Source organism: Thioalkalivibrio sp. AKL7, from assembly GCF_000381705.1.
GTDB classification, from domain to species: Bacteria; Pseudomonadota; Gammaproteobacteria; order Ectothiorhodospirales; family Ectothiorhodospiraceae; genus Thioalkalivibrio; species Thioalkalivibrio versutus.
Genome location: NZ_KB906948.1, coordinates 344,676 through 400,056, shown reverse-complemented (window position 1 = coordinate 400,056; position 55,381 = coordinate 344,676). Strand labels below are relative to the sequence as shown.

General features: G+C 67.6%; 58 protein-coding genes and 1 pseudogene (2 of these 59 only partly in view). 29 read left to right on the top strand and 30 right to left on the bottom strand.

Going from position 1 to position 55,381, the window contains the following annotated elements:
• The 5 genes from G315_RS0104790 to G315_RS0104770 all read right to left on the bottom strand — a co-directional run.
• On the bottom strand, window positions 1-86 hold the beginning of the coding sequence (locus tag G315_RS0104790) for a glutathione S-transferase N-terminal domain-containing protein (protein WP_018144481.1). It extends 541 nt beyond the left edge of the window; the window shows 86 of its 627 coding nt (coding positions 1-86); its start codon is at window positions 84-86; the stop codon falls past the left edge of the window.
• 390 nt (window positions 87-476) lie between these two features.
• Window positions 477-1,220: a cytochrome c1 gene (locus G315_RS0104785; protein ID WP_018144482.1), complete on the bottom strand. Its 744-nt coding sequence runs from the start codon at window positions 1,218-1,220 to the stop codon at window positions 477-479.
• Window positions 1,220-2,629, bottom strand: a complete 1,410-nt coding sequence (locus G315_RS0104780; protein WP_018176155.1) for a cytochrome b N-terminal domain-containing protein — start codon at window positions 2,627-2,629, stop codon at window positions 1,220-1,222. Before G315_RS0104780 ends, G315_RS0104785 begins: the two co-directional genes overlap by 1 nt.
• Window positions 2,629-3,231 carry a ubiquinol-cytochrome c reductase iron-sulfur subunit gene (gene petA, locus G315_RS0104775; protein ID WP_026182032.1) on the bottom strand — a complete coding sequence of 201 codons (603 nt, stop codon included), beginning with the start codon at window positions 3,229-3,231 and terminating at the stop codon, window positions 2,629-2,631. Before petA ends, G315_RS0104780 begins: the two co-directional genes overlap by 1 nt.
• A gap of 316 nt (window positions 3,232-3,547) precedes the next feature.
• On the bottom strand, window positions 3,548-4,297 hold the full coding sequence (locus tag G315_RS0104770; protein WP_018144485.1) for a Nif3-like dinuclear metal center hexameric protein: 750 nt from the start codon (window positions 4,295-4,297) through the stop codon (window positions 3,548-3,550).
• A gap of 42 nt (window positions 4,298-4,339) precedes the next feature.
• Here G315_RS0104770 and G315_RS0104765 point away from each other — a divergent pair, with 42 nt between their 5' ends.
• On the top strand, window positions 4,340-5,461 hold the full coding sequence (locus tag G315_RS0104765) for a S1C family serine protease (protein ID WP_018952168.1): 1,122 nt from the start codon (window positions 4,340-4,342) through the stop codon (window positions 5,459-5,461).
• 23 nt (window positions 5,462-5,484) lie between these two features.
• Here the strand turns inward: G315_RS0104765 and G315_RS0104760 are convergent, their stop codons facing one another.
• From G315_RS0104760 to G315_RS14625, 5 genes are all read right to left on the bottom strand, one after another.
• Window positions 5,485-6,393: a CopD family protein gene (locus G315_RS0104760; RefSeq protein ID WP_019612017.1), complete on the bottom strand. Its 909-nt coding sequence runs from the start codon at window positions 6,391-6,393 to the stop codon at window positions 5,485-5,487.
• Window positions 6,394-6,396: 3 nt separating this feature from the next.
• Window positions 6,397-6,768 (bottom strand): copper resistance CopC family protein, encoded by a 372-nt coding sequence (locus G315_RS0104755; protein WP_018168245.1) that lies wholly within the window; start codon window positions 6,766-6,768, stop codon window positions 6,397-6,399.
• A gap of 113 nt (window positions 6,769-6,881) precedes the next feature.
• On the bottom strand, window positions 6,882-8,282 hold the full coding sequence (locus G315_RS0104750; protein WP_018144489.1) for a multicopper oxidase family protein: 1,401 nt from the start codon (window positions 8,280-8,282) through the stop codon (window positions 6,882-6,884).
• Window positions 8,282-9,949 (bottom strand): TolC family protein, encoded by a 1,668-nt coding sequence (locus G315_RS0104745; protein WP_019612016.1) that lies wholly within the window; start codon window positions 9,947-9,949, stop codon window positions 8,282-8,284. The genes G315_RS0104750 and G315_RS0104745 overlap by 1 nt, the downstream gene beginning before the upstream one ends.
• 148 nt (window positions 9,950-10,097) lie before the next feature.
• The gene (locus G315_RS14625; RefSeq protein WP_369699425.1) at window positions 10,098-10,478 is read right to left on the bottom strand and encodes a hypothetical protein; all 381 of its coding nucleotides are present in this window, start codon (window positions 10,476-10,478) and stop codon (window positions 10,098-10,100) included.
• Here G315_RS14625 and G315_RS14820 point away from each other — a divergent pair.
• Window positions 10,368-10,610, top strand: coding sequence for a hypothetical protein (locus G315_RS14820; RefSeq protein ID WP_338065499.1), 243 nt, complete (start codon window positions 10,368-10,370; stop codon window positions 10,608-10,610). The two genes, G315_RS14625 and G315_RS14820, sit on opposite strands and share 111 nt — an antisense overlap.
• Before the next feature lie 206 nt (window positions 10,611-10,816).
• On the opposite strand, the gene pepN is transcribed toward G315_RS14820, so the two are convergent.
• The gene (gene pepN / locus G315_RS0104735; protein WP_019612015.1) at window positions 10,817-13,453 is read right to left on the bottom strand and encodes an aminopeptidase N; all 2,637 of its coding nucleotides are present in this window, start codon (window positions 13,451-13,453) and stop codon (window positions 10,817-10,819) included.
• Between the two features lie 397 nt (window positions 13,454-13,850).
• On the opposite strand from pepN, the gene G315_RS0104730 reads away from it, so the two are divergent.
• The 3 genes and pseudogenes from G315_RS0104730 to G315_RS0104720 all read left to right on the top strand — a co-directional run bounded on the left by G315_RS0104730 (window position 13,851) and on the right by G315_RS0104720 (window position 16,092).
• Window positions 13,851-14,672: a TatD family hydrolase gene (locus G315_RS0104730; protein ID WP_019612014.1), complete on the top strand. Its 822-nt coding sequence runs from the start codon at window positions 13,851-13,853 to the stop codon at window positions 14,670-14,672.
• A 93-nt stretch (window positions 14,673-14,765) separates the two neighbouring features.
• Window positions 14,766-15,278 (top strand): annotated as a pseudogene (locus tag G315_RS13735) (virulence RhuM family protein); the annotation flags it as partial.
• A 43-nt stretch (window positions 15,279-15,321) separates the two neighbouring features.
• The gene (locus G315_RS0104720; RefSeq protein WP_019612012.1) at window positions 15,322-16,092 is read left to right on the top strand and encodes an SDR family oxidoreductase; all 771 of its coding nucleotides are present in this window, start codon (window positions 15,322-15,324) and stop codon (window positions 16,090-16,092) included.
• Between the two features lie 144 nt (window positions 16,093-16,236).
• Here G315_RS0104720 and G315_RS0104715 read toward each other — a convergent pair whose 3' ends face one another.
• Together G315_RS0104715 and G315_RS0104710 are read right to left on the bottom strand one after the other, a co-directional pair.
• A complete protein-coding gene (locus G315_RS0104715) occupies window positions 16,237-16,698 on the bottom strand; it encodes a UPF0158 family protein (protein WP_019612011.1) in 462 nt (153 codons plus the stop codon).
• Between the two features lie 230 nt (window positions 16,699-16,928).
• Complete coding sequence (locus tag G315_RS0104710; RefSeq protein ID WP_019612010.1) at window positions 16,929-17,954, bottom strand: nitroreductase family protein; 1,026 nt, start codon at window positions 17,952-17,954, stop codon at window positions 16,929-16,931.
• Window positions 17,955-18,051: 97 nt separating this feature from the next.
• Between G315_RS0104710 and G315_RS0104705 the strand changes: the two genes are divergently transcribed.
• From G315_RS0104705 to G315_RS0104695, 3 genes are all read left to right on the top strand, one after another.
• The gene (locus G315_RS0104705) at window positions 18,052-18,900 is read left to right on the top strand and encodes a DUF6544 family protein (RefSeq protein WP_019612009.1); all 849 of its coding nucleotides are present in this window, start codon (window positions 18,052-18,054) and stop codon (window positions 18,898-18,900) included.
• Window positions 18,901-19,031: 131 nt separating this feature from the next.
• Window positions 19,032-19,880 carry a CPBP family intramembrane glutamic endopeptidase gene (locus tag G315_RS0104700; RefSeq protein ID WP_018144499.1) on the top strand — a complete coding sequence of 283 codons (849 nt, stop codon included), beginning with the start codon at window positions 19,032-19,034 and terminating at the stop codon, window positions 19,878-19,880.
• 252 nt (window positions 19,881-20,132) lie between these two features.
• Complete coding sequence (locus G315_RS0104695; RefSeq protein ID WP_018144500.1) at window positions 20,133-20,678, top strand: glycine cleavage system protein R; 546 nt, start codon at window positions 20,133-20,135, stop codon at window positions 20,676-20,678.
• Between the two features lie 190 nt (window positions 20,679-20,868).
• Here G315_RS0104695 and G315_RS0104690 read toward each other — a convergent pair whose 3' ends face one another.
• From G315_RS0104690 to G315_RS0104670, 5 genes are all read right to left on the bottom strand, one after another.
• Entirely contained in the window at window positions 20,869-22,353 is a 1,485-nt protein-coding gene (locus G315_RS0104690; RefSeq protein WP_019612008.1) for a RimK family protein, read from the bottom strand.
• On the bottom strand, window positions 22,346-23,515 hold the full coding sequence (locus G315_RS0104685; protein ID WP_018144502.1) for a GNAT family N-acetyltransferase/peptidase C39 family protein: 1,170 nt from the start codon (window positions 23,513-23,515) through the stop codon (window positions 22,346-22,348). Before G315_RS0104685 ends, G315_RS0104690 begins: the two co-directional genes overlap by 8 nt.
• Before the next feature lie 95 nt (window positions 23,516-23,610).
• Entirely contained in the window at window positions 23,611-24,282 is a 672-nt protein-coding gene (locus G315_RS0104680; RefSeq protein WP_018144503.1) for a haloacid dehalogenase type II, read from the bottom strand.
• Window positions 24,283-24,380: 98 nt separating this feature from the next.
• Window positions 24,381-24,893: a YiiX/YebB-like N1pC/P60 family cysteine hydrolase gene (locus tag G315_RS0104675; RefSeq protein ID WP_231367503.1), complete on the bottom strand. Its 513-nt coding sequence runs from the start codon at window positions 24,891-24,893 to the stop codon at window positions 24,381-24,383.
• Between the two features lie 86 nt (window positions 24,894-24,979).
• On the bottom strand, window positions 24,980-25,288 hold the full coding sequence (locus G315_RS0104670) for a hypothetical protein (protein ID WP_231370705.1): 309 nt from the start codon (window positions 25,286-25,288) through the stop codon (window positions 24,980-24,982).
• A gap of 166 nt (window positions 25,289-25,454) precedes the next feature.
• Between G315_RS0104670 and G315_RS0104665 the strand changes: the two genes are divergently transcribed.
• From G315_RS0104665 to G315_RS0104650, 4 genes are all read left to right on the top strand, one after another.
• The gene (locus G315_RS0104665; protein ID WP_018144506.1) at window positions 25,455-25,778 is read left to right on the top strand and encodes a BolA family transcriptional regulator; all 324 of its coding nucleotides are present in this window, start codon (window positions 25,455-25,457) and stop codon (window positions 25,776-25,778) included.
• 4 nt (window positions 25,779-25,782) lie between these two features.
• The gene (locus tag G315_RS0104660) at window positions 25,783-26,982 is read left to right on the top strand and encodes an alkaline phosphatase family protein (RefSeq protein ID WP_018144507.1); all 1,200 of its coding nucleotides are present in this window, start codon (window positions 25,783-25,785) and stop codon (window positions 26,980-26,982) included.
• 64 nt (window positions 26,983-27,046) lie between these two features.
• Window positions 27,047-27,349 carry a hypothetical protein gene (locus G315_RS0104655; RefSeq protein ID WP_018144508.1) on the top strand — a complete coding sequence of 101 codons (303 nt, stop codon included), beginning with the start codon at window positions 27,047-27,049 and terminating at the stop codon, window positions 27,347-27,349.
• A gap of 24 nt (window positions 27,350-27,373) precedes the next feature.
• The gene (locus G315_RS0104650; RefSeq protein WP_019612007.1) at window positions 27,374-31,891 is read left to right on the top strand and encodes a DEAD/DEAH box helicase; all 4,518 of its coding nucleotides are present in this window, start codon (window positions 27,374-27,376) and stop codon (window positions 31,889-31,891) included.
• 508 nt (window positions 31,892-32,399) lie between these two features.
• On the opposite strand, the gene hisC is transcribed toward G315_RS0104650, so the two are convergent.
• From hisC to G315_RS0104595, 11 genes are all read right to left on the bottom strand, one after another.
• A complete protein-coding gene (gene hisC / locus G315_RS0104645; RefSeq protein WP_019612006.1) occupies window positions 32,400-33,494 on the bottom strand; it encodes a histidinol-phosphate transaminase in 1,095 nt (364 codons plus the stop codon).
• A complete protein-coding gene (hisD, locus tag G315_RS0104640) occupies window positions 33,491-34,792 on the bottom strand; it encodes a histidinol dehydrogenase (RefSeq protein ID WP_019568176.1) in 1,302 nt (433 codons plus the stop codon). The genes hisC and hisD overlap by 4 nt, the downstream gene beginning before the upstream one ends.
• 14 nt (window positions 34,793-34,806) lie before the next feature.
• Window positions 34,807-35,874, bottom strand: a complete 1,068-nt coding sequence (locus tag G315_RS0104635) for a 3-deoxy-7-phosphoheptulonate synthase (RefSeq protein WP_018168264.1) — start codon at window positions 35,872-35,874, stop codon at window positions 34,807-34,809.
• A gap of 11 nt (window positions 35,875-35,885) precedes the next feature.
• Window positions 35,886-36,536 (bottom strand): ATP phosphoribosyltransferase, encoded by a 651-nt coding sequence (hisG, locus tag G315_RS0104630; RefSeq protein ID WP_018144513.1) that lies wholly within the window; start codon window positions 36,534-36,536, stop codon window positions 35,886-35,888.
• 38 nt (window positions 36,537-36,574) lie between these two features.
• A complete protein-coding gene (gene murA / locus G315_RS0104625; RefSeq protein ID WP_018144514.1) occupies window positions 36,575-37,834 on the bottom strand; it encodes a UDP-N-acetylglucosamine 1-carboxyvinyltransferase in 1,260 nt (419 codons plus the stop codon).
• A 101-nt stretch (window positions 37,835-37,935) separates the two neighbouring features.
• Window positions 37,936-38,253, bottom strand: a complete 318-nt coding sequence (locus G315_RS0104620) for a lipid asymmetry maintenance protein MlaB (protein ID WP_018144515.1) — start codon at window positions 38,251-38,253, stop codon at window positions 37,936-37,938.
• Window positions 38,250-38,918, bottom strand: a complete 669-nt coding sequence (locus G315_RS0104615) for a phospholipid-binding protein MlaC (RefSeq protein ID WP_018144516.1) — start codon at window positions 38,916-38,918, stop codon at window positions 38,250-38,252. Before G315_RS0104615 ends, G315_RS0104620 begins: the two co-directional genes overlap by 4 nt.
• Before the next feature lie 25 nt (window positions 38,919-38,943).
• A complete protein-coding gene (gene mlaD / locus G315_RS0104610; RefSeq protein WP_018144517.1) occupies window positions 38,944-39,402 on the bottom strand; it encodes an outer membrane lipid asymmetry maintenance protein MlaD in 459 nt (152 codons plus the stop codon).
• 33 nt (window positions 39,403-39,435) lie between these two features.
• Complete coding sequence (mlaE, locus tag G315_RS0104605; RefSeq protein WP_018144518.1) at window positions 39,436-40,218, bottom strand: lipid asymmetry maintenance ABC transporter permease subunit MlaE; 783 nt, start codon at window positions 40,216-40,218, stop codon at window positions 39,436-39,438.
• Entirely contained in the window at window positions 40,211-41,044 is an 834-nt protein-coding gene (locus tag G315_RS0104600; protein WP_038031933.1) for an ABC transporter ATP-binding protein, read from the bottom strand. Before G315_RS0104600 ends, mlaE begins: the two co-directional genes overlap by 8 nt.
• Window positions 41,045-41,425: 381 nt before the next feature.
• A complete protein-coding gene (locus tag G315_RS0104595) occupies window positions 41,426-42,088 on the bottom strand; it encodes a hypothetical protein (protein WP_018144520.1) in 663 nt (220 codons plus the stop codon).
• A 78-nt stretch (window positions 42,089-42,166) separates the two neighbouring features.
• Here G315_RS0104595 and G315_RS0104590 point away from each other — a divergent pair, with 78 nt between their 5' ends.
• The 15 genes from G315_RS0104590 to G315_RS0104520 all read left to right on the top strand — a co-directional run bounded on the left by G315_RS0104590 (window position 42,167) and on the right by G315_RS0104520 (window position 53,700).
• On the top strand, window positions 42,167-43,267 hold the full coding sequence (locus tag G315_RS0104590) for an LLM class flavin-dependent oxidoreductase (protein ID WP_018144521.1): 1,101 nt from the start codon (window positions 42,167-42,169) through the stop codon (window positions 43,265-43,267).
• 11 nt (window positions 43,268-43,278) lie between these two features.
• The gene (locus tag G315_RS0104585) at window positions 43,279-44,211 is read left to right on the top strand and encodes an NAD-dependent epimerase/dehydratase family protein (protein ID WP_018144522.1); all 933 of its coding nucleotides are present in this window, start codon (window positions 43,279-43,281) and stop codon (window positions 44,209-44,211) included.
• A gap of 56 nt (window positions 44,212-44,267) precedes the next feature.
• Complete coding sequence (locus G315_RS0104580; RefSeq protein WP_018144523.1) at window positions 44,268-45,245, top strand: calcium/sodium antiporter; 978 nt, start codon at window positions 44,268-44,270, stop codon at window positions 45,243-45,245.
• Complete coding sequence (locus G315_RS0104575; RefSeq protein ID WP_019612005.1) at window positions 45,242-46,219, top strand: KpsF/GutQ family sugar-phosphate isomerase; 978 nt, start codon at window positions 45,242-45,244, stop codon at window positions 46,217-46,219. The genes G315_RS0104580 and G315_RS0104575 overlap by 4 nt, the downstream gene beginning before the upstream one ends.
• A complete protein-coding gene (locus tag G315_RS0104570) occupies window positions 46,219-46,758 on the top strand; it encodes an HAD family hydrolase (RefSeq protein ID WP_018144525.1) in 540 nt (179 codons plus the stop codon). The genes G315_RS0104575 and G315_RS0104570 overlap by 1 nt, the downstream gene beginning before the upstream one ends.
• A 38-nt stretch (window positions 46,759-46,796) precedes the next feature.
• The gene (gene lptC / locus G315_RS0104565) at window positions 46,797-47,336 is read left to right on the top strand and encodes an LPS export ABC transporter periplasmic protein LptC (protein ID WP_018144526.1); all 540 of its coding nucleotides are present in this window, start codon (window positions 46,797-46,799) and stop codon (window positions 47,334-47,336) included.
• Window positions 47,317-47,856: a lipopolysaccharide transport periplasmic protein LptA gene (lptA, locus tag G315_RS0104560; RefSeq protein ID WP_018144527.1), complete on the top strand. Its 540-nt coding sequence runs from the start codon at window positions 47,317-47,319 to the stop codon at window positions 47,854-47,856. Before lptC ends, lptA begins: the two co-directional genes overlap by 20 nt.
• Window positions 47,853-48,623, top strand: a complete 771-nt coding sequence (gene lptB, locus G315_RS0104555) for an LPS export ABC transporter ATP-binding protein (protein ID WP_018144528.1) — start codon at window positions 47,853-47,855, stop codon at window positions 48,621-48,623. Before lptA ends, lptB begins: the two co-directional genes overlap by 4 nt.
• Before the next feature lie 88 nt (window positions 48,624-48,711).
• On the top strand, window positions 48,712-50,196 hold the full coding sequence (locus tag G315_RS0104550) for an RNA polymerase factor sigma-54 (protein ID WP_018144529.1): 1,485 nt from the start codon (window positions 48,712-48,714) through the stop codon (window positions 50,194-50,196).
• Window positions 50,197-50,212: 16 nt separating this feature from the next.
• Window positions 50,213-50,551, top strand: a complete 339-nt coding sequence (hpf, locus tag G315_RS0104545) for a ribosome hibernation-promoting factor, HPF/YfiA family (protein WP_018144530.1) — start codon at window positions 50,213-50,215, stop codon at window positions 50,549-50,551.
• Between the two features lie 3 nt (window positions 50,552-50,554).
• A complete protein-coding gene (locus G315_RS0104540) occupies window positions 50,555-51,022 on the top strand; it encodes a PTS sugar transporter subunit IIA (RefSeq protein WP_018144531.1) in 468 nt (155 codons plus the stop codon).
• A 48-nt stretch (window positions 51,023-51,070) separates the two neighbouring features.
• Window positions 51,071-52,102, top strand: a complete 1,032-nt coding sequence (hprK, locus tag G315_RS0104535; RefSeq protein WP_018144532.1) for an HPr(Ser) kinase/phosphatase — start codon at window positions 51,071-51,073, stop codon at window positions 52,100-52,102.
• A 7-nt stretch (window positions 52,103-52,109) separates the two neighbouring features.
• Window positions 52,110-52,982 (top strand): RNase adapter RapZ, encoded by an 873-nt coding sequence (rapZ, locus tag G315_RS0104530; protein ID WP_018144533.1) that lies wholly within the window; start codon window positions 52,110-52,112, stop codon window positions 52,980-52,982.
• Between the two features lie 51 nt (window positions 52,983-53,033).
• Window positions 53,034-53,459, top strand: coding sequence for a PTS sugar transporter subunit IIA (locus tag G315_RS0104525; RefSeq protein ID WP_018168280.1), 426 nt, complete (start codon window positions 53,034-53,036; stop codon window positions 53,457-53,459).
• Entirely contained in the window at window positions 53,431-53,700 is a 270-nt protein-coding gene (locus G315_RS0104520) for an HPr family phosphocarrier protein (RefSeq protein ID WP_018144535.1), read from the top strand. The genes G315_RS0104525 and G315_RS0104520 overlap by 29 nt, the downstream gene beginning before the upstream one ends.
• Before the next feature lie 51 nt (window positions 53,701-53,751).
• On the opposite strand, the gene G315_RS0104515 is transcribed toward G315_RS0104520, so the two are convergent.
• A complete protein-coding gene (locus G315_RS0104515) occupies window positions 53,752-54,642 on the bottom strand; it encodes a PfkB family carbohydrate kinase (RefSeq protein ID WP_019612004.1) in 891 nt (296 codons plus the stop codon).
• A 124-nt stretch (window positions 54,643-54,766) separates the two neighbouring features.
• Here G315_RS0104515 and G315_RS0104510 point away from each other — a divergent pair, with 124 nt between their 5' ends.
• Both G315_RS0104510 and G315_RS0104505 read left to right on the top strand, forming a co-directional pair.
• Window positions 54,767-55,177: a nuclear transport factor 2 family protein gene (locus G315_RS0104510; RefSeq protein WP_018144537.1), complete on the top strand. Its 411-nt coding sequence runs from the start codon at window positions 54,767-54,769 to the stop codon at window positions 55,175-55,177.
• Window positions 55,153-55,381, top strand: partial view of a nuclear transport factor 2 family protein gene (locus tag G315_RS0104505; protein WP_019612003.1) — the beginning only. The gene runs 233 nt beyond the window's last position; 229 of the gene's 462 nt are visible here — the first part of the coding sequence; its start codon is at window positions 55,153-55,155; its stop codon lies off the right edge, out of view. Before G315_RS0104510 ends, G315_RS0104505 begins: the two co-directional genes overlap by 25 nt.

The window sequence follows — 55,381 nt, the reverse complement described above, 5'->3', positions numbered from 1 at the left end:
AGGATGATGCGCACCCGGTGGCAACGCACGCAGTCGTGAGCAGAAAACAGGGTCATAACGGAACGACGGTTGGCGACCAGCGCCATGGCTTTCTCCCTAGGGAAACACTGATTGATGTACACGCTCGCGCTCGAGTCGCTTTTGCGTGCGAACAAGGCGCGGTGACAGCCGTGCAGTCATTCTGCACAAAGGAGCCGCAACGCCGTTCCCGCGCAAAAGCGGCCGAGCCCCTGCTTTCAATCGTTTGTGGGGTTGGTACCCCAGGTTCCCCGATCCTGCGTTGCGGCCCTTGCCGGTAGAACCACTACCGGCTGCGCACCGCGCCTTGTCTCGGAAAACCTGGGGTGCCAACGCGAGTGTGTACATTAATCAGCGTTTCCCTGGCCCGGCCGAACGGTTTCCGGTGCCGGGCAGACGGTCAATAACACCGGCGCGCGATCATCCCTGATCGACGCGCCGGTTACGGTTCATGCCGCCTAGTGTACGTCTTTCCAGTACTCCTTTTTCAAGAAGTAGGCGAGAATCGTGAAGATCCCGAGGAAAATCAGTACGTACAGGCCAATTCGCTGACGGTCCAGCTGCATCGGCTCGCCCATGTACGAGAGATAGGTCACGATGTCGCGCACGGCACGATCGTACTCGCTGGGCGTCATCTGGCCGGAGCGCACCAGTTCGAGACGCTCGTTACCATCCTCGTCGACGACCTTTTCCTGCCAGCCTTGCAGTTCCCACAGGATGTGGGGCATGCCGACATTGTCGAACACCTCGTTGTTCGCGCCCAGCGGGCGCGACTCGTCGATGTAGAAGCTCTTCAGGAAGGTATAGACCCAGTCCTCGCCATTGATGCGCGTGGTCATGGTCAGGTCCGGCGGGACCACACCAAAGGCCTCTTCGCCATAGTCTTCGCTCATGGCGTTGGTCATCAGCGAACCGACGCCAACGGGATCACCGGCCTCGTCGGTGATGAAGATGAAGTTCTCCTCCACCTGCTGCTCGGTCAGGCCGATATCGCGACCCACGCGGTTGTAGCGCATGTACTCGGTCGAGTGACAGGCCATGCAGTAGTTCATGAACAGGTTGGCACCGCGCTGCAACGAGGCCTCGTTGGTCACGTCGATGTTGGCCTTTTCCAGATCACCGTCGTACCCGGCCGCCGAGGCGGCCGGGACGGTGAACAAAGCCGCAGCGGCCAGGAATGTAGTTGCAATCAGCGTTTTCATTACGAAGTCACCCTTTCCGGAACGGCACGGTCACGGCCCAGGCCACGTGCGAAGGCAGGGACCACCATGGTCACGAACAGATACACGGTCGGAATCAGCCAGGACCACATCAGCAGGCCCGCGCTATCGGGGTCGAAGCGCAGGATGTCGTAGAAGGAGTAGATACCCACCACCACGGCAAACGCGATCAGGCTAAAGACCATGGACCGTTCCTTGCTGAGGAACCACAGCACGAAGAAGAACGCGAAGTAGACCGTGGAGAAGCGCAGGCTCATCTCGCTGACCTCGCTGGTGGCCTGCTGCAGGCCCAGCCATCCGAGGATCACGAAGGCCACCACGAACACCGCCAGGTTGAACTTGGCCGCGAACGAGCGATAGCGCATCGACAGGACCGGGTTGCGATCCAGCCAGGGGATGAAGAACAGCATCACCACTGCGGCGCCCATCGCCATCACGCCCAGGAACGGATCCGGCACCGAACGCAGGACCGAGTACATCGAGGTGAAGTACCAGACCGGCGGAATCAGGTCCGGGGTCACCAGCGGATCGGCCGGGATCATGTTGTCGGCCTTCAGGAACAGGCCGCCACCGGTCGGGAAGAAGAACATGATCACGGCGAAGACCATCAGGAACACGCCGACACCCACCAGATCCTTCACGGAATAGTAGGGGTGGAACGGGATGCCATCCTTCGGGATGCCATTCTCGTCCTTGTGGTCCTTGATGTTGATGCCGTCCGGGTTGTTGGAACCCACTTCGTGCAGCGCGATGATGTGCGCGGCCACCAGCATGATCAGCACCAGCGGCAGGGCAATCACGTGCAGTGCGAAAAAGCGGTTCAGCGTGGCGTCGGACAGCAGGAAGTCACCGCGAATCCAGGTCACCAGGTCCGGCCCGATGTACGGGATGGTCTGGAACAGGTTCACGATGACCTGCGCGCCCCAATAGGACATCTGACCCCACGGCAGCAGGTAGCCGGCGAAGGCCTCGGCCATCAGTACCAGGTAGATCAGCACACCGAAGATCCAGATCAGCTCGCGCGGCTTCTTGTAGGAGCCGTAGAGCAATGCCCGGAACATGTGCAGATAGACGACCACGAAGAACATCGAGGCGCCAGTGGAGTGCATATAGCGGATCAGCCAGCCCCACTCCACATCGCGCATGATGTACTCGACCGACGCAAACGCGAGTTCGGCGTCGGGCTTGTAGAACATGGTCAGGAAGATGCCGGTGACCACCTGGATGACCAGCACCAGCAGGGCCAGGGATCCAAAGAAGTACCAGAAGTTGAAGTTCTTCGGTGCGTAGTACTGCGCCAGATGCTCGTTCCACATCTGGGAGAGCGGGAAACGGGCGTCCACCCAGCCCAGTACACCGCCCTGGATCTTGGTATCAGGATTGCTGGCCATCAGATCGCCTCCCCGTCTTCATCTTCACCAATGACTAGCAAGGTATCGTTGCGATACATGTGCCGCGGGATCACCAGATTGGTCGCCGCGGGCATGTTGCGGTACACGCGACCGGCCAGGTCGAAGCGCGAACCGTGGCAACCGCACAGCCAGCCGCCCTGCCAGTCGGAACCCATCTCGGGATCGCCGATCTCCGGGCGGTAGGTCGGCGAGCAGCCCAGATGGGTGCAGATACCGATCACGACCAGGATCTCGGGGTCGCGCGAGCGGTACTCGTTCTGCGCATATTCCGGCTGCTGGCTTTCCACTTCGGAGTCGGGATCGCGCAGGCGATCGGCCACCTCGGCCAAACCGGCAACCATCTCGTCGGTGCGCCGCACTACCCAGATCGGCTGGCCACGCCACTCGACGCTGACACGCTGACCCGGCTCGACAGCGGCCACGTCGAACTCGACAGGGGCCCCGGCTGCCTGAGCGCGCGCGCTGGGCTGCAAGGACGCCAGGAACGGGGCCGCGACTGCGGCGACCCCGGCTCCGCCTACGACGGATGTCGCGGCGACGAGGAACCGGCGACGGCCTCGGTTTACGCCTTGGTTTGCCATGTTTGTCTCTCCAAACAACGTGTTGAAATCGTGTTCCCGCGGCCGCAAAGGAAGGCGCGGCTGGTACGCGAAGGGGCTTGCCGCACGCGCGAATACCCATCTGGGCGGGCTGTAAAATGCGATAGAATTCCCGAACACGCTAATAAGGTCAAGTAGATTGCCGCCTTAAGACCGAGCATTGCACTCGGTCTCACGCCCCCGAAAACCTTATAAGCAGTTGATTATAAATTTGCTTGTTCCGGGCGCTGCCAACGCCCCGAAACCGCACATTCTGCACCACAATCTCGCAGCACGCGGCCCGTGAGGGCGACATCGCTCAGGCGGGATTGTCGATCTCGATGAACTCGTGTTCGAGACCGAAACGCTCCCCGCACCACTGCCCCAGGGCCAGGGCCCCGTAACGTTCGGTCGCATGGTGCCCGGCGGCGAAGTAATGCACCCCAAGCTCGCGCGCCTCGTGGGTGGTCTGTTCGGAGATCTCGCCACTGACATAGGCATCCACCCCCAGGGCCGCCGCCTCGGTCAGTAGCGACTGCGCCCCGCCGGTACACCAGGCGATGCGCCGGATCGGGTGATCGCCGGCCTCCACGCAAAGGGCCTCGCGTCCCAGCACGTTGCTGATGTGCGCCTGCATGTCCGGCGCCGACAACGGGCGGGCGGGGGTTCCGATCTGGCCGACACCGTCCTCGCGCAGTACGCCGTCGATCGCGAACCCCAGGCGTCCCGCCAGCTGGGTATTGTTGCCGAGTGCCGGATGGGCATCCAGCGGCAGATGGTAGGCCACCAGATTGATGTCGTGCGCGAGCAACTGCCGCAGGCGCTCCCGCTTCATGCCGGTCACCTCCTGCGGCTCGCCCTTCCAGAAGTAACCATGGTGTACCAGGATCAGGTCGGCCCCGGTCTCAACGGCCGCCTCCACCAGCGCCAGCGAGGCGGTCACCCCGCTGACGATCCGGCGGATCTCGCGCCGTCCCTCGACCTGCAGCCCGTTTGGACAGTAGTCGCGGAAGCGCTCCGGTTCGAGTTCCGCATTGAGTGCCTGCATCAGTTCGTCGCGATCGACCACGGCGGGATCCCCTGTTGAGCGATGATTCGGTATATTCGGCATATGGTGAATTTCTCCCGCTTCCTGCTGCAAGCTGCGCTGACCGGCATCGCCCTGGCGGTGGTGATCGCGGTGTTCTTCCCCGAGATCCTCGGCCGCGGCGACCCGGGTGCCGAGCTGCGGGTCGCCGAGCCGGTGGCTGCGCCTGCCGCAACCGGCGCGCCGGCCAGCTATGCCGACGGCGTACGCCGCGCCGCACCCGCGGTGGTCAACATCATGACCTCGCGTACCATCGACCGCCCATCCGGCTTCGGCCTGCACGAGTTCTTTGGCCAGCAACTGCCACCGGGCGAACAGGAACAGTCCAGCCTCGGCTCCGGGGTCATCATGACCGATCAGGGGCACGTGCTCACCAATCACCACGTGATCGAGGAGGCCGATGCCATCGCCATCGTGCTGCCCGGCGGCGAGGCCCATCCCGCCGAGATCATCGGCATCGACGCGGACACCGACCTGGCCGTGCTGCGCGTGCGGGTGCCGGATCTGGCCGTGGCCACGGTGGGTCACTCCAGCGACCTGCAGGTGGGTGACGTGGTCCTGGCCATTGGCAATCCGTTCGGGGTCGGCCAGACCGTGACCCAGGGCATTGTCTCCGCCACCGGACGCAACCAGCTCGGCATCAACACCTTCGAGGACTTCATTCAGACCGACGCGGCCATCAACCCGGGCAACTCCGGCGGCGCGCTGATCAATGCCCGCGGCGAGGTCATCGGCATCAACACGGCGATCTTCTCGCGCTCCGGCGGCTCCCACGGCATCGGCTTCGCGATCCCGGTGGATCTGGCGCGCAGCGTGATGACCGACATCATCGAACAGGGCTTTGTCGCCCGCGGCTGGCTGGGGATCGAGGTCCAGGCGATGAACCGCGAACTGGCCGAATCCTTCGGCCTGGATGCCCCGCGCGGCGTACTGGTGGCGGGCATCCTGCGCGAAGGCCCTGCCGAAGACGCCGGCATCCGCCCTGGGGACGTCATCACCCACCTCGACGACAGCAGCGTGAACACCCCGCGCGAGGCCCTCAACGCGATCGCCCGCACCGCACCGGGCGCAACCCTGGACATTCGCATCCAGCGTGAGGGCGAGGACATCGAACTCTCGGCGACTGTCGTCCAGCGCCCGATCTAGGCAACACCCACCCGGGGTCTTTCTCAGCCGTTGGCCGGCGAGCTGACCGTGGTCAGCACCGCGGTCAGCAGCAGGATCAACGCCACCAGGGCACCCTCCAGCGCAATGCTGCGCCGCAGACGCCGCGGTGCCCCCGCTTCGCCGCGCTCGAAGGCCGGTACCAGCCGCCACTTGTTCGCGGCCGCCAGCAGCAGGAGCAGTGCGACGATCAGCACCTTGCCGATCAGGAACTGGCCATAGCCGGTGGTCAGCAACGGCGTGATGCCACCCAGCAACCACCAGGCGAGAACCAGCCCCGCCAGCACCAGCAGCCCGACCCCGATCATCGCGACCTGCCCGAAACGAGCGAGGATGCGCGCGGCATCGGCAGCCTCGGGTGGGTGCCCGGCCAGCCGGTACAGCGGCGCCAGCGACGCGACCCAGAAGGCGGCAGCCAGCAGATGCACGATCAGCAAGCCGGCCAACAGAAGACGAGGCTCGCCCACGGTATGCCCCACCTGCACAAAGGCGAACATCACCAGCAGTACCCCGGCCAGGCTCAGGCCATAGCCCACCCCCGGCAGACGCCGGGCATCCAGCAGGATCGCCTGGACCAGTAGCAGGCCCGTCACCGCGAGGATCAAGCGGGTGCCCTGCGCGCCCTCGAACACGATCCCCAGCAGCATGGGGTCCATCGCGGAGGCGATAGTGCCGCCCCCGAGATACCCGGCCTGCAACAGCCACTGCAGCATGGCCAGGGCGATTGCCACCCAGGCCGCGACCGCCCCCGTCCGGGCGAGCACCCGGCGATCCGGATCGGGGAGCCCCGGAAACGCCAGGCGGAACAGCACTGCCCCGGTCGCCAGCAGGGCCCCGAGGTAGAACCCGGCCATCACGAGAATCATCGCAACGGTCCAGGCCTCCACCCCGGCGAGTGCCGACATCCAGGCCATGGATCAGTCCTCCACCGTGAAGCGGAAGCCATCGGACATCATGTGCCCGTCGCGCGCCAGACCGCGCCAGCGCACCTGATAGCTACCGGCCGGAAGCGGCTCCGCAGGCTCCACGAAGTAGCGCTCGGTCGGCTCGTTGCCCGGCCGATTCGCCATCCTCACACGGCCGTTGGGGCCGGTCACGTCGAACTGGGTAATGCGCATCGCGCCATCGAACTCGATGCCGATCTCCTCCGGCGAGCCCTGCACGGTGGCGCCGTCCTCCGGCGTGCTGCCCAAATCGCCCTCATGGGCCAGCAGCGGCATGGCCAGGGCCAGCAGCAGGGCCGCCAGGGCGGCTCGGGTGGTGTTGTGGATCGTGTTCTTGGTCTGCATGTCGTGTCCTCTTGTCGTTTTGTCGTTTTGCTGTGTGGCAAACGTTGCGTGGAAACAGGTGTGGGTAACACGGAGGGTCCGAATGGACCCTCCGGCCGGTTCCATACCGGAGACTAGTGGTCGTGACCTCCATGCCCCCCGTGACCGCCATGGCCGTTCGCGTCGCGGCTGGGGGTCGGCAGCGCATCCGAGCCCTCGCCGGCAAGCTTGCCGCGGCGGACCGGATTGCCGAAGTCCGGGTCATCGCTGACCATCCAGGCGACCTCGCCCTCCGGATGCCAGTACCAGCCCGGGTCACGGAAGTCGCCCGGCTCCAGGTCGTCACGGACCTTGATCAGGGTGAACATCCCGCCCATGCCGATGCTGCCGAAGGGCCCCTGCCCCATGGCCATCGCCAGGGTGTTCTCCGGGCCGGTCATGTGACCGCTGTCGGTATGCTCCTGGTGATCGGCCATGCCGTGCTCGCCCATCGCCATGTAACCGGGGAGGATCGAGCGGATCTCCTCCTCGATACCGGACTGATCCACGCCTAGCGGGTTGGCAATGCCGTGGCCCATCGGGTTCATGGTGTGATGCGACATGTGGCAGTGGAACGCCCAGTCACCCGGCGGCGCGACGAACTCGATATCGCGGGTCTGGCCGACCGCCACGATCTCGGTGGTCTCCTTGCGCCACTGGCTGCGTGGCCAGCGCCCGCCATCGGAGCCGGTCACCTCGAACGACACCCCGTGCACATGCATCGGGTGGTTCCACATCGACAGATTGCCCATGCGGATACGCACCCGCTCGCCGGTCTTCGCCACCAGCGAGTCGATGGCCGGGAACACCTTGGAGTTCATCGACCACAGGTCGAAATCCACCATCACCGACGGGTCCGGTGTGCGGGTGCCCGGATGCAGACTCCAGTTGTGCAACAGGATCGCGTAGTCGCGGTCCACCGGCTCGATCTCGCCATCCTTCGGGTGGATGATGAACATGCCCATCATCCCCATCGCCATCTGCACCATCTCGTCGGCGTGCGGGTGGTACATGTGCGTGCCGTGCTGGTTCAGCTCGAACTCGTAGACGAAGGTCTCGCCCGGGTGGATCGGCGGCTGGGTCACGCCCTTCACCCCGTCCATGCCCGAGGGCAGGTGGATGCCGTGCCAGTGCACCGAGGTGTATTCGGGCAGCCGGTTGGTCACGTAGATGCGGACACGATCGCCCTCCACCGCCTCGATCGTCGGCCCGGGCGTGGTGCCGTTGTAGCCCCAGCACTTGGCCACCGAACCCGGCGCGAACTCGTGCTCGATCTCCTCGGCCACCAGGTGAAACTCCTTCACCCCGTCGTTCATCGTGTAGGGCAGGGTCCAGCCATTGGGCGTGTGCACCGGCATGTAGCCCTGCTCGGTGCGGTCGCCCGGCGTGTGATCGCCCTGGTTGTGGTGCTCGTGGCCGGTTTCGGCCATCACCCGTGTCAGGGTGGTCGCCGGCAGCAGGGCGCTGGCGGCAATCAGAAAGTTACGGCGCTTCATCAGTGATGCCCTCCATGCCCGTGGTTGGAATGATCGCGGTGGTCCTGGTCCTGCTGACCGTGGTCATCGTGATCCATGCCGGAATGGCCCTCGTGACCTTCATGACCTTCATGACCTTCATGACCTTCATGACCTTCATGGCCTTCATGGCCTTCGTGGCCTTGGCCATGATCCATATCGTCATGGGCCCCGTGATCCCCGTGGTCCATACCGGAATGCCCTTCATCGCCGTCGCCATGATCCATGCCTCCATGGCCTCCGTGATCCATGGCACCGTGATCGCCATGCCCCATGGACCCGTGGTCCATGGCCGTCGGCTCGTGCTCCAGCTGGGCGGTCGCGAAGGTTCCGGCGCTACCCGGCTCGCCGCCCGGCAACTCGCCGGCCACGGCATGCGCCAGCGCGGCGCGGGCCTGCCAGTAGTCACCCAGGGCCGCGACGGTCTTCTGCCAGGCGGCCAGCTCTTCCTGCTTGATCGCGAGCAGGTCGAACACGTCGTCGAACATGAAGTTCACGCGTTCCTGGAGCCGCTCGGTCGCCAACTCGCGAGCCGGCAGCAGGTCGTCCTGCAGCACGCCGAAACGGTTGCGGTGGTGGGCCAGGCGCTCGAAGTGCTGGTGCACATCATTGGTGACCGCCTGCACGAGCGACTCGCGCCGCGCCTCGCCGTCCGCCAGCCGTGCCTCGGCGCGGCCAATACCGGCCTGGTTCTGGTTGAAGATGGGCAGCGTGAACGAGATGCCCCCACCCCACAGGCGGGTCCCGTCACCCTCACGCTCGAACTCCAGTCCCGGTTCGATATCCCCCATCCAGCGGTAACGCCGCACTAGGGCCACGCCCTCGGTCAGCCCATCCAGGGCATGATCCAGGGCGCGCAGATCCAGGCGCTGTTCCAGCGCCTGGTCCACCAGGGCCTGACGCTCCTCGACCTCTGCCAGCGGCAGCGGCAGCTCTTTCGGAAGCTCCCAGTCATCGACCTCGCCAGGCAGCCCCATCAAATGCGCCAGACGCAGCCGCGCCTCGCGCTCGCGCTGGCGGGCATCCTCGAGCTTAAGCCGTGACTCGGCCGCCCGGATGCGCAGGTGGGCGCGCTGCAGGTCCGAGATATTGCCGGCGTCATAGAAGCGCTCGCCCAAACGTGCGCCCAGATCCGCGGCCCGGCTCTCCAGGCGTTGCACCTCGGCACGCTGGCGCGCGGCCACCGCGTCATACCAGGCGCGTTCGGTGTCACTGGCCAACGCGACCATCCCCTCGGCCAGTTGCAGACGGGTGGATTCCCAGTGGGACTGCGCCATCTCCTGGCGCGAGCCGCGCATCAGCAGCCCGGAGATCCCCCAGGCCAGGCCAACGCCGTACTCGTTGCCACCGCCACCCTCGGGGCGCATGACCGACAGCGACAGCGATGGATTGGAAAACTGGGAGGCCTCGACCACTTCGGCCGCAGTCAGATCCAGCTTGGCATAAGCCTGCTGCATGCGCGGGTTGCGCCAGATGGCCTGGTGAATGGCCTCGTCGAGCGTCAGCTCGCCGGAGGGTCGGGGCATCTCCGACTCGGGCAGGTCGATCCCCTGCACCGAGAGGTCCTCCATCAGATCGGACCGGTCCAGCTCGGGCGCGGTAACCGCACAACCGGCGAGAAACAGTACCGACACCACGGGGAGCAGCAATCGGGTTGCTCGCATCGTGAAAATCTCCTTGATTCCGTACTCGATTCCGAACCGCGCGCAAGCGCACGACACGGCCTTTCTACCCGCTGCCGGGGGGCACCCAGGCAGCACTCGGGCAGGAACCGGCCAAACGGCCGGCATTACGGGATCAGGAGAGGATTGGAGGGCGGTGCAACGCGGCCGTGGAAGGACCGCTATGGAAGGAATGCAGGTTTGCGCCCGGCGCGTCGGTCGCCACGACACTCATGCCGGTGATGGACGGCATGCCCTGACAGTGGCTACAGGCGGCGCAGGCAGCCAGACAAGCCGCATCCACGCAATCGGCATGTGCAAGCAGCTCGCTGGCCTGGGAATGTCCCGACGAAGACGCATGGTCCGAACCATGATGCGGCGACGCAGCATGGCCCGCCCGGTCGCCATGCGCATGGTGAACATGGGCAGCGTCGTGCCCGTGATCGTGGGCCCCGTGCTCGGCGTCGCCCTTGGACTGGGCACTATGCATCGCGTGCCCGGCGTGACCGTCTTCCATACCCACGGCCGCGGCCAGCGCCGGCAGGCCGGCAATCGCCAGCACCAGCATCCAGCACAGCAGTCGGTAGAAGACTCGCTTCACGTCGGTCCGAACCTCGTCTCGAGGGGCGTCGCGCCCCCTATAACCTGACATCAACCTACCACAACCCACAGCCACCTGCGGACGCAACCCCGACGTTCGAACGGACCCGCACCGGGACCGCCCACGGAGATCGCCACGTCGCTTCGCGACGCGCGATGACGGGTGCCTATAGCCTCGTCATCGCGAGGTGCCACAGGGGACGTGGCAACATCCAAACGAAACGCCGACGCGCGATGAGTGAAAGCGTTCGCCAGTTACTCCGCCAGCGCGCGTTCGATTACGTCGCGCAGGTCGCGTGAGACTTCGAGCGCGGCGAGGCGCTCGAGTTCCGCGCGCATCTGCTCGCCACGGGCGGTGTCGACCTTGCGCCAGCGCGTCAGCGGCTGGGCCAGGCGTGCGGCGGTCTGCGGGTTCATCGCATCCAGCTTCTCGACGAAGCCGCCCATACGGCGGTAGCCCTCGCCGTCGTCCTGGTGGAAGTGGCGTTCGTTGCGCGCCATGAACGGCCCCAGCACCGCGCGCACGCGGTTCGGGTTGGTCCAGCGAAAGCCGGGGTGCTCAAGCAGCGCGTCCAGGCGCTCGAAACCGCCGGCGACCTGGCTGCCCGCCTGCAGCCCGAAGTACTTGTCCAGCACCAGCGGGTCGTCGCGGTAGCGCTTTTCGAAGTCCGCCAGCAGCACCTGGCGCGCCTCGTGGTCCAGCTCGTTGACCGCATTCAGTGCGCCCATGCGCATGGTCTGGCTGCGCGCCTTCTGGTACTGCGCCAGGGCCTCGGGCACCGCGGCCTGGTCGCGCGCGGCGACGCGCAGCGCCAGCAGCCGATTGCGCAGCTGGCGCCGGCCCATGGCCTCGGCGGTGAACGCACCGTTGTCGACGTCATCCAGCTTCGGCTGAATCTGCTGCATCGCCTCGGTCAGCGGCATGTACAGGCGCTTCTCCAGGTCGTCGCGCTCGTTGCGCAGACGCACCGGGTCCACGCGCTCGAACAGCTCGGCCAGCTCGCGGGTCGGCGGCAGCTGCAGGATAGTCGCCAGCAGCACCGGCTCGATCGCCTCGTCGCGCAACAGCGCCGCCAGGGCATGCTCGATCGCCGCCTCCAGCGCGGTGTCGGCCGCATCGTGCTCGATGCGTGACCGGATCGCGCGGCGGAACAGCGTCTGCGCCGCCTCCCAGCGGGCGAAGGCGTCGTCGTCATAGGCCAGCAGATGGGCCAGCTCGTCCACGCCCTGGTTGGCGTTCAGGATCACCGGGGCGGAGAAGCCGCGCAGCCACGAGATCGCGGTTGGCGAGTCGGACAGCTCTTCGAAACGGAAGGTCTGCTCGCCCTCGCTGAGCTCCAGCACCCACTCGCCCTGCACCTCGCCGCCCTTCTGGTGGGCCGTGATGCGCTGTCCTTTCGCATCCAGAAAAGCCACGCGCATCGGGATCACCACCGGCTCCTTGTGCTCCTGCCCCGGAGTTGGCGGCGTCTCCTGCGTGAGCGTGATGCGCGCCTGACCGCCGGGGCCGTCAAACGACGTCGCGGCCGTCACCCGCGGGGTGCCGGCCTGGGTGTACCAGCGCTTGAATGGCGTCAGGTTGCGGCCACTGACCTCGGCCATCACCGCCACGAAGTCGTCGGTGGTGACCGCCTGACCGTCGAAGCGCTCGAAGTAGACATCCAGCCCACGGCGGAAGGTCTCGCGCCCGATCAGGGTGCGCAGCATGCGGATCAGCTCCGCGCCCTTTTCGTACACCGTCAGGGTGTAGAAGTTGTTGATCTCGGCGTAGTGATCCGGGCGCACCGGGTGCGCCAGCGGGCCGGCATCCTCCGGGAACTGGAAGGCGCGCAGCATGGCCACGTCGTCGATGCGCTTGACGCCGAACAGGGTGCAGTCGGTGGTGAACTCCTGGTCACGGAAGACCGTGAGCCCCTCCTTCAGCGACAGCTGGAACCAGTCGCGGCAGGTCACGCGGTTGCCCGACCAGTTGTGGAAGTACTCGTGGGCGATCACCGACTCGATGGCGACGAAGTCGTCGTCGGTGGCGGTGTCGGGGCTGGCCAGCACGTACTTGGCGTTGAACAGGTTCAACCCCTTGTTCTCCATCGCCCCCATGTTGAAGTCGTCCACCGCGACGATCATGTACACATCCAGATCGTATTCGCGGCCGAAGGCCTCCTCATCAAAGCGCATGGCGCGCTTCAGCGAGGCCAGCGCGTGATCGCAGCGATCGGCGTTGTGTGCCTCCACGTACAGCTCGAGCTGAACCTCGCGCCCGGACATCGTGGTGAAGGTGTCGCGCTGGCAGGCCAGATCCCCCGCGACCAGCGCGAACAGGTACGACGGCTTGAGGAACGGGTCCTCCCACACGGCGTAATGCCGGCCACCGTCCAGCTCGCCGGCCTCCACCCGGTTACCGTTCGCCAGCAGCACCGGATACTGCGCCCGGTCCGCCTCCAGGCGCACGCGATAGGTCGTCAGCACATCCGGACGATCGGGGAAGAACGTGATGCGGCGAAATCCCTCCGGCTCGCACTGGGTGCAGAGGTTGCCGCTGGAGGCGTACAACCCCTCCAGCGCGGTGTTCTGATCCGGGTGGCAGCGGCTGACGATCTCCAGCCGCGCGGCCTCCGGCAGGCCGTGGAGCAGCAGCCCCTCGGCGTCCTGTTCCAGCAAACCCTCGGCCGGCTTGGCGCCGTCCACCGTGAACGAGACCAGCTCCACGCCATCGCCATACAGGCGCAGCGGCGCATCCGGCTCCACCGCCTCCGGGTTGCGCCGCACCGCCATGCGCGTCGTCACCTCGGTGGCTGCCGCCGCCAGATCAAAGTCCAGCTCCAGGCTCTCCACCACAAACGCCGGTTGCTGATAGTCGTTCAGATAAACCGCCAGGGGGCTCGCATCACGCATTCCAAACTCCAAATCATCAATAACCGTTCAACACGTATCACGCCCACGCGTTCCATACCCCAAACCCGGACAAGGACCCCGTCATTGCGAGGCGCCGAAGACGCCGCGGCAACCTTCATCCGCAACCCCCCACGCTTCTCCGCCCCGGCCCGGGCCACCCCCACAGATCGCCACGTCGCTACGCTCCTCGCGATGACGCTGCTTGTTCCCCCGTCATTGCGAGGCGCCGAAGGCGCCGCGGCAATCTCCCAAAACTGGCAGAGCGATCGGCCCGCCCTTCGGGCCGGCCTGCGGCCGTGCAACGCGCTTCGCGCTTTTGTGCCACGGCACCGACGGCATCTCGCAATGACAGCCCCGGGAACTGGCACCACGCGTCCAATCCGTTAGCATACCGCGCATGGAATGGATCGATATCTGCTTTAACCTCACCCACGAATCCTTCAACAAGGAACGCGACGAGATCCTCGAACGCGCCCGCGAGGCCGGTGTCTCCTGGATGCTGATCACCGGCGCCGACGCCCACCAGAGCGAAAAATGCCTGGAGATCGCCGACCGCTACCCGGACTGCTGCCGCGCCACCCTGGGCGTGCATCCACATCTCGCCAAACAGTGGACCGACGCGATCGCCGCCCGGTTCAGTGACCTCGCCCGCGCGGACGCCAACGTGGTCGCCATGGGCGAGATGGGTCTGGACTACAACCGGGACCACTCGCCGCGCCCGCAGCAGCGCAGCGCCTTCGAGGCCCAGCTAGAGCTGGCCGCCGACCTCGGCCTGCCGGTATTCCTGCACGAACGCGACGCCCACCACGACTTCGCCCAGATCCTGCGCCGCTGGCGCGACAAGGTGCCGGCGGCCGTGGTGCACTGCTTCACCGGCGAGGCCGACGCCCTGGCCGAATACCTCGACCTCGACTGCCACATCGGCATCACCGGCTGGGTCTGCGACGAACGCCGCGGCCACCACCTGCACCCGCTGGTCCCGCGCATCCCGCGCGGCCGCCTGATGATCGAAACGGATGCGCCCTACCTCCTGCCGCGCAGCCTGCCCAAGAGCACCGGCAAGAAGATCGGCAACGGCCGGCGCAATGAGCCCGCCTTCCTCCCCCACATCGGCGAATACGTGGCCAAGCTGCGCGACGAAACCACCGAAGAACTCGCCGCCCACACCACCGCGACCGCCCGAGCCTTCTACAACCTTCCGCCGGCATCACGCGAGTAATACGGTGAGAGCATCCACCCGGCCAGCTGGTGACAGGAAACACAGCCAGGAACAAGCTATAAAACAGCAACCCCTCAAGGAAGAGGATCCGACATGACCCGGGAAGACGAAACACCGATCGTCATTTACGAAGATGATGCCGACCACATCGTGGAAGTCCGACTGGACACCGGACGCGATACCGTTTGGTTGACGCAGCGGCAGATGGCCGAGCTCTTTGACACCTCAACCGACAACGTCGGTCTGCATCTCAAGAACATCTACAAAGACGACGAACTCGATGAACCGTCAACTACCGAGGATTCCTCGGTACTTCGACAGGAAGGCGCTCGCCAGGTCTCACGACGCATCAAGCACTACAACCTCGACGCCATCATCTCGGTTGGCTACCGGGTCAACTCCCGCCGTGCTGTGCACTTCCGCCAATGGGCCACCCGCGTGCTGCGCGAACACCTGACCCGGGGCTGGACCCTCAACCGCCAGCGCTTCGAGACCAACGCCCGGGAGCTGGAAGCCGCACTGGAGCTGGTGCGCCGTACCGCCCGCAGCCCGGAACTGGGCGTCGAAGCCGGTCGTGGGCTGGTCGACATCGTCACCCGCTACGCCCACCGCGCCAACCGTGGGCAGCAAGACTCACCCGTGACCTTCCATGTCTGAGCACACTCCCCATCAAAACCACTCTCGGGTCGCGCTGGTCACCGGCGCGGCGCGCGGGATCGGCCTCGGCATTGCCGAGCGTCTGGTGCGGGATGACTGGCAGGTGGTAATGGCCGATATCGACGGCCCCGAGTGCGAACGGGCCGCCGCGCGTCTGGGCCCCGCCGCTCGGGCTATCGCGCTGGATGTCCGTGACGAGGAACAGGTCTGCGAGGCCATTCGGCATGCGGAGGAATGGCACGGCGGCCTCGATGCCCTGGTGAACAACGCCGGCATCAGCGACCCGCACTCCGGACCACTGGAAGAACTGGAGCTGGCCGACTGGCAGCTCTGGCTGGATACCAACCTCACCGGCGCCTTCCTGCTCGCCAAGCACGCCCTGCCCCTGCTGCGCCGCCGCCGGGGCGCCATCGTGAGCATCAGCTCAACCCGCGCCCTGCAGTCGGAGCCGGACACCGAGGCCTACGCCGCCAGCAAGGGCGGGCTGGACGCCTTCACCCATGCCCTGGCCATCAGTGCCGGCCCGGAGGTCCGCGTCAACGCCATCCGCCCCGGCTGGATCGACACCCGCAGCCCCGACCAGCAGCAGGCCGAGCCGCTATCCGCGCAGGACCACGCTCAGCACCCGACCGGTCGCGTCGGCCAGCCCGCCGACATCGCCGCCCTGACCGCCTTCCTGCTCGGCCCCGACGCCGGCTTCATCACCGGCCAGATCTGGACCGCCGACGGCGGCATGACCCGCCGCATGATCTACACCGACTGACTGCACGGCAGTCACCGCGCCTTGTTCGCACACAAAAGCGATTCGAGCGCGAGCGTGTACATGGATCATGTGTTTCCCTGGGGGCAAAAGGCATGGTCCATACCCATGCCCCTACCTGCGTTCTGACTGGGTCGATTCGGGCAATCATTCATCCACAAACGGGATCCCTTCCTCCTCGAGGAATTCTGCCACCAACTTCCGCAGCGCCTCGTCCCGGTGCGCATACCAGTCCTGATCAAGGCCCCGAACGCGGATCAGATCCTTGAAGCGGCTAAACGCCCCGCACCCGCGAATCGCATCCAGCAGTTCGGCCTGAACGCCCGGGTCCTCCTGCTGGTAACAGAACGCCTTCATGACCCCGTACTCATCGAACTCCTCCCGGTCCGGAAGTCGGACATAATCGTCCGACGCGTGGACCGCGCGAATCATTTCCAGCACTTCCACCTGCCACTCCGGCACGTCCGCGGCATCCCACTCGGCCACGCTTTCGTCCTCTTCGCTGAAGCCCACGACCTCGCCTGCCGTCCGATGCACAAAGGCCTGCCAGCCGCGCAGCGGCGCATCAAGCTCATCCACCACGTCCTTCAGTCGCACCGGTAACGACATACCCACTCACTCCTGATTCAACGGTTGTACCATCGGCGCCCGCTGCGCCTACTTCAGGCCCCCCTTACCCAGACCCGGGGTCGGACCTCTCGATCTCCCCCGGAGTCAAGAACCTACCGCTTTCAAAGCCCGTTTCTGGGCGCTTGAACTGCCCATTTCGACCGCCAAATGGCTTGTTCCAGGCAAGGGCCCCATGCGGCGCGCCAACCGCTACTTCGTGCCAGGCCACGTCAGGCACATCGGAACTCCTCGAGGTCCGACCCCGTCATGGCAGCGCCTCGTTCCCGGATGACCTGATCGATGGGCCGTCTCGGGGAGGGTGGCATTCGCTTCCTCGCATAGCCCAGACGTATCAGCAACAGCGGTTGTTCTCCAGGCTCCAGACCCAGGTGAGTGGCAAGCCGCCTGCGAATCGGCTCGACTTCGCAAGGCATGTTGACGTGAGCGTGCGCGATATCCAAGGAAGCCGCCGTCAGCACGACGCGCTCAAAGCTGCGACCGACGTCGACCCAATGTCGCTTGTCATTCACCCTGGCGATAAAGATCAAGAGCAGAGAGGAACTACGGATGGCCTTGTCCTGCCGGGCTGCCTCGCCGTCGGGCTTGACCAGCGTCGTCATGATCCAGTTGCCGAGCCAGCGGGGCACTGAGGGAAAGCCCAATGCCGCGGCCGCGAGGCCGTCCTGGCGGGTGGAGACCTCACGCCGGGAAAAGCGGATCCACGACACGAGCTCCGCCACGAAAGCCGGATCGTTGAACTGGGCGATGTTGCCCTCCCGGACGAAGCCGATGATCGGCTCGATCTTTGGATCGCCGACGCGAAACGCACGTACGGCCACGGAATCGCAGGGGTTCGCCTCCAGCATCCGGGCAAGATCGGAGTCATTGATCGCTTTTCCATCGTAGGTTCCGCGATTCGACTGCCGTTGGGGAATCGCTTGGAACAAGGCGTTGGTGTCTTCGTCGGCGCCCTCGGAGAATCGAACCCGCAGACACTCTTCCGGTTCACCCGAGGGGAAGTAGTCGATGCGGGCCGCAAGGCCCTGCTGTGCGGCGGCGACGACGAGATTCTCGAGTGCGCAGCCCAGGCTGATGAACAGCGCGTGATCGTCCGGGTCGACGACGGGCAGGCGCCGCGAAGGGTCGGGATAGATCCGTATCGTGTCCTGTTCCACCGTGAACTGCCACGGCTGGGTGTTGTGTCCGGAGGGCGCGCGAACGGCGTAGGGGATGAGTGCCTCGACAAGCGATTCCATAGTGCACCTCCGGTAGGGGTGATCAAGCCTTCCGCAACGACCGCGTCGCCCATTGGCTCCGCCGTTCGCTACAGTATATGGAAAGGAGAGGGATTCGATGGCACTTGCAACCCTGCTGAAGACGGTTGGGTGGGTCGTCCTGATCGCGGGTATGACGGGGAGCGCGATGGGGCTGTGGACGAGCGCGCGCGATGCCCGGAACACGCAGGTGGTCTGGGACGCGTTACTGGATCAGCGGGAGCCCAGACCTGCGTCCTATGATCCGGACATGGTGGCCGACCTCCCCGAGATCGCGCAGCGCTATTTCGCGAGCGCCATCGCGCCGGGAACGCCGTTGCACAGGGCGGTTCGACTGGAGATGGAAGGCTCGCTGATCCTGAACGGCCGCGAGCTGCCGATGCAGGCCGACCAGATCCTCGCACCAGGGCATGGGTTCGTCTGGCGCGCGCATGCCGGCTCCGGGTTGATCCACTTCTCCGGCTCGGATGGCTATTGGCACGGCCAGACGAGCTGGACCCGCTTCTGGCTGTGGGGTGTGCTGCCGGTCGCCCGGATCGCGGACACCGAGGATCATGCCCGTGCCGCTGCGGCACGGATGGTGATGGAAACCGTGTGGACGCCGGCCGCGCTGTTGCCGCAGTCCGGGGCGGTGTGGACGCAGACGGGTGCGGATCACGCGGAGGTCCGGTTCCCGGAGGTGCACGGCGTCGAGCCGATCCACCTGATCCTCGACCCCGCCGGCCGGGTCCTCGAGATGACCACGCAGCGCTGGTCGGACGCGAACCCGAACCGGATCCATCGTCTGCAACCCTTTGGTGGGCGGACGCTGGACCATGCCACCCATCAGGGCTTCACCATCCCGACCGCGATGGAGATCGGTAACCTCTACGGCACCCCCGCGTACGCCCCGTTCTTTCGCGCACGCCTCACCCGGGTGGAGTACTGACACAGCAGTGCCTGCCGGGAAAACGCGCCTCCCGGAATGTTAGAAATTCGTCTTGATCCACATCAGCGATGCTTCGCGCGGGAAGAAGGACTATGCACGCTTCCACCGTGCGCATTCTTGGGAGACCCCCGATGCCAACCGAGTCGCGTTCCACTGGCCCGGCCCGGATCCCGTCATCGGGTCTGGTCGCCTTCGTCGCGATCACCTTCCTGATCACCTGGGGGTTGATCGGGGTCTACATCCTGTTTCCGGAGGCGGCTGCAGCCAGGTTTGGCGAGATCAGCGGATCGCATCCGTTCTTCTTCCTCGCAACCTGGTCCCCCGCGATTGCCGCCTTCGTGATCGTGTTCCTCTACTGCGGTACCTCCGGCATCCGGGCCTTCCTGTCCCGGCTTTTCCTCTGGCAATGCCCGGCGGGGTGGCTTGCGTTCATCCTGATCGGCCTGCCGCTCGTCTTTGTCGCGGGATCGCGGCTAATGGGTGGCCCGATACTGACGCCGCTGCCGCCAGAGGGCGCCGGCCCCGTCCTGGCCCTTCTGTTCATGATGCTCTTGCTCGGCCCGATCGAGGAGTTCGGTTGGCGCGGCGTGGCGCAACCCTTGCTTCAGCGGCACATGGCGCCGATCTGGGCCGGCCTGTTGATCGGCGCGACCTGGGGACTGTGGCACCTGCCAGCGTTCTTCCTGGCCAGCACCGCATTCGCCGACTGGAATTTTCTGCCGTTCTTCGTCGGCAACGTGGCCCTGGCGGTGCTGGTCACGCCGATCTTCAACCAGACGCGCGGCAGCCTGCTCTGGCCGATGCTGTTCCACTGGCAGCTCATCAACCCGTTCTGGCCGGATGCGCAACCCTGGGATACCTGGATCCTGGTCGCCGTGGCCGTGATGATCGTATGGTGGCACCGTGACACGATGTTCACGCGCAAAGGCGCGGTGACCGAGGTCGTGCCGGCGCGGACGACTCTCGCACTCAAACCGTGAGTGGCCTTCGAGGGTCAGGCCTTGCCTTTCCCCTTCCAGTAAAGAACCTCAGACTAGAAGACACAACCATGGATCGATCATGCGTTTAGAAGGCCTGGCGCGCGAGCGCTCCTGGCCGAACTTGGGGAACCCACCGTTCGAGCGTTGGGGGATCATTCGTTCGGCACGAAACTGCCAGCGGGCGCGTTGCCTCGGGCGGCAAGCGCGCGCAGGATATTGAGTCTGTTTGCGATGGGTGCGAGGACTGTGCGTATGAAGACTTCGGTGATTCTGACGGTGATCGGGCCGGACCGGCCGGGGCTGGTGAGCGCGGTGGCGGCCAAGGCGCGGGCCGCGGGCGGCAACTGGCTGGAGAGCCGGATGGCGCAGCTAGCCGGGCAGTTTGCCGGGGTGGTGCTGCTGGAGGTGGAAGCCGAGGCGACGGACGGGCTGGAGGCCGCACTGCGCGATCTGGAGGGCGACGGGCTGCAGGTGCATATCCAGCGCGGCAGCGAGCTGCCGGCGGCTGCTCGGCACGCCGTGGAGCTCGACCTGATCGGTCACGACCGGCCGGGGATTGTGCAGGACATCACCGCTGTGCTCTCGCGCCACGGCGTCAGTGTCGAGACGCTGGAGACCGCCTGCGAGCCGGGCTCGATGACCGGTGAGCCGATGTTCCGCGCGAAGGCCCGTCTGGGCGTCTCCGAGGGCGTGGACCTGGATACCCTGCAGGATGACCTGGAGGCCCTGGCCAACGAGCTGATGGTCGACCTGGAACTCCACGACCCGCAGCAGGAATCACCCGAAGCGGTCGCCTGACCGCCTCCGGGCACGGCCCGGCGCGACAACATCCTGTACCTGTCCTGTACCCGTAGGGTGCCGTTGAGCGCAGCGAAACGCACCACTCCCTGCACGGTCCGAACCCCGATGCGATTCGCTTCGCTCGTCACATCCTACGACGCGGCGATTGGCGGACTCTCGTTACCGATCACGGCTTCTTTGGATCAGTTCAGGGCGCGGCGCGGTGGCGGCGAGCGGCGTCGAGACGGCGGACGAAGTCCTGCATCAGGGCGGTGTAGAGCGTCTCGCCGAGGACCTTGTCCTCGATGCCGGCGTCGAGGTTGGGGTTGTCGTTCACCTCGATCACCATCACGCCGCGCGGGGTCTGCTTGAGATCCACGCCGTAGAGGCCGTCGCCGATCAGGTTGGCGGCCTTGACGGCGGTCTTGACCACCGCCGCGGGCACATCTTCCAGGGCCTGGGTGCGAAAGCCGCCCTCGCGCGCGCCGCCCTTGGCGTCGTGGTTGACGATCTGCCAGTGTTTGCGCGACATCAGGTATTGCGAGGCGTACAGTGGCTTGCGGTTGAGCACGCCGATGCGCCAGTCGAACTCGGTGTAGACGAACTCCTGGGCGAGGATCAGATCGCTCTCCTTGAGCAGGCGCCGGGCGATGGATTCCAGCTCGCCGCGGTCGTTCGCCTTGAATACGCCGCGCGAAAAGCTGCCGTCCGGGATCTTGAGCACTACGGGATAGCCGATCGATTCCTCGGCGCGCAGGATGGTCTCGCGGTTGAGGATCACCGTCTTCGGTGTGGGCACGCGATGGGCGGCCAGGCGTTCGGCCAGGTAGACCTTGTTGGTACAGCGCAGGATGGAGTCGGCATCGTCGATCACCACCATGCCCTCGGCCTCGGCCTTGCGCGCGAAGCGGTAGGTGTAGTGGTCGATCGCGGTGGTCTCGCGGATGAACAGGGCATCGAACTCCGCCAGCCGTGGCAGGTCGCGCGCCTGGATCAGCTCGACATCCATCCCCTGCTCCTGTCCGGCGCGGGCGAAGCGCTTGAGCGTCGCCGGCGTGGACGGGGCCAGGGCCTCGTCCGGGCTGTGCAGGATAGCCAGCTCGTAGCGTGCGCTGCGGGCCTCGCGCCGGCGGCGCCAGGGCTTGGAGAGGTAGCGCTCCAGGGCGGCAAAGAAGGCCGGCTCCTGCTCGGGCTCGAGCGCATTGAGCGCGAACGGGCGCAGGGCATGGATCTGCCACTGGCCCTGTAGCCGGAACTCCACCCGGAACATCGGCGCGGGGAACAGGGCGAACAGCTGCCCGGCGATCGCCTGCAGCGCCGGCTCGTCGCACTGGCCGAACAGCACGGTCAGTTCCAGCCGTTCCGGATGCGTGCGCTGGCGGCTGCGCCCAAGGACGCGCGCCACACGTTCATCCAGCTCTTCGGTGTCCAGGCTGTAGATCGACTTGCGCGACAGGTCCTGCAGGGTACGTACGCTGGGGATCACCCGATGCCCGCGCGCCTCCGCCAGCAACGAGCCGTAGTAGCCGGCCGAAAGATAGCGCTGGCTGCGGCACAGGTTGATCACCCGCAGGTTGGCGGGGTCGTCGACGGCCGGGCCGCGCAGGTAGTCGTCAATCGCCATCACCGGCAGGTCGGGGAAGTGCGGCTTCCAGTCCGCCCGGCGCTCGACCAGGATACGGTGCTCAGGCATGCGCCACCCTTGGCGTCTTGCGTGGGCCGACGATCACCGCCGCCTGCAACCCCGCGCGTCCATAGCGCGCCATGCGCTCGAAGTCCGCGCGCGCGATCGGCATGTTTACCGAATCCAGCGCGCGCTCGCCCTGCTCGGTATCCACGAACGGGTCGTGCACATAGACAAAACGCTCGTCGAACCCGGTCACCGTGACCCAGTGCGGGAAGCGTTCGGCATACAGCCGCACGCTGCTGATCAGCACCACCGGCACCCCGCCCTCGGCAGAGCGTGCCGCCAGCTGGGCCACGTTCACCGGACCATGCACCACGGGGACCCCGAGCTGCTCCAGCTCCTCGATCATCTCTTCCTGCACCAGCTGCATGACCTCCTTTTTCTCCACGCTGCGCACCGAATCGGCAAACGCCACGCCACGATCGCGCACCAGCAGTTCCACCTCGAACCCGCGATGGGCGGCCGCCAGCGCCAGCCCGTAGGGACCGCAACCGCCGTGGCCGGAGGTCATGAATATGGTGGTGGCGTCACGCCACAGGCGCAGCTCCAGGCGCCGGTCCAGCTTCAGGTCCGGGTCGATGGCGCGCATCGCCATCATCAGCGCGGCCGGGCCGCAGGTGAACTCCAGCGTCTGCGCGTAGTACGGTGCGCGCACCAGCGCCGGATCGGGACCGGGCGCCAGCGACTTCTGCAGCCGCAGCGCATCCATGTGGTCCTCGTAGTAATCATCGATGGTGCCGAAATCGCGATACCCTAGCCCACGGAACAATGCCTGACTGGCCGCGTTGTCACGCCGCACTTCCAGGCGCAGATCGGTCCGGCCGTGCTCCCGCGCCGCGTCCTCCGCCGCCTCCACCAGGCGCCGCCCGAGCCCTTGCCCGCGTGCCCGCTCGCTGACCGCGATCGAGTACAGCCGCGCCAGCGACGTACCCCGGCTGAACAGCAGCATCACGTAGCCGAGCAGGCCCTCACCGCCGGGCCCCTCCGCCACCAGCGTGGCCGCATGCCCGCGCGTGAGGAGGTAGCGAAACTGCCGCCGCGAGATGCGATCGACCTCGAACGCCGCCTGTTCCAGCGCCACAAGCGCCTCCAGATCCTCGAGCGTGGCGGGACGGATCGGGGGCGATTCGACTGCGGGCGCGACCCGTTGCTTGACCTGCTGGCTCACGCTCCTCTCCCGGCGGCTGCCCGATCTCCATCGTAGCGCAACCACCGCGTGCGAATAGCGCGTTGCAACGGGAATGCTTGCCGAGGTCGCGGCCGCTACAAACCCAGCGCGCCGGTCAGCTCGTCCAGGTCCCGGATGGTAGCGGTGGGTTCCCCGCCCCAGGGATCGAACAGCCCCTGCCCCGCCCGGTCGAGCCAGGCCGTGCGCATACCCGCGGCCTGCGCGCCGATCACGTCAAACGGGTTGCCCGAGATCAGCCAGGCATCCATCGGCAATACATTCGCCCGCTGGAGGAAATGCCGGTACACCCGTGGATCCGGCTTGAAGCAGCCGATCTCGTCCACGCTGACGACATCCTCGAAGCGATCGTCCAGACCGGCGTGGCGCAGCAGCTCATCCACCGTCTCGACCCTGCCGTTGCTGAATGCGAACAGGCGGTGGCCGTCCGCGCGCAGGCGATCCAGGGCCGGAGCCGCATCGGTAAAGGCAGGGAGTTGGCGATAGCGCTGCAACAACTCCACCTCCTGCTCAGGGTCGAGCTCGATATCCAACGCCTGGCAGCAATAGCGCAGCGCCTGCTCGGTACAGGTATCGAAGTCCGCATACGCCCCCATCAGCCCGCGCCGGAAGGTGTACTCGAGCTGTTTCTCGCGCCAGGCACGCGCCAGAACAGGGGCCTGTTCGCCAAACCAGCCCTCCAGCGTCGCAGCAACGCCCAGGGGATCGATCAACGTCCCATAGATATCGAACGCCAGCGTCTGCCCCATACGCCCTCCGTAATCTCTATCGGCTGTTCACGGCGGCGTGGCAGTCCGCCCGGACAACCTCCGACAAGTCACTCACTCTTCCAGAAACTGCGCGCGTTTCACTGGACTGCAGGGACCGGAGCACCCCGGCCGGGCACCGGTCCAGCATCCCCCAACTGCAGCAGCCGATCCACCGGGATATACGAACGACCGGCCATCCGTGGCAGGTCCGCCTGGTCCAGGGCCGGGTCCACGTGTTCAAGGGCTCGCCATACGAGCTCCGAACAATAGAGCGCAGAGTCGTCTTCCAGACGGAACTGGGTGTCAAAGGGCGTCCCACGCGCCAGCTGCCCGGCCAGCCAGTCTCCGACGCGCCGGCGTTGTGCGGCGTCCAGGCCCGTGCGCACCAGCTGCGTGGCTTGTGGGCCCGCGCTGAAGGTCTCCAGCGAGTCGGCACGAATCTCGCCCCCGGCCGGCGAGCCGTCCATGTGAACGACCCTCACAGTTTCACCCTCACGGAGGATCACCCCGGCATGGCTCCAGCGCGGATCCGACTCCGAGAACCGCCGCGCCAGAAAGGCCCAGGCGCCATTGCCGGCGCGCAGGACGATATCGCCCGTAACGGGCGTCATGTCCGCACCGCGGGGGACTTCCGCCTGTACAGCCACCGGCACCGCCAGCCATAACCCCAGCAAGACCGCCAGGAGGGCCTGCAGGATTACATGCCGGTGTTGCACTGCTTGCCGGCAATCATCAGCTCTTCCATGACCTCGGCATCGACCGCCTGCTCGACCTCCCTCATGGTCGCACCGCCATCCTGCATCAGCTCAACCAACTGGGCGTATTGATTCCGGTCGAGGTTGTTGTCGAGACGCTCGGCCGCACACGTGCAGCCCTCCGTATCTCCCGAGTTCTCGATACAGGCCGTTTCAAAGTCCGCCCGCGGCGAAGAACAACCAGCCAGTGTGATCACCAGCATCCCCAGGAGGCTCGTACCGGCCATCCGCATCACTGAAATCGTCATCATGCTTCCCTGTCACGAAAATGAGCGCGGGAGTATACCCCTCCCGAAAGGGGTGTTTGCCCGACGGCCGGCAACGCCCGTCGCGCGGACGGCGGATCTGGACATGGCGGCGCATCAAGGCAGACTAGTGGCTTGTGCATAACACACCATCATTCGCGGGAGCCGGGACATGAGCATGCAGGAACAGATCACCGCCAAGCTGGAGGAGCGCTTTGCGCCCGAGCACCTGGAAGTCGTGAACGAGAGCCACATGCACAACGTGCCGCCGGGTTCGGAGTCGCACTTCAAGGTAACCGTGGTATCCGAGGCCTTTCGCGATCAGAAACTGATCGCGCGGCACCGGCTGGTGAACCAGGCCCTGGCCGACGAGCTGGCCGGGGGCATCCACGCGCTGGCGCTGCACACCCTGGACCCGGACCAGTGGTTCGAGCGCGCCGGAAAGGTCGCGGATTCCCCGCCCTGCATGGGCGGCGACGGCGGCGCGAAGGCCTGAGGTCTTGTCGGTCACTGCCACCCCCACGGCCCACTCGGCCGTGGACGCCATCCTGCGCGCGCGGCTGGACTCCCCCGGGCTGATGGACCTGCTCGGCCAGATCGAGGCGAGCCTGAACGCGGCGGCCTCGCACCCGCCGCTCGCGGGTGTCTCCGAGCACCTGGGCCCGGACCGCCATATCGTACTCTGGCTCATCGACGGCTTTGCCGCCCGTTACCGCCGCCACACGCCGCTGTTGGGCGCGGACCACGTGACCGATCTGGAGACTGTGTTTCCCAGCACTACGGCCACCGCGATCACCAGCATCCTGACCGGCCGCTACCCCGCAAGGCATGGCCTGCTCGGCTGGCATACCCGCCTGGCGGCCGCCGAACGTACCCTTACGGTACTGATGGGCCAGGAGCGCGGCGCCGACGACCACCCGGCCACGCTCGGCTACCGCGAGCTGACCGGCCGCGTGCAGCCCGACCGCCTGGGCGACCGGCTTGACTGCGGCATGACCTTCATCGGCCCGGAATGGATCGGCGGCACACCCTACAACCGGATGATGAACCGCGGTGCCGACTTCATCGGCTTCGAGGACCTCTCCGAGCTGCCGACGCGGGTGGCCGCGCATGTGAACGCGACACCGGGACCCCACTTCACCTACGTCTACTGGTCGGAGCTGGACCATCTGGGCCACGAGTACGGCCCGGACAGCCCGGAGGTGGAGCGCCACCTGAAACAGCTGGACCTGGCCTACACCGCCACCTGCGCGCAGATCCAGCGCCCGGAGAGCGTGTTCCTGACCACCGCCGACCACGGCATGCGCACGGTCGAACGCCGCCTGGACCTCCGCGAGCATCCGGCGGTACAGGCCTGCCTGCGCCACCGTCTGACCGGCGAGCCACGCGCCGCCCTCGCCCACATCCGAACCGGACAGCACGCTGACTTCCTGCAGGCACTGGAGCGGGCGTTCGGTGACGATGTCCTGGCCATCCCGCAGGCCGAGTGGCTGGGCCACGGGACCCTCGGCCCCGAGCCGCAACACCCGGAACTGCGCGCGCGGGCCGGCGACTACCTGCTGCTACCGGTCGAGGACGCCTACCTGGTGGACCCGCCGGCCGACGACGAGGGGCCGTTCTTTGTTGGCGCCCACGGCGGCCTGTCCCCGGAGGAACGGCATATTCCCCTGTTTCTTCGGAATATCGGCCAGTCGCGGTAAACTGCCGGGTTCTGTGCCGGTCAAACCGACTGGCGCTGGCTAAACAAGACTGGCCCGAGACCCCATGAACGACACCACCGACCAGACCTACAACAACGCCGCCCAGCACCTGATCGAGCTGGCCAACCGCCTGGCGGACGACGGCCAGGCCGACGAGACCGGTGATGTTGCCGACGGCCTGCTGGCCGGTGCGATCCACTTCTGGCTGTACAGCCGCCAACCGTGCGGCGACCCGTTGTGCGAGGACTGCGCCCCGTTCGCGGATGCCGAGAGCCGGCTGGCCATGCTGCACGAACTGATCGACGAGCTGGCCCGCGACAGCGACTACTTCCACTCCACCACCGACAGCACCGTCGGCCACGCCTGACCCGCCAGCTCGGGGCCCCAGCCGATGCCGGTCACGCCCTTTCGTCCCGCGACCGACACCTGGTTTCGCGAGGCCTTCGGGCAGGCGACCACCATCCAGTCCCGCGGCTGGCCCGCGATCCGGGCCGGTCGCCACTGCCTGCTGATTGCCCCCACCGGCAGCGGCAAGACGCTCGCCGCGTTCCTGAGCGCGATCGACCGCCTGACCGGCGAACCCGCGCCCGATACCCGCCGCGGCTACTCGGTGCTCTACATCTCGCCGCTGAAGGCGCTGGCCACCGACATCGAGCGCAACCTGCGCGCCCCGCTGACCGGCATCACCCGGACCGCCGCACGCCTGGGCGAGCCGGCGCGCGAACCGGTGGTACACATCCGCACCGGCGACACCCCGCAGGCCGAACGCCGCGCCCAGGCGCGCGAGCCTGGCGACATCCTGGTGACCACGCCGGAGTCGCTGTACCTGCTGCTAGGCTCCAAGGCCGCGGAAAACCTCGAATCCGTGCACACGGTCATCATCGACGAGGTGCACGCCCTGGCCGGGAACAAGCGCGGCGCGCACCTGGCCCTGTCGCTGGAGCGCCTGGCCGAGCGCTGCGGCGAGGACCCGCAGCGCATCGGGCTGTCCGCCACCGTGCATCCGGTAGAGGTCGCGCGCGGCTTCCTCGGCGGTGACCGCGATGTGGAGGTGGTCGACGCCGCGGAGCCCCCGCGTCTCGATCTGGAGATCCTCGCCCCCGAGGAACCGCCGGCCGAGCACACACCCGCCACCGTCGAGACACCGGAGCCGGCGAGCCCCATCCCGTCCGGCTCCATCCTCGGCGCGGTCTACGGCCAGGGCACCGGGCAGCTTCCGGCCGGGGGCGGCGACCGCGCCGCGCGCCTGGAGCCACGCCTGCTGGCCGCGATCCTGGAGCACCGCTCGACCATCGTGTTCGTCAACAGCCGCGGGCTGTGCGAGCGTCTGGTCCAGCGCATCAACGACGCCTGGCGCGAACAGCAGCCCGAGGACGCCGAAAAGCCCGGAGACCTGGTCGCCGCTCACCACGGCAGCGTCTCCCACGAGCGCCGCGCGGAGATCGAGGGCCGCCTGAAGACCGGGCGCCTGCGCGGCATCGTCGCCACCAGCTCGCTGGAACTGGGCATCGACATGGGTGCGGTGGACCTGGTGATCATGGTCGAGTCGCCCGGCTCGGTTGCCCGCGGCCTGCAACGCGCCGGACGCGCCGGGCACGCGGTCGGCCAGGTCTCGCGCTCGCTGCTGCTTCCGCGCTTTCGCGGCGACCTGCTGGAATGCGCGGTGATCGGCGAGCGCATGCAAGTCGGCGCGCTGGAACCAATCCATGCCCCGCACAACCCGCTGGACGTGCTCGCCCAGCAGCTCGTCGCGATGGTCTGCGAACGCCCGCGCACGGTGGACGAGCTGCACGCGCTGATACGCCGCGCCGCACCCTGGCGCGAGCTGTCGCGCCCGCTGCTGGAGGCGACCCTGGATATGCTCTCCGGCCACTACCCCAGCACCGACTTCGCCGACCTGCGCCCGTGGCTCGCCTGGGACCGCGCGCGTGACGAGCTGACCCCGCGCCGGGGCGCGGCGCTGGCCGCGCGCCTGAACGCCGGCACCATCCCCGACCGCGGCCTGTACGGCGTGCATGTCGGCGAGGGCGGCCCGCGCATCGGCGAGCTGGACGAGGAAATGGTGTTCGAGCTGAAGACCGGCGAGAACGTGACCCTCGGCGCCAGCACCTGGCACGTGGAGGCGATCACCCGCGACCGCGTGCTGGTCTCCCCCGCCCCCGGCGAGGTCGGCAAGCTGCCCTTCTGGCACGGCGACGGCCCCGGCCGGCCGATCGAGCTCGGGCGCGCAATTGGAGCCGCCACCGAACGCCTCGCGCGCATGGACCGCGCCAAGCGCACGACCTGGCTCAAGAACCACGCCCCGCTGTCGGAGGCGGCGGTCGAGACCCTCGGCGACTACATCGACGAACAGCGCGAGGCCACCGGGCAGCTCCCGTCGGACAAGCGCATCGTGGTTGAGCGCTTCCGCGACGAGGTCGGCGACTGGCGCGTGTGCATCCTGACCCCGTTCGGCGCCCGCGTGCACGCCCCCTGGGCGCTGGCCCTGCAGGGGGCGCTGACCAGCACCTCCGGCTTCGAGGTACAGGTGATGTACACCGACGACGGCATCGTGCTGCGCCTGGCGGACAGCGAGGACCTGCCCGAGCTGGACAGTCTGTTTCCGGACCCGGAGGAGCTGGAGGAGGCCGTCACCCGCGAGCTGGGGCACTCCACCCTGTTCGCCAGCGCCTTCCGCGAGAACGCGGCGCGGGCCCTGCTGCTGGTGCGCAACCGCCCGGGCCAGCGCACACCACTGTGGGCGCAGCGCCTGAAGTCGCAGCAGCTGTTGTCCTCCGTGCGCGAGTACGCGAGCTTCCCGGTGGTGCTGGAGACCTACCGCCAGGTGCTGGCGGACGTGTTCGATCTGGACGCCCTGCGCGAGATCCTGCGCGGGGTGCAGGAGCGCCACATCCGCGTCCACGAGGTCGAAACACCACACGCCTCGCCGTTCGCCCGCAGCCTGGTGTTCGCCTACGTCGCCGCCTACATCTACGAGCAGGATGCGCCGATGGCCGAGCGCAAGGCGCAGGCGCTCACCCTCGACCGAGGCATGCTGGCCGAACTGCTGGGCCAGGCCGAGCTGCGCGAGCTGATCGACCCCGACGCCCTGGCCGAGCTGGAGGCCGAGCTGGCCCACACCACCGAGGCCACCCAGCTGCGCGATGCCGACGAGCTGCACGACCTGCTGCGCCGGCGCGGCGACCTGACGCGGGAGGAGATCGCGGCCGCGGCCGCCGCGGACCCCGACCCCTGGCTGCAGGCCCTGGCCGTGGGCCTGCGCGCGATCGAGGTGCGCATCGCCGGCGAGCCGCGCTGGATTGCGGCCGAGGACGCCGCGCTCTACCGCGACGCGCTGGGCGTGGTGCCGCCCCCGGGCCTGCCCGCCGGCTTCCTCGAACCACCGCAGCGGCCACTGGAACAACTGCTGCGGCGCTACGCCCGCACCCACGGCCCGTTCCGCGTCGAGGACCTGGGCGCGCGCTACGGCCTCGCCCCCGGCGCGCTGCTGCCCGCGCTGGAGGCCCTGGAACGCGCCAGCGTGCTGCTGCGCGGCGAGATCCGCCCGCAGGGCCAGGGCGAGGACTGGTGCGAGCTGGACATCCTGCGCCGGCTGAAGCGCCGCACCCTGGCGCGGCTGCGCGACGAGGCCGCGGCGGTGGATGCCCGTGCGCTGGGCCGCTTCCTGCCCGCCTGGCAGGGCCTGACCGACCCCGGATCGGGTGTCAGCGTCCTGCGTGAGGTCCTGACGCAACTGGAGGGCATCGCCCTGCCCTGGTCCGCCTGGACCACCCATGTACTGCCGATGCGGGTGCGCGACTTCTCGCTGGATGCGCTGGACCGCATCACCGCCTCCGGCGAGTTCGTCTGGGTGGGCAGCGGCGCGCTGGGCCAGCGCGACGGGCGCATCCGCTTCCTGCGCCGCGAACAGGCGATGGTGCTGCTGGAGCCGGAACCGCCCGAGACGGATACCACGGCGACCGATGATCCGCTCGCGCGGGCGATTCTGGAGACCCTGGACCGGCGCGGCGCCTGTTTCTACCTGGAGCTGGAGCGCGCGGCGCGCGAGGTGCAGCCGGACGCCCGCCAGGACGCGATCGAGGCCGCGATCTGGGACCTTGTCTGGGGCGGGCAGATCACCAACGACACCTTCGCCCCGCTGCGCAGCCTGGGCCAGCGCAAGGGCTCCGCGCGCGGACGGCGGCGCCCGGGCCAGGGTCTGGCCGGCGGGCGCTGGTCACGGGTGGCCGACCTGATCGACCCCGGCATTTCGCTGACCGAGCGCGCCCGCGAACAGGCCGAGAACCTGCTGGCGCGCTACGGTGTGGTGAGCCGCGAGATGGCCCGCGCCGAGGGCCTGGCCGGCGGCTTTGGCCGCGTGTATCCCGTCTACCGCGCGATGGAGGACGCCGGCAAGCTGCGCCGCGGCCACTTCGTCGAGGGCCTGACCGGCGCCCAGTTCGCGCGCGCCGGCGCGGTGGACCGCCTGCGCGCGCTGGAACGCACGGCCGACGCCACCCCCGAGCCGCAGTGGCTGGCCAGCGTCGACCCGGCCAATCCCTGGGGCCAGCTCCTGCCCTGGCCGCAGCCGCCAGAGGCCGGCGAGGGCCGCCTGCGCCGCGTGGCCGGGGCGCTGGTCGCGCTGGCCGGCGGCCAGCCGCTTTTGTACCTCGCCGCCTCCGGCCGCCAGCTGTTCGTCTGGGAGGCGATCCCCGGCAGCGACACCGCGGAGGAACACGCCACCCTGGTGACCGACGCCATCCGCCAGCTCGCCGGCAGCCGCTGGCTGCCCAAGCGCCGCGGCATCACCATCGAGAGCATCAACGGCGAACCCGCCCGCCAGTCCCCGTTTGCCGCCGCCCTGCGTGCCGGCGGTGCCATGGGTGAGGTCCGTGGCCTGCGCCTGGAACCGCCCGCCGGCCGCCGTTGATGCGATTCGCTGCGCTCATCGCATCCTACAGGGCACGGTCGCAGATCGGGGGCAGGATCGTAGGGTGCGTTGAGCCCCGCGAAACGCACCGATAGGTAACCTACCCCTCCACGGAAGCACCTCGAAGGGCTTTTCACCGCAGAGGGTACGGAGGACACGGAGAAATCCATGGAGTGGGTTGCGGAACGGGCGCAGGCGGGGCGCGATCGAATGAAAGCGGGGGAAGACCGGGTACTTGCTCACCCCGTCCCGAACCCTCGGCAAACCGGCCGTCATCCCGGCCGCAGCGCAGCGAAGAGCCGGGATCTCCGAGGCCAATCCCGCCCCGCGACGTTCGGACGGACCCCACCGCGGACATCCCGGATCACCGCCACGCGGTTTCCGGGATGGCAAAGGAACGTTACCGGGCCGGGAGAAGGTGGACACCGACCCCGACAACCCTGCGACGTTCTCCGTGGCCTCCGTGCACTCTGTGGGACAACCAAAAGGCGTGGCGCCGAAAAAAACGTCAGGCAGCGAGGGCCTGCCCCAGCGCGGCGAGGAAGGCGTCGTTTTCGTCGGGGCGGCCGACCGTGACGCGCAGGCAGTCCACCAGCAGCGGATGCGCGCGGCCGACGTCCTTGATCAGGATCCCGGCATCGCGCAGGGCCGCGAAGGTCGCGTGCCCCTGCCCCCTGCGCACCCGGAACAGGATGAAGTTGGCCTGGCTGGGAAAGACCTGCTCGACCCCCGTCGTCCCGGTCAGACGCTCGCTCAGGCGGTCGCGTTCCTCGACGATTCCGCGCGCCTGCGTGTCTAGCGCCTCACGGTGCTCCAGGGCGAAGGCCACCGAGCGCTGGGTCAGGGTATTGATGTTGTACGGCAGACGCAGGCGATCCAGCGCATCGATCCAGGCCGGCGTGCCTGCCAGATAGCCAAGCCGTGCACCGGCCAGCCCCAGCTTGGAGACCGTGCGCATCACCATCAGGCCGTCATCCTCGCCGACGCATTTGAGGAAGCTGTGCGCGGCGAACGGGGCGTAGGCCTCGTCGACCACCGTGACCCCGGGGTTCTCGTCGACGATGGCCTGTACGGTCGCGGCATCGTCCAGCGTCCCGGTGGGATTGTTCGGGTAGGCGAGGAACACCAGCGCCGGGTTGTGCTCGGCCATCGCCGCGCGCATCGCGTCGAGGTCCAGGGTGAAGTCCGCGTTCAGGGGGACACCGATGAACGGCACCCCCAGCGCTCGGGCTAGCACGCCATACATCACGAAGGTCGGCTCCGGCGCCAGCACCGGACGCCCGGAACCCGCCACCGCCGTGATCAGGATCTGGATGAGTTCGTCCGACCCATTGCCGAACATCAATCCGGCGGCCTCGGGCACACCGTGGGCGGCGCGCACCTGTGCGGCCAGCCCCAGTGCCTGGGCGTCGGGATAGCGATTCAGCTGCGGATCACGCAGGGCCGCCAGCCAGGCGTCTTCCAGCCCCCCCGGCCAGGGATGCGGGTTTTCCATCGCGTCCAGCTTGATCAGGCCGGTCGCGTCGGCCACCTGGTAGGCCGGCTGCGCCAGCACCTCCGGGCGCATCAGGGCGTCCGGGGTCCGGGGCGCACGGGCGGTCATCGACTGCGCAGTTCGGCGGAGCGCGCGTGGGCGATCAGGCCCTCGCCGTGGGCCAGCGCCGCGGCGGTCTCGCCCAGCTTGGCCGCACCCTCGGCCGAGCAGTGGATGATGCTCGAACGCTTCTGGAAGTCGTACACGCCCAGCGGCGAGGAGAAGCGCGCGGTGCGCGAGGTCGGCAGTACGTGGTTGGGGCCGGCGCAGTAGTCGCCCAGGGCCTCGGAGGTATAGCGGCCCATGAAGATCGCGCCGGCGTGGCGCAACCCGGCATCCAGCATCGCCTGCGGGTCGGCCACCGACAGCTCCAGGTGCTCCGGGGCGATGCGGTTGGCGACCGCGACGGCCTCGGCCGAGTCGCGCACCTTCACCAGCGCGCCGCGCTTGTCGAGGCTGGTGCGGATGATCTCGGCGCGCGGCATCTCCTCCAGCAGGCGGTCCATGGCCTCGGCCACGCGATCCAGGAACGCGTCGTCCCAGGACAGCAGGATGGACTGGGCCTGCTCGTCGTGCTCGGCCTGGGAGAACAGGTCGGCCGCGATCCAGTCGGGGTCGGTCTCGCCGTCGCAGACCACCAGGATCTCGGACGGACCGGCGATCATGTCGATGCCGACGGTGCCGAACACCTCGCGCTTGGCCGCGGCCACGAAGATATTGCCGGGACCAACGATCTTGTCCACCGCCGGGATCGTCTGGGTGCCATAGGCCAGCGCGGCCACGGCCTGGGCGCCCCCCACGGTAAACACGCGATCCACGCCGGCCACGGCGGCCGCGGCCAGCACCAGATCGTTCAGCTCACCGCCCGGGGCGGGCACGACCATGACCAGCAACTCGACGCCGGCGACCTTGGCCGGAATGGCGTTCATCAGCACGGAGGACGGATAGGCCGCCTTGCCCCCGGGGACGTACAGGCCCACCGAGTCCAGAGCGGTCACGCGCTGGCCGAGAACGGTGCCGTCCTCGTCGGTGAAATCCCAGTCCCGCATGAGCTGGTGCTCGGCGTAGCGGCGGATGCGTGCGCTGGCCATCTCCAGGGCCTTGCGCTGCTCCGCCGGGATCGACTCCAGGGCGGCCTGCAAGCGGTCGTGGGGGATCTCAAGATCGGAGACTGCGGCGCGGTCGAGCCGGTCGAACTTGGCGGTGTAGCGCAACACCGCGGCATCGCCCTCGGTGCGCACCGCGCCGAGGATCTCGTCCACCGCGTCCCGCACGCCGGTGTCGGCAACGGATTCCCAGGACAGCAGGTTCTCCAGGGCCTGATCGAAATCGGGCTGCTGGGTATCGAGTCGGGCAATGGATGGCATGTCGGGCTCCTCGTTCAGGCGGGTACGGCAGCCTTGCGGCGCGCGCGCACGGCATCGGCCAGCAGGCGCAGGGTGGCCTCGCTGTCGTCCCAGCCCATGCAGGCATCGGTGATGCTCTGGCCATATTGCAGCGGCTTGCCGGGCAGGATGTCCTGGCGACCACCGGTCAGGTGGCTCTCCAGCATCACGCCCATAATGCGCCGATCGCCGCCGGCAATCTGTTCGCCCAGCACACGCGCGACCTCGATCTGCTGCTTCGGGTCCTTGCGGCTGTTGGCGTGACTGCAGTCCACCATCACCGACTCCGGCAGCTCGGCCATGCGCAGTTCCTTGCAGGCCTCTTCGATGCTCGCGGCGTCGTAGTTCGGCTGCTTCCCGCCACGCAGGATGATGTGGCAGTCGTCGTTGCCGGTGGTGGAGAAGATTGCCGAGCGGCCCGACTTGGTCACTGACAGGAAGTGATGCGGGCGCGAGGCAGAACGGATCGCGTCGATCGCCACGCGCAGGCTGCCATCGGTGGAGTTCTTGAAGCCCACCGGGCAGGACAGACCGGAGGCCAGCTCACGGTGCACCTGGCTTTCGGTGGTGCGCGCCCCAATCGCGCCCCAGGCGACCAGGTCCGCGATGTACTGCGGGCTGATCAGGTCGAGGTATTCGGTGGCCGCCGGCATGCCCTTCACCGCCAGATCGCGCAGCAGTCCGCGCGCCACACGCAGGCCCTTGTTGATATGGAAGCTGCCATCCAGATCGGGGTCATTGATCAGACCCTTCCAGCCAACCGTGGTACGCGGCTTCTCGAAGTACACCCGCATCACAATATGCAGCGCGTCGGAGAGTTCTTCGCGCAGGGTCTTCAGGTGATCGGCATAGTCCAGCGCGGCGTCCACGTCGTGGATCGAGCAGGGGCCGACGATCACCTGCAGGCGGTCATCCTCGCCGCGCAGGATGCGATGGCAGGCCTGGCGGGCCTCGAACACGGTGTTGGCTGCCGCATCGGTGATCGGCAGTTCATCGCGTACGGTGTCCGGGGCGGACACCTCCTGGATTTCGCGGATTCGCAGGTCGTCGGTATCGGCGGTCATGGGGTTCTCGATTACGTCGTCGCGGGGGTGACGGCCTCCCGCAGGCCCTCGATGAGATTTTGAATGGTTCTATGTCGCATCTTCATGGCTGCCTGGTTCACGATCAACCGGGAACTAATGGGGGTAATCAGTTCCAGCGGTTCCAGGCCGTTGGCCTTGAGGGTGTTGCCGGTATCCACCAGGTCGACGATGTAGTCGGCCAGGCCCACCAGCGGTGCCAGTTCCATCGAGCCGTAGAGCTTGATGATATCGACCTGGCGGCCTTGCTGGGCAAAGTAGTTCTGCGTGATGTTCACAAACTTGGTGGCGATGCGCAGGCGTTGCTGCGGGTCCGGTTGCTGGCCCGGGCGCCCCGCCAGCATCAGACGGCACTCGGCGATATGCAGATCCAGCGGTTCGTACAGCCCGGCCGCGCCGTGTTCCATCAGCACGTCCTTGCCGGCCACGCCGATGGACGCCGCGCCGTGCTGCACGTAGGTGGGCACGTCGGTCGCGCGCACCACCACGATCTTCACATCCTCGCGGTTGGTGTCGAGGATCAGCTTGCGCGTCTCGTCCGGATCCTCCAGCAGTTCGATCCCGGCGCTGGAAAGCAGCGGCAGGGTGTCCTTGAGGATGCGGCCCTTGGACAGGGCGATGGTCAGGGCGTTGGGATCCATCATGGGTCAGGCGTTCGTCCGGTTCCGTGTGAGTCGCAGCTTCAGACCGGCTCGCGACGAATGGTCGCGCCGATCTGGCTCAGTTTTTCCTCGATGCATTCGTAGCCGCGATCGATGTGGTAGATGCGGTCCACCTCGGTCTCGCCCTCGGCCACCAGGCCGGCGATGATCAGGCTCGCCGAGGCACGCAGGTCAGTCGCCATCACCGGCGCACCGACCAGTTTTTCCACGCCCTCGACGATCGCGGTATTGCCCTCGATGGTAATGTGCGCGCCCATGCGCTGCAGCTCCAGCGCATGCATGAAGCGATTCTCGAACACCGTCTCGACTACCGATCCGGTGCCCTCGGCCACGGTGTTCAGCACCATCATCTGCGCCTGCATGTCGGTCGGGAAGGCCGGGAACGGCGCGGTGCGCAGGTTCACCGCCTTCGGACGGCGGCCCTCCATATCCAGCTCGATCCAGTCCGGCCCGGTCTCGATGCGAGCGCCGGCCTCGACCAGCTTGGCCAGCACCGCGTCCAGCAGTTCGGGGCGGGTATTGCGGCAACGCACGCGCCCACGGGTGACCGCGGCGGCGACCAGGAAGGTGCCGGTCTCGATACGGTCCGGCATCACGTCGTATTCGCAGCCGTGCAGGCGCTCCACGCCCTGCACCCGAATGGTGTCGGTGCCGGCACCCTGGATCTTCGCGCCCATCGCGGTCAGGCAATCCGCCAGATCGATGACCTCTGGCTCGCGCGCGGCATTCTCGATCAGGGTTTCGCCCTCGGCCAGGGTGGCGGCCATCAGCAGGTTCTCGGTACCGGTTACCGTCACCTGGTCGAAGACCACGCGCGCGCCCTTCAGGCGGTCCGCGCGAGCGTGGATGTAGCCGCCTTCGACCTCGATCTCGGCCCCCAGGGCCTCAAGACCCCGCAGGTGCAGGTTCACCGGGCGCGAACCGATGGCGCAGCCGCCCGGCAGGGAGACCTCGGCCTCGCCGAAGCGGGCCAGCAGCGGCCCCAGCACCAGGATGGAGGCGCGCATGGTCTTCACCAGGTCGTACGGGGCGACGCACTGGGTCAGCGTGGTCGGGTCGACCTCAATGCGCATGCGCTCGTTAACCGTAAGGCTGACGCCCATGCGGCCGAGCAGCTCCATGGTGGTGGTCACGTCCTGCAGATGCGGGACGTTGCCAATAGTCATCGGCCCGTCCGCCAGCAAGGTGGCGGACAGGATCGGCAACACGGCGTTCTTGGCCCCGGAGATCCAGACCTGACCCTCGAGTCGGCGACCTCCGGTAATGATCAGTTTGTCCATGGGATGCCCGGATTGACCGCCGAACCGACCGTGGTCCGGCGAAACGCGCCATGATAACGAATCCGCGCCGGGCTCGCCCGTTCGCCCGCCGCCGGCACGACTCAGGCGACGGAACGGGCGGCGGAGTCGGTAATGATCGACTCCAGGTCGTACAACTCCAGTAACGGGCGCAACCCCTCGGGGAGGGGCTCAAAGACCAGGGTGCGGCCCTGCTCGCGGGCGCGACGCCAGAGGATGACCAGGAACGCCACGCCGGCGCTGTCGATACGACCCGCCTGCGTCAGGTCCACCCGAGCGTGTTCCGGGAGATGCGCCGTCAGCCCGCGGGCCCGTGCCTCCAGCCCGGCCACCGTCGCGAAGGTCAGTGGCCCGTTGACGACCAGACCGCCTTCATCCGCCCGGATCTGTGCGTCGCTCACCGGTCCGCGGCGCCGTTGTCGGGGGTCACGTCGCCCACGGCATCCTCGATCAGCGCCTCGTCGCCATCTTCCAGGCGCTCGATCAGCGCCTCCAGGCCATCGCGGTTGATCTCCTCGTTAAAGCGAGTGCGGAAGTTGCCGACGAAGCTGAGCCCCTCGGCCTCGACGTCGAAGACCTTCCATTCGCCGTTCACCGGACGCAGACGGTAGTTGACCTGGATGTTCGACTGGCCGGAGCCCATCACCACCTCGGTGGCGACCACGGCCATGCGCTCGTCCTGGCGCGAGCGCCGCTCGATTACGCGCACGTCCTTGTCCAGATGATCGGCCAGTTGCACCCCGTAGGCCTGCAGCAGCGTGTTCTTGAAGGCCTCGGCGAAGCGTTTTTGCTGCTCGCTGCTGGCATCGCGCCAGTGACGTGCCAGGACCAGGCGGGCCATCCCGTTGATATCCACGCCGGGCAGGATTTCCTCCTCGATCACGCCGATCACGAAGTCAGGATCTTCCTGCGCACGCGCCTCGTTTGCCCGCAGCTTCTCGTAGACCGCGTCGATCGACTGCTTGATGAGCTCGGCGGGGGTTTCTTCGGCCTGGGCGGGAGCCGCCAGGATCAGGACCAGCAGCGCCAGCGGCAGGATCAGGATTCGTTCATGCAACCATTTCATGTCTCTTGCTCCCGGTTTGGGTCGATCAGTCACTACCCATGTTGGTCATGAAGCGACCGATGAGGTTCTCCAGCACCAGTGCCGACTGGGTGAACATCAGCTCGTCGCCTTCCTGCAGGGTGTCGTAGTCACCACCCGGCTCCAGCGCGATGTACTGTTCGCCCAGCAGCCCCGCGGTGTGGATGGCGGCCTGGGTGTCCATCGGCAGGTAGTCGTGCTCCGAGCGGATCGCCAGGGTCACCTCGGCGCGAAAGCGTTCCGGATCGTAACGGATATCCGCCACTCGCCCGATGCGCACACCCGACACCGTGACCGGGGCACGCGTCTTGAGACCCCCGATGTTGTCGAAATAGCCGCTCACCGTGTAGGTGTCACGGTCGTGGTAGTCGGTCACGTTGCTCACCTGCACCGCCAGGTAGAACAGCGCCCCGATACCCAGGAGCACGAAGACACCGACCGCCAGTTCGAAGAAACGTACCTTCATTATTGCCACCTGTCCTGGGTAAACACTGTTTGGTCAGCCCGCGCCGAACATCAGCCCGGTCAGGATGAAATCGAGGCCCAGCACCGCGAGCGACGACACCACCACCGTCTGGGTCGTGGCGCGCGAGATGCCCTCGGACGTCGGCTGCGCATTGAAGCCCTGGAACACCGCGATCCAGGTCACTACGAAGCCGAACACGATGCTCTTGATCACGCCGGAGAGCACATCCTCGTTCCAGTCGGTCACCGACTGCATCTGCGAGAAATAGGCGCCGCTGTCCACGCCCAGCAGCCCCACCCCGACGAGGTAGCCGCCCATCACGCCCACGGCGCTGAAGATCGCGGCCAGCAGCGGCATGGAAAGGAACCCGGCCACAAAGCGTGGCGCGAAGATCCGGCGATAGGGGTTCACCGCCATCATCTCCATCGCCGAGAGCTGTTCGGTCGTCTTCATCAGCCCCAGTTCCGCGGTCAGCGCGGAACCGGCGCGCCCGGCGAACAGCAGCGCGGTGACCACCGGCCCCAGTTCGCGTACCAGCGACAGCGCAACCACCCCGCCCAGGGCCTCGGCCGCGCCGAAGTTCACCAGCGTGATGTAGCCCTGATACGCCAGCACCATGCCGACAAACAGCCCGGACACGACGATGATCAGCAGCGAGCGCACCCCCACCGAATACACCTGAACAAGCGTCAGGCCGAAGCGGCGAAAGACGATATCCAGGCTCGCCAGCATCCGGATCAGGAAGATAAACGCCCGGCCGAATACCGTCAGGGCATTGATCGTGGTCCGACCCAGCGCGGCAATCGAATCAGTCATCGCGGCGCTCCCCCTGCCCCAGCAGGTCATCGCGGTAGGACGCGCCCGGGTAATGAAACGGCACCGGCCCGTCCGGGCGACCCTGCAGGAACTGCGCGCTCCAGTCGGAGGCGCGCGCCTCCAGTTCGTCCGGCGGCCCGGCATCCACTACCCGGCCATCGGCGATCAGCACCACTTGATCGGAGATCGCCATCGCCTCGGTCACGTCATGCGAGACCAGCACGCTGGTAAGCCCCAGGCTTTGATTGGTCCGCCGGATCAGGCTGACGATCTGGCCCATGGTGATCGGATCGAGCCCGGTGAACGGCTCGTCGTACAAAATGAGGTCCGGGTCCAGCGCAATGGCCCGCGCCAGCGCGACGCGCCGCGCCATGCCACCGGACAGGGTCGCCGGGTCCAGGTCGCGCGCCGCGCGCAGGCCCACCGCCTCCAGCTTCAGCAGCACCAGCGCGTGCAGCACGTCCTCCGGCAGGTCGGTGTGCTCGCGCAGCGGGAAGGCGACGTTCTCGAATACCGAGAGATCCGTCAGCAGCGCACCGCTCTGGAACAGCATGCCCATGCGCTTGCGCAGCGCGTACAGCCGCCGGGTGGAGAGCCTCGCCACCTCCTGGCCATCCACCCAGATGCGGCCCTTGTCCGGACGCAACTGACCGCCGACCAGGCGCAGCAGCGTGGTCTTGCCACTGCCGCTGGGTCCCATCACGGTCGTCACCTGCCCGCGCGGGATGCGCATCGACAGGTCATCGAAAATCATCTTGCGCCCGCGCCGGAAGCGCAGGTTCTCGATCACGATATGCGGACTGTCTTCCACTGCCGGGTCAGCCACGCGCGCTCCTCGCCCTTAAGGAAACACGGATTAATGCACACGCTCGTGCTCGAGTCGCTTTTGCGTGCGAACAAGGCACGGTGACTGCCGTGCAGTCATTCTGCACAAGGGAACCGCAACGCCGTGCGCGCGCCCGTTTTTGATGACAACGGACGGCCGAGCCCCTTCGGGGTTGGCACCCCAGGTTCCCCGATCCTGCATTGCGGCCCGAATCGGTCAAAAACGGGCCGGTAGAACCACTACCGGCTGCGCGCCGCGCCTTGGCTCGGAAAACCTGGGGTACCAACGCGAGTGTGTACATCAATCAGTGTTTCCTTAGGCCCACAGAACCCCGAAGTCTGGGCGCAGGCCGGGAGACCGTCAAACGGGCGGGTGCGGTGCTCATCCCAATCCCAGCAATGCGGCGATAGTGCGGAAATCCGACAGCCGCTCCGGACGCGCGCGCAGGAACACCGGGATCTCGCCGCTGCCACCGGCCTGCCCGAGGGCCTCCACCAGCGCGCGCCAGCCCGGCGCATCCAGCCCTGCCTCGGGGGTGATCTTCCAGGCCCCGCCCCCGACGTCCGCCGCTGACGTCGACGCCGGAGCGGGATAAAAGCACGCCGCCGCGGCCCGCGCGATCACCCGCTCCTCGCCGGCGCCGTACACCATCAGGCGCCCCAGTCCGGCCGCCTCCAGCGCCGCGCGGATCGCCTGCACCTGCGCCGGCCCCATCGGCCCCGGCGCCACCGCCTGCAGGCCGTCGCCGACAGCCTCGGCCAGCGCGCGCGCCCGCGTCGCACCCGTCTCGAGGCCCAGCTCGACCGGCCAGTCCAGTGTCAGCCGCAGAGCGGGGGGCACGGCCTCGGCCCAGTCGCCGAAGGCCGGCGCCCCGGCCTCGGTCCACACCGGGGCGGGCAGCAACAAACGGCTGTGGTAATGGGTGTAGTACTCCAGCTGCCAGTCCTGCGGCAGGTCCTCGGGGAAGAAGTCGTCCCACCAGTCCTCTCCGGGGCCCGCCACCCCGGCGGCCTGAAATACCGGCGCTTCCTGATCCTGCGACATGCCTCAACCTCCACGACGTAACCGCAGCTTTGCGCGGATTGCTTGTATCACCTGCGAGCGCGCGGCACAGTTGGCGCCATGCGTTTCGACCTGTTCCACGAGCTCTCGGTACCGGACTTCCTGCAGACCTCCGAAGCGGAGGTCCTGGAGAACACCCTGCGCCTGTGGGAGCGCGCCGATCATCTCGGCTTCGGCACCGCCTGGCTGGTGGAGCACCACCTGATGCCGGAGTTTTCCCACTCCACCGCGCCGGACGTGGTGCTGGCTGCGGCCAGCCAGCGCACCAAACGCCTGCGCCTGGGCCTGGGCGTGGTCCCGCTGCCCTACCACCATCCGCTGCGAGTGGCGCAGCGCGTCGGCATGCTCGACCAGCTCTCCGGCGGGCGACTGGATCTGGGTATCGGGCGCGGCTTCTCGCCGCGCGAATATGCCACATTCGGGGCCGAGATGAGCGAGTCCCGCACGCGGGTCGATGCCGGGCTGGATGCGCTGCGCCAGGCCTTCGCCACCGGCCGCATCACCCAGGACGGGCCGTTCCATCACCTGGACGACGTGCCGGTGATGCCGCGCCCGGTACAGGCCCCGCACCCGCCGATCTGGACCGCCGCGGTCAGCCCGGAGTCCTTCACCTGGGCGGCGCAGCAGGGTATCGGCGCGCTGGCCGGGCCATTCAAGCCCTGGCAGATGATCCGCGAGGACATCCGCCTGTACCACGAGGCCTGGGACGCGACACGCACGGACGTCGCCCACCCGCCCCGGGTCGGCATGACGCTTGGGGTCCTGTGCCTGCCGGACGGCAAGCGCGCGCGGCGCGAGGCCAAGCCGGCCTTCGAGTGGTTCTACCGCCACATGTTCCAGCAGACCCTGCCGGTACTGGAACGCCTGATCGAGGGCTACGACTATTACCGCTCGCTCGGCCGCTTCCGTCACCTGGTCAAGGCCGGGATCAACCTGAAGGTCCTCGACATGCTGGGCATGACGCTCGTCGGCACCCCCGCCGAATGCCGTGAACGCATCGAGGGCCTGCGCGCGGCCGGGGTCGACCAGGTCCTGCTCGCCTTCGGCGCCGGGGCCGTTCCGCATGCGCTGGCCGAGGAGTCCATGGACTGCTTCGCGGAAGAGGTCATGCCCGCGTTTGCCGACCCCGCCCCGGCCACCGTCGCCCGCACCGCGACCTGAGCGAAACACGGATGCACGTCGCCGTGACCGGCGCCGCCGGGCGCCTGGGGCAAGTCCTGCTGCCCGCCCTGGCACGCGCGCCGACGATTGAACACATCCTCGCTCTGGACCGGGCCGCGCCGGCGCTGCCTCCCCCCGAAAACGGCACCGTTATCGAGGCCCGGGTACTCGACCTGGCGCAGCTCCAGCCGGACGACCTGGCCGGGGTGGACACCCTGGTGCACCTGGCCTTTCAGTTGATGGGCGGTCACGGGGGACGCCGCCGGCATGACCGCACCTGGGTCCGCCAGCAGAATGTCGCCCTGAGCCAGCAGGTGTTCCACGCGGCGGTGACCGCCGGTGTGCGCCACATCGTGTTCCTGTCCAGCGCGGCGGTCTACGGCCCCTGGCCGGACAGCCCGCAGCCGCTCCGCGAGGACCATCCCACCCGGCCGCGCTTCCCCTATGCCGAAGACAAGGTCGCCGTGGAGCAGGCCCTGCTCGCGCTTGCCCGGGAACACCCCGAGTGCCAGGTGACCCTCCTGCGCCCGCCCGCGATCGTCGGCCCGAACGCCCACCCGCTGTTGCTGCAGATCGCCCGCGGGCGGCTGTATCCCGCCGGGGGCGAACAGCCAGTGCAGATCCTGTGGGAGGACGATGCCGCCGCCGCGATCGTGCGCAGCATCACAACGCGCACCGCGGGGATCTTCAACCTGGGGGCCGAACCTGCCTGGTCGCTACGGGCGATGGCGCGCCACCAGCGGCGCTGGGGGATCCCGGTGCCACTGCGGCTGATCCGCACCCTGCACCCGCTGGCCTGGCGCCTGACCGCCCGCGCCGGGGACCCCGGCTGGGTCCGCGGGCTGGACGGCCCGCTGGTACTGGACTGCACCCGCGCCCGCGAGCAGCTCGGCTGGACACCGCAGGTGACCACCGCCGGGTGCCTGGAACGTCTGCGCTGCTGAAACCACTACCCAATCGGCTACAATCCCGGGCCTGACCCTCCCGGACCCGACTGTCCATGGTGCTACCCGTTGTCGCCATCATCGGCGGCCTGATCCTGCTGACCTGGAGTGCCGACCGCTTCGTGTTCGGCGCCTCGGCCCTGGCCCGCGGCCTGGGCGTCAGCCCGCTGATCATCGGCCTGACCATCGTCGCCTTCGGGACCTCGGCACCGGAGATCGTGGTCTCGGTCCTCGCCAGCCTGCAGGGCAACCCGGGGCTGGCGGTGGGCAATGCCATCGGCTCGAACATCGCCAACATCGCGCTGGTGCTGGGGGCCGCGACCCTGGTCGCGCCGCTGGCGATCGGGCGCGGCATGGTCCGGCGCGAACTGCCGATCCTCCTGCTGGTCAGCTTCGGCGTGCTGCTCCTGCTTGTGGATGGCGAACTGGGCCGGCTGGAGGGCATCGCGCTGCTGGCCGGTCTGGTCCTGTTCACTGCCTGGATGGCCATCAGCGCCCGGCGCGCACGCCCGGCCCCCCATGACGACACCCCCGAGGTGGTGCGCGGCATGGTCGAGACGATCCCGGAGGGCGACCGACTGGGGCCCGCGATCGCCTGGCTCGTGTTCGGGCTGCTGCTCCTGCTGGCGAGCAGCCAGGCCCTGGTCTGGGGGGCCGTCGAAATCGCCGAACAACTGGGGGTCAGCGACCTGGTCATCGGGCTGACCATTGTCGCGGTGGGCACCAGCCTGCCGGAGCTGGCGACCTCGGTGGTCGCCGCCTTCCGCCGCGAGGCCGGACTGGCTATCGGGAATGTAGTCGGCTCCAATCTGTTCAACCTGCTCGCAGTACTGGCCGTTCCGGCCCTGATCGCGCCGCTGGCAATCGACGCCGATGTGCTGACGCGCGACTATCCGGTGATGCTGGCATTGACCGTGGCGCTATTCCTGATCGCGCTAGGCCGCCGCGGACAGATCCGGCGCTGGCAGGGCGCCCTTCTCCTCATCGCCTTCGCAAGCTACCTTGTCTATTTGGGAATCACGGCTACTGCATGAACTTCAACCCCGAAACCACCCGCAACCTCGCCCTGGCCGTCCTCAATGACGAGGCCGAGGCCGTACGCAACCTCGCCCAGCGCATCGACGACCGCTTCCTCGAGGCCTGCCGCTGCATCCTCGCGTGCAAGGGCCGCGTGATCGTCACCGGCATGGGCAAGTCCGGGCACATCGGCAGCAAGCTGGCCGCGACCCTGGCCTCCACCGGCACACCGGCCTTCTTCGTGCACCCGGGCGAGGCCAGCCACGGCGATCTCGGCATGATCACCCGCGAGGACGTGGTCATCGCGCTGTCGAACTCCGGCGAGACCGACGAGATCATTACCATCCTGCCGCTGATCCGGCGCCTGGGCGTGCCATTGATCGCGATGACCGGCAACCCCGGCTCGCGCCTCGGCGCGGATGCCACCGTGCACCTGGATGTCAGCGTCGAGCGCGAGGCCTGCCCGCTGGGCCTGGCTCCCACCTCCAGCACCACCGCGGCGCTGGCGATGGGCGATGCCCTGGCCGTCGCGGTGCTGGATGCACGCGGCTTTACCGCCAACGACTTTGCCCGCTCGCACCCCGGCGGCCGCCTTGGCCGACGTCTGCTGGTGCATGTCGCCGATATCATGCATACCGATGACGCGATCCCGCGCATCACCCCGGAGGCCCCGCTCAAGGACGCCCTGTTCGAGATCACCCGCAAGGGTCTAGGGCTGGTGATCATCACCGACGGTGACGATCGCATCCAGGGCGTGTTCACCGATGGCGACCTGCGCCGCACCCTGGATGCCGGGCACAGCCTGGACGGCCTGACCATCGGCGAGGCCATGACCACCGGCGGCCACACCGCGCAGCCCGACTGGCTGGCGGTGGAGGCCCTGGAGGCCATGGAGAGCCGGCGCATCAACGCCCTGCCCGTCACCGACGCCGAAAACCGCCTGGTGGGCGTGATCAACATGCACGACCTGCTGCGCGCCGGGGTGGCGTGATGAACCTGGATGCCACCACTCTGCGCACCCACCAGCAGGCCGTTCGCCTGCTGATCCTGGACGTGGACGGCGTGCTGACCGACGGCAGCCTGTTCCTCGGCGACGGCGGCGAGCAGTACAAGGCCTTCAACAGCCGCGACGGCCACGGCATCCGCCTGGCGCTGGACGGCGGCATCGAGATCGCCATCCTGACCGGGCGCACCTCCGGGGTCGTCGAGCACCGCATGCGCGACCTGGGAGTGGAGCATCTGATCCAGGGCCGCCGCGACAAGGGCGAAGCCCTGCACGAACTGCTGCAGCGCACCGGTCACGACCCCGCCGAAGCGGCCTTCATGGGCGACGACATCGTGGATCTTCCAGCGATGCAGCGGGTCGGGCTCGGGATCGCGGTCGGCGACGCCCACCCGCTGGTGCGCCAGCATGCCCAGTGGGTGACCGAAGCCCATGGTGGGCGCGGGGCCGTGCGCGAGGCCTGCGAGGGCCTGCTGGCCGCGCAGGGCCGGCTCGACGCGCTGTTCGAGACCTACCTGAACGGATGAGCCGCAGGATTCGCAGCCGACTCGGATGGGCCCTGGCCGTGCTCGCATTCGCAGCCGCGCCCCTGGCGCAGGCCGAGTTGAGCCCGCCCGAGGGCGAGGTCACGCTGCAGATTGACGGCTTCACCCTGCATGCCACCGGCGACGACGGCGAACTGAGCCATCGGCTGCGCGGCACCCGCCTGCGCGAGTTCGGCCGTGACGGCCCCCAGTGGGTGGACGACCCGGACCTCGACCTGTTCGCCGAGGGCGGTATCGAATGGCGCTGGACCGCCCCGGCCGCGCTGCATCAACCGGCAGCCGCGACCCTGGACCTGGTGGGCCCTACCCACGGCGTACAGCCGCCCCGCGGCGAACGCGTGGAGACCATCATCGATTCGCGGGATGTTCGCGTCGCCACCGACACCATGGTCGCCACTTCGGATGCCCTTTCCACCCTGAACCAGCCGGGCCTGTTCCAGCGCGGCACCGGTCTGCGCGTGGACTCGCGAGGGGATACCATAGAGTTGTTCCATGACGTGTACTCGCTCTACAGCGAGACGAGCGAGGAGGATCCCGCGCATGACCCCGAATCCCCATAGCCTTCGCCACCGTCCGGGCCAACCGGGTGCCCGCGTGGCGGCGCTCCTGCTGCTCGCCCTGCTGGCCACGCCCGCGCTCGCCCAGCAGGGCTCGGGCCCGGCGCTGCCGGTGGAGATCACTGCCGACCGCGCGGAGATGGACGAACGCCAGGGGCTGGGGACCTACACCGGCGACGTGATCGTGATCCGCGGCGACATGACCCTGGAGGCCGACAAGGTCTACGTGCGCACCCGCGATCGCCGCCCCTACGAAATGGAGGCCCACGGCGAGCCGGCACGCCTCGAATCACCCGATCCGGAAACCGGAGAGATGCGCATTGCCACCGCCCTGCGCATCGACTACCTGCTGAACGAAGACCGCATGATCCTCACCGACCAGGCCCATGTGATCACCACCAGCGAGGAGGCGCGCGGCAAGCGCATCACCTACGACCTGACGACCGACGTGATCGAGGCCGAACGCGGCGAAGGCGACAGCGAGCGCGTGCGCATCACCATCCAGCCGCGCGACGACGAATGAACGCCACCGCCCCCAGCCCATCCGCCACATCGGCACAAACCAACGACCGCCTGATCGGACGCGAGCTGACCAAGCGCTACGGCCAGCGCACGGTGCTGGACCAGGTGGACGTCGACCTCGCGCCCGGCGAGGTGGTCGGCCTGCTGGGCCCGAACGGGGCCGGCAAGACCACCTGCTTCTACAGCCTGGTCGGGCTGATCCGCCCCAATGCCGGGCGCATCACCCTGGGCGAGCGCGATATCACCCGCGCCCCCATCCACGTGCGCGCGCGCGCCGGCCTCGGCTACCTGCCGCAGGAGGCCTCGATCTTTCGCCGCCTGAGCGTGTGGGACAACCTGCAGGCCGTGCTCGAGCTGCGCCCCGGGCTGGATCGCCACGAGCGCCGCCGCATTGGCGATGCGCTGATCGAGGAGTTCCAGCTCGAGACCGTGCGCCACAGCCCGGGCATCGCGCTGTCCGGCGGCGAACGGCGCCGCGCCGAGATCGCCCGCGCCCTGGCCGGGGATCCGAAGTTCATCTGCCTGGACGAGCCCTTCGCCGGGGTGGACCCGATCTCGGTGGGCGACATCCAGGACGTGATTCGGCATCTCGCCCAGCGCGGCATCGGCGTACTGATCTCCGATCACAACGTGCGCGAGACCCTCGGCATCTGCCACAGGGCCTATATTCTTAGCGAAGGCCGCCTGCTGGCCGCCGGGACACCGGACGAGCTGCTGGCCGATCCCCAGGTGCGCCGGGTCTATCTCGGCGAGAACTTCCGCCTGTGAAAGCGCCCCACATGCGGCCCGGTCGGTGCACAAACCACAAGGCAGGCTTTAAGATTCCATCAATGCCCACCCTCGCCCCGCATACCCGATGCTGAAACCCGGCCTGAATCTGCAGCTGGGTCAGACGCTGACCATGACCCCGCAACTGCAGCAGGCGATCCGCCTGTTGCAGCTGTCCACGCTCGAGCTCCAGGTGGAGATCCAGCAGGCGCTGGAGAGCAACCCCATGCTCGAACAGGTCGAGGACGAAGAGGCCGAGGCCGACACCGAGCGCCTGAACCAGGACGGCGAGCTGGTGGAAGGCGATCGCATGGAGGCCACCACCACCAGCGACGACGTGATCCCCGAGGAACTGACGACCGACAGCCGCTGGGACGACATCTACGAGCCGGCCCCGACACCCAACAAGGGCGTGGATGACCGCGACCCGCTGGAAAACACCAGCGACGACGACGGTGAGGGCCTGCAGGATCACCTGCTGTGGCAGCTGCATCTGAGCCATCTGACACCGCGCGACCAGCGCATCGGGGCGGCCCTGATCGACGCCATCAGCCCCGACGGCTATCTCGAGGGCGACCTCGACACCCTGGCCGAGACCATCAGCCGAGGCGAGGATGAAACCGTCGGCGTCGACGAGGTCGAGGCAGTGCTCCACTGGATTCAGCAGTGCGACCCGCTGGGGGTCGGCGCGCGCAACCTGCGGGAGTGCCTGGAGATCCAGCTACGCGAACTGGCCCCGGACGCCCCGGCCCGCGAGGCCGCACGGGCGATCCTGGAACACGGCATGGACAGCCTGGGCAAGCGCGACTACAAGGCCCTGCAGCGCCAGTCCGGCGTACGCGACCCGGACGAACTGGCCCGCGCACTGGATCTGATCCGCACCCTGAACCCGCGCCCCGGCGCACAGATCAGCTCCGCCACCTCGGAATACGTAGTCCCGGATGTCTACGTGCGCCACACCACCGAGGGCTGGCGCGTGGATCTAAACCCGGAGATCGCACCGCGCATCCGCATCAACGACCTCTACGCCGGCATGGTGCGCCAAGTCTCGGATGCCCGCGACAGCGCCTTTATGCGCGATCAGCTGCAGGAGGCACGCTGGTTCCTGAAGAGCCTGCACAGCCGCAACGACACCCTGCTGCGGGTCGCCGAGGCGATCGTCCATCGCCAGCAGGGCTTTCTCGAGCATGGCGACGTCGCGATGCAGCCATTGATCCTGCGCGACATTGCCGAGACCCTGGAGATGCACGAATCGACCATCTCGCGGGTTACCACGCAGAAATACATGCACACCCCGCGCGGGGTCTTCGAGTTCAAGTATTTCTTCTCCAGCCATGTCGGCACGAACGATGGCGGCGAGTGTTCCGCCACCGCCATCCGTGCCATGATTCGCGAATTGATTGGCGACGAACCCCCGAACAAGCCGCTCAGCGATGCCCGGCTCGCCCAGGTCCTGTCGGACCGGGGCATCAACGTAGCGCGCCGCACCGTGGCCAAGTACCGCGAGGCGATGCACATCCCTTCATCCAGCGAACGCCGGCAGATGGCCTCGATGCCCACCGGCAGCAAGTAACCAAGGAGTCCTGACCATGCAGATCAACCTGACCGGCCACCACGTGGACATCACCGACGCCCTGCGCGACTACGTCAACGAGAAGTTCGCGAAGCTGGAGCGCCACTTCGACAAGGTCATCGACGTCCACGTCGTGCTGACCCACGAGAAGACCCGGAATCAGCACAACCAGGCCGAAGCGAATCTCCAGGTCAGCGGCAATCACATCCACGCCGAGGCCTCTCACGAGGACATGTATGCCGCGATCGACGCGCTGATCGACAAAGTCGACCGTCAGCTGATCAAGCACAAGGAAAAGGTCAAGGATCACCACCGCGCCGAAGGTGCCCAGCGCAACCGCGAGCAGGCCTCCTGATCCATGACGATTGCCGAGCTGATCACCTCCGAGCGCATTGGCCTGCAACCCGAGTGTTCCAGCCAGAAACGGGCCCTGGAGGCCCTGGCGGACCTCCTCGCCGGCGGAGGTGACGGCACGGGACCGGGGAGCAACGCGATCTTCGAGGCCCTGTCCGCGCGCGAAAAACTCGGATCCACCGGTCTCGGCCATGGGGTTGCGATTCCCCATGGCCGCCTGGCCGATCTCGAGGCGCCGCGCGTGGCCGTGCTGCGCCTGGACAAGGGCGTCGACTTCGACGCCATGGATCACGAGCCGGTCGATATCCTGATCGCACTGCTGGTCCCGGAGGCCGCCACCGGCGACCACCTCGACCTGCTGGCCCAGCTCGCCCGCGGCCTGTCGCAGCCAGACACCATCGGAGCGCTGCGCCGGGCCGGGGATGCGACGGCCCTGGAACAGGAACTCGTGCGCCGCTTCAGCGAGGACTAAGCCCGTGGAACCCGCCGCCAGCCGCGATTCCGGCGCGCAGCGTCTGCCATGAACGAGGCGCTGGGAGAAGGCGGGATCGCCCGCGACATCAACGTGGAGAGCCTGATCCAGGCCATGGGAAACCGCCTGGATCTTCGCTTCGTACACGGCGAACACGCAGCACCCGACCGCAAGCTGGTCGGCGACGACGGGGACGACCTGCCGCTGGCCGGCCATCTCAACCTGATCCGGCCCAACCGCATCCAGATCATCGGCGACTTCGAGGCCCGCTACATCTCCAGCCTCAGCGCCACCCAGTGCAACGACCTGATCCTGGAGATGGCCCGCACTGGGACCACCGCGGTGATCTTCGCCGAGGACACCTGTCCGTTCTCGGAGATGCCCGACGCCCCGCAGGAGGCGCTGCCGCTGATCCTGTGCTCCAGCACCAGCAGTCACGAGATCATCTCGCTGCTGCGCTATTTCCTGCAGCAGCGCCTGGCCCATTTCGAGGTGCGCCACGGCGTGTTCATGGAGATCCTCGGGATCGGGGTGCTGATCAGCGGCGCCTCCAGCGTCGGCAAGAGCGAGGTCGCACTGGAACTGATCTCGCGCGGGCATCGCCTGATCGCCGACGATGCCCCCGAGTTCGCGCGCATTGCGCCCGACATCGTGCGCGGCCACTGCCCGGCCCTGCTCCAGGACCTGCTCGAGGTGCGCGGTCTTGGGGTGCTCAACATCCGCGCCATGTACGGCGATTCCGCGATCAAGGGCGGCAAGTACCTGCGCCTGATCATCGACCTGCGCGATCATGGCGAACCCTCGCCGGTCCCCGATGACCGGCTGAACGGGCGCCGCGGCGAGATCGATATCCTCGGCCTGCGCGTCCCCTTGATCAGCCTGCCGATCGCGCCGGGGCGCAACATCGCGGTGATGATCGAGGCGGCCGTGCGCAACCACATGCTGCACATGCAGGGCTATATCGCTGGCGACGACCTGCGCGCACGCCAGCGCCGCCAGATGAGCGGCGAGACGGAGGAGCCGCCCTACCATCGCGCGGTGCCCGCCACTACGGTCCCCAACCCGGACCCGGAGGGCTGAATCGGCCATGCGCCTGCTAATCGTCAGTGGCCTGTCCGGGTCCGGCAAGACCGTGGCCCTGCACACCCTGGAGGATGCCGGCTACTTCTGCGTCGACAACCTCCCACTGCCGCTGCTGCCGGACCTGATTAATCAGGTCCGGCAGGGCCACTACGACACCGAGACCGACCGCCATCTGGCCGTGGGCGTGGATGTGCGCAGCGGCCTGGAGGCCCTGGAGGGGTTCTCCGATCTCCTGGCGCAACTACGGGCGGACGGGGTGCAGGTGGAGGTCCTGTTCCTGCAGGCGGCCAGCGAGGTGCTGCTGCGGCGCTACCATCTGACCCGCCGACGCCACCCGCTGGCGCGCGACGGCGTGCCACTGGTCGAGGCCATCGACCGCGAACGCGAGTGGCTGGGCCATGTAGCGGCGGAGGCCGATCTGACGGTCGACACCTCGCGCCTGTCGATGCACGATCTGGCCCGCACCCTGCGCGACCGCATAGGCGAGCGCGGGGAACACGAGCTATCCCTGCAGTTTCAGTCTTTCGGCTTCAAACACGGCGCACCGCTGGATTCCGACTTCGTGTTCGACGTGCGCTGCTTGCCCAATCCGCACTACGAAAGCGATCTGGCCGCCCTGACCGGTCGCGACCCGCCCGTGTGCGAGTTCCTTGAGCGGCACGCGGAGGTCGCGGCCATGTTCGACAGCATCCAGGGCTTCCTGTCGCAGTGGCTGCCGCGCCTGCTGGACGATCACCGCAGCTACGTAACCGTCTCCATCGGCTGTACCGGCGGGCAACACCGCTCGGTGTATCTGGTGGAGCGGCTTGCGGAGGCGTGGCAGGATCGGGAACATGTTACTGTTAGCACCCGTCACCGCGAGCTGGGGAAACAGTAACCACTGGACGCGGGACGAGGGCCTTCTGGAACCCGCAATCGGAGCAGATCCATGGGCGTTGGTCTCATTCTGATCACGCATCAAAACCTGGGCGATACCCTGCTGCAGACCGCGCAGAGCATGCTCGGGGGCCTGCCCGAGGACTGCGAGTCCATGGCGATGTCCCAGAACGACGACCCCGACGAGGTCCTGGCCCGCGCCCGCGAGCGCCTGGCGACCCTCGACAGCGGCTCGGGGGTGCTCGTTCTGACCGACATGTTTGGCTCCACGCCTTCCAACGTGGCGATTCGTGTCGCCCGGGGTGCAAATGCCCGCGTGATCGCCGGCGCCAACCTGCCGATGCTCATCCGCGTGCTCAACTATCAACACCTCCCCCTGACCGAACTGGTCAACAAGGCCCTTTCGGGCGGCCATGACGGGATTCTCCTCTGCGATCAGGAGTGCAGCGATGCCGCAGCGCGTAGTCCCCATCGTTAATCGCCTGGGGATGCACGCGCGCGCCGCGGCCAAGTTCGTCAGCCTGGCCAGCAAGTTCGCCGCGGACGTCTCCGTCTCCCGCAACCAGCAGGAGGTGAATGGCAAGAGCATCATGGGCGTGATGATGCTGGCCGCCGCCCAGGGCAGCGAGATCACCATCGAGGCCGAAGGCAAGGATGCGCCGGAGGCGCTGGATGCACTCGCAGAGTTGGTTGCCGATCGTTTCGGCGAAGAGGCCTGAACCTCCGAGTCCCGCCCGCCTCGGTCAACAACCACCATCCCCCTGCGGGGGCTATCCGGGCCACGCTCCCGGGTCGGAGGCCGCGTCACCCAGCCCGTCCAGGCCGACCTGCTCGAGCTTGCGCTCCGCCAGGCGCACAGCGGCCGTCAAAGCCTGCTCCGGGGGCTCCCCGGAGACCAGCGCGTGGATCAACCCGGCATTGAAGGTATCACCCGCCCCCACGCTGTCGACCACCCGCAGTCCGGGCGTCGCTTCACAATGGTGGATCACGCCCCGCACGGCCATCCAGGCCCCTTCGCCCCCGGCGGTCACGGTCAGGATGCGATCCGGGAAGCGCTCGGAAAGCTGCTGCAGCGCAGCCTCGGGAGTGCCCGCCACGCTCGCGGCCCAGTCGCGCGAGAGCATCAGGACATCGGCATGGTCCAGGCATGCGTCGAGCCCCGGCCGGGGCTTCTCCAGCTCCAGCGACACCGGCTGGTCAAAGATGCTCTCGCGCACCGCCCGCAGGATGGACGCAAGGGCCTCCGGGTTACGCCCCTCGAAGTGCAGCCAGTCATATTCCGGCCAGGGTACGCCCGCGAGATCCTCCATCCCGAGTTCGGGCAGGTCGCGATGATGGACGATGGTGCGACTGCCCGTCTCCCTGGAACGGAGAATATGGGAGGTCGGCGTCGCTCCGGGCCGGCGTACGCAGTGACGAACATCCAGTCCGTGCCCCTCCAGGGACGCGCTCAGGGCATCTCCGGCCGCACCCTCGGCGATGACCGCGGCCAGACCCGGGCGGTGGCCGAACTGCGCCAGGATCGTTGCCGTGTTGGTCGCGTTGCCTCCGGGCTGGGTGGTACTGGCGAGCGCCCGGACCTCGTCGTCCTCGGCCGGGAAGGCCGCAACATCGAGGGTGTGGTCGAGCGTGACAATGCCAGTCGCGAGGATACGTGCCATACGGGCTCCCGTGATGAAGGAGCGCCATTCTGGCGGGTCGCGCCCATTACGTCATCTCGCACATTCGTCATCCGCGGATGCTCCTGCGACAATAACCCCTCTGTCTCAGGAGGCCCCGACCGGTATGGCCACGTTCCCTTCTCCCGAATCCGCCGAAGCCGCCTTTTACGCGGCCTTTCAGGCAGGCGATGCACAAGGCATGCGCGAAATCTGGCACGACAGTGCCGAGTGTGTCTGCATCCACCCAGGTGGCGAGCGCCTGCAGGGAACGGACATCATCCTGGAAAGCTGGGACGACATCCTGCCGGGGATGCGCGGGGTGGTCGTACACCGGACCCAGGTGACCGCCATCCCGGGCGAAGACCTCGTCCTCCACGTATTGCGCGAAAACCTGTATGTCCAGGGTGAACGGCGCGGCGTCATGCTGGCGACCAATGGCTACCGCCACGATGGGGAAAGCTGGCGCATGGTGCTCCACCACGCCAGCCCGGACCCGGAACCCACGCCGGAATGGCCCACCGGGGGCGTGCACTGATGGCGACGGATGCCGATCGCTGCGTCGAGGCGTATTACGCCGCCTTTCGTGCCGCCGATATCGAACAGATGATGCGCCTGTGGGGCGAGCGTCCCGACATCGTCTGCATCCACCCGGGCAGCCCGCGCGCCCACCGGGGCGTGGCAGAGGTGATGGAGAGCTGGCTGCTGGTCTTCGCGCGTGAACTGAATATCGGGATCGAAC

What these genes read in the sequence shown, in the direction of transcription:
- G315_RS0104785 (WP_018144482.1), bottom strand. Translation starts at nt 1,220, where the DNA reads ATGAAAACGCTGATTGCAACTACATTCCTGGCCGCTGCGGCTTTGTTC.
- G315_RS0104780 (WP_018176155.1), bottom strand. Translation starts at nt 2,629, where the DNA reads ATGGCCAGCAATCCTGATACCAAGATCCAGGGCGGTGTACTGGGCTGG.
- petA (WP_026182032.1), bottom strand. Translation starts at nt 3,231, where the DNA reads ATGGCAAACCAAGGCGTAAACCGAGGCCGTCGCCGGTTCCTCGTCGCC.
- G315_RS0104765 (WP_018952168.1), top strand. Translation starts at nt 4,340, where the DNA reads ATGGTGAATTTCTCCCGCTTCCTGCTGCAAGCTGCGCTGACCGGCATC.
- G315_RS0104760 (WP_019612017.1), bottom strand. Translation starts at nt 6,393, where the DNA reads ATGGCCTGGATGTCGGCACTCGCCGGGGTGGAGGCCTGGACCGTTGCG.
- G315_RS0104755 (WP_018168245.1), bottom strand. Translation starts at nt 6,768, where the DNA reads ATGCAGACCAAGAACACGATCCACAACACCACCCGAGCCGCCCTGGCG.
- G315_RS0104750 (WP_018144489.1), bottom strand. Translation starts at nt 8,282, where the DNA reads ATGAAGCGCCGTAACTTTCTGATTGCCGCCAGCGCCCTGCTGCCGGCG.
- G315_RS14820 (WP_338065499.1), top strand. Translation starts at nt 10,368, where the DNA reads ATGCGCATGGTGAACATGGGCAGCGTCGTGCCCGTGATCGTGGGCCCC.
- G315_RS14625 (WP_369699425.1), bottom strand. Translation starts at nt 10,478, where the DNA reads ATGGAAGACGGTCACGCCGGGCACGCGATGCATAGTGCCCAGTCCAAG.
- pepN (WP_019612015.1), bottom strand. Translation starts at nt 13,453, where the DNA reads ATGCGTGATGCGAGCCCCCTGGCGGTTTATCTGAACGACTATCAGCAA.
- G315_RS0104730 (WP_019612014.1), top strand. Translation starts at nt 13,851, where the DNA reads ATGGAATGGATCGATATCTGCTTTAACCTCACCCACGAATCCTTCAAC.
- G315_RS0104720 (WP_019612012.1), top strand. Translation starts at nt 15,322, where the DNA reads ATGTCTGAGCACACTCCCCATCAAAACCACTCTCGGGTCGCGCTGGTC.
- G315_RS0104715 (WP_019612011.1), bottom strand. Translation starts at nt 16,698, where the DNA reads ATGTCGTTACCGGTGCGACTGAAGGACGTGGTGGATGAGCTTGATGCG.
- G315_RS0104710 (WP_019612010.1), bottom strand. Translation starts at nt 17,954, where the DNA reads ATGGAATCGCTTGTCGAGGCACTCATCCCCTACGCCGTTCGCGCGCCC.
- G315_RS0104705 (WP_019612009.1), top strand. Translation starts at nt 18,052, where the DNA reads ATGGCACTTGCAACCCTGCTGAAGACGGTTGGGTGGGTCGTCCTGATC.
- G315_RS0104700 (WP_018144499.1), top strand. Translation starts at nt 19,032, where the DNA reads ATGCCAACCGAGTCGCGTTCCACTGGCCCGGCCCGGATCCCGTCATCG.
- G315_RS0104695 (WP_018144500.1), top strand. Translation starts at nt 20,133, where the DNA reads ATGAAGACTTCGGTGATTCTGACGGTGATCGGGCCGGACCGGCCGGGG.
- G315_RS0104690 (WP_019612008.1), bottom strand. Translation starts at nt 22,353, where the DNA reads ATGCCTGAGCACCGTATCCTGGTCGAGCGCCGGGCGGACTGGAAGCCG.
- G315_RS0104680 (WP_018144503.1), bottom strand. Translation starts at nt 24,282, where the DNA reads ATGGGGCAGACGCTGGCGTTCGATATCTATGGGACGTTGATCGATCCC.
- G315_RS0104675 (WP_231367503.1), bottom strand. Translation starts at nt 24,893, where the DNA reads ATGACGCCCGTTACGGGCGATATCGTCCTGCGCGCCGGCAATGGCGCC.
- G315_RS0104670 (WP_231370705.1), bottom strand. Translation starts at nt 25,288, where the DNA reads ATGATGACGATTTCAGTGATGCGGATGGCCGGTACGAGCCTCCTGGGG.
- G315_RS0104665 (WP_018144506.1), top strand. Translation starts at nt 25,455, where the DNA reads ATGAGCATGCAGGAACAGATCACCGCCAAGCTGGAGGAGCGCTTTGCG.
- G315_RS0104655 (WP_018144508.1), top strand. Translation starts at nt 27,047, where the DNA reads ATGAACGACACCACCGACCAGACCTACAACAACGCCGCCCAGCACCTG.
- G315_RS0104650 (WP_019612007.1), top strand. Translation starts at nt 27,374, where the DNA reads ATGCCGGTCACGCCCTTTCGTCCCGCGACCGACACCTGGTTTCGCGAG.
- hisC (WP_019612006.1), bottom strand. Translation starts at nt 33,494, where the DNA reads ATGACCGCCCGTGCGCCCCGGACCCCGGACGCCCTGATGCGCCCGGAG.
- hisD (WP_019568176.1), bottom strand. Translation starts at nt 34,792, where the DNA reads ATGCCATCCATTGCCCGACTCGATACCCAGCAGCCCGATTTCGATCAG.
- G315_RS0104635 (WP_018168264.1), bottom strand. Translation starts at nt 35,874, where the DNA reads ATGACCGCCGATACCGACGACCTGCGAATCCGCGAAATCCAGGAGGTG.
- hisG (WP_018144513.1), bottom strand. Translation starts at nt 36,536, where the DNA reads ATGATGGATCCCAACGCCCTGACCATCGCCCTGTCCAAGGGCCGCATC.
- murA (WP_018144514.1), bottom strand. Translation starts at nt 37,834, where the DNA reads ATGGACAAACTGATCATTACCGGAGGTCGCCGACTCGAGGGTCAGGTC.
- G315_RS0104615 (WP_018144516.1), bottom strand. Translation starts at nt 38,918, where the DNA reads ATGAAATGGTTGCATGAACGAATCCTGATCCTGCCGCTGGCGCTGCTG.
- mlaD (WP_018144517.1), bottom strand. Translation starts at nt 39,402, where the DNA reads ATGAAGGTACGTTTCTTCGAACTGGCGGTCGGTGTCTTCGTGCTCCTG.
- mlaE (WP_018144518.1), bottom strand. Translation starts at nt 40,218, where the DNA reads ATGACTGATTCGATTGCCGCGCTGGGTCGGACCACGATCAATGCCCTG.
- G315_RS0104595 (WP_018144520.1), bottom strand. Translation starts at nt 42,088, where the DNA reads ATGTCGCAGGATCAGGAAGCGCCGGTATTTCAGGCCGCCGGGGTGGCG.
- G315_RS0104590 (WP_018144521.1), top strand. Translation starts at nt 42,167, where the DNA reads ATGCGTTTCGACCTGTTCCACGAGCTCTCGGTACCGGACTTCCTGCAG.
- G315_RS0104585 (WP_018144522.1), top strand. Translation starts at nt 43,279, where the DNA reads ATGCACGTCGCCGTGACCGGCGCCGCCGGGCGCCTGGGGCAAGTCCTG.
- G315_RS0104580 (WP_018144523.1), top strand. Translation starts at nt 44,268, where the DNA reads ATGGTGCTACCCGTTGTCGCCATCATCGGCGGCCTGATCCTGCTGACC.
- G315_RS0104575 (WP_019612005.1), top strand. Translation starts at nt 45,242, where the DNA reads ATGAACTTCAACCCCGAAACCACCCGCAACCTCGCCCTGGCCGTCCTC.
- G315_RS0104570 (WP_018144525.1), top strand. Translation starts at nt 46,219, where the DNA reads ATGAACCTGGATGCCACCACTCTGCGCACCCACCAGCAGGCCGTTCGC.
- lptA (WP_018144527.1), top strand. Translation starts at nt 47,317, where the DNA reads ATGACCCCGAATCCCCATAGCCTTCGCCACCGTCCGGGCCAACCGGGT.
- lptB (WP_018144528.1), top strand. Translation starts at nt 47,853, where the DNA reads ATGAACGCCACCGCCCCCAGCCCATCCGCCACATCGGCACAAACCAAC.
- G315_RS0104550 (WP_018144529.1), top strand. Translation starts at nt 48,712, where the DNA reads ATGCTGAAACCCGGCCTGAATCTGCAGCTGGGTCAGACGCTGACCATG.
- hpf (WP_018144530.1), top strand. Translation starts at nt 50,213, where the DNA reads ATGCAGATCAACCTGACCGGCCACCACGTGGACATCACCGACGCCCTG.
- G315_RS0104540 (WP_018144531.1), top strand. Translation starts at nt 50,555, where the DNA reads ATGACGATTGCCGAGCTGATCACCTCCGAGCGCATTGGCCTGCAACCC.
- hprK (WP_018144532.1), top strand. Translation starts at nt 51,071, where the DNA reads ATGAACGAGGCGCTGGGAGAAGGCGGGATCGCCCGCGACATCAACGTG.
- rapZ (WP_018144533.1), top strand. Translation starts at nt 52,110, where the DNA reads ATGCGCCTGCTAATCGTCAGTGGCCTGTCCGGGTCCGGCAAGACCGTG.
- G315_RS0104525 (WP_018168280.1), top strand. Translation starts at nt 53,034, where the DNA reads ATGGGCGTTGGTCTCATTCTGATCACGCATCAAAACCTGGGCGATACC.
- G315_RS0104520 (WP_018144535.1), top strand. Translation starts at nt 53,431, where the DNA reads ATGCCGCAGCGCGTAGTCCCCATCGTTAATCGCCTGGGGATGCACGCG.
- G315_RS0104515 (WP_019612004.1), bottom strand. Translation starts at nt 54,642, where the DNA reads ATGGCACGTATCCTCGCGACTGGCATTGTCACGCTCGACCACACCCTC.
- G315_RS0104510 (WP_018144537.1), top strand. Translation starts at nt 54,767, where the DNA reads ATGGCCACGTTCCCTTCTCCCGAATCCGCCGAAGCCGCCTTTTACGCG.